This window comes from Streptomyces sp. NPDC046716, from assembly GCF_040645755.1.
Lineage (GTDB): Bacteria > Actinomycetota > Actinomycetes > Streptomycetales > Streptomycetaceae > Streptomyces.
The window spans coordinates 56649-111862 of sequence record NZ_JBEYYU010000028.1; the positions used below are offsets into that span (position 1 = coordinate 56649).

The following is a 55214-nucleotide window of genomic DNA, read 5'->3' on the forward strand; positions in this document are numbered from 1 at the left end:
CGCCTTGAACTCGGGCCAGTACGTGCCGACCGGCGCGTCCAGGTCCAGCTCGCCGCGCTGGTGGAGCAGGAGCAGCGCGGCCGCGGCGACGCCCTTGGTGGCGGAGCGCAGGATCTGCGCGGTGCCGGGCTCCCAGCGCGGGCCTCTGCCGTCGACGTCGCGGCTGCCCGCCCACAGGTCGACGACCCTGTGCCCGTTCTCGTAGACGACGACGGCGGCGCCGCGCTCACCGCGGGCCGTGAAATTCTCGGCGAAGGCGGTGCGTATGCCTTCGAATCGGGGGTCCGTCGTGCCGTTCACTGCTGTCTCCACGATGAATGCAACAGGGGGCGGCGCGGGATGATTCCGGTCAGTGCCGGCCCGCCACGGACGCCGGGTCGAAGCCGAAGGGCAGCTCCAGGCGGTGGGCCCGCATCAGTTCCTCGTCCCTGAGCAGGTCGCCGGTGGGGCCGTCGGCCGCGATGACGCCGTCGCTGAGGATCAGCGCGCGCGGGCAGAGTTCGAGCGCGTACGGCAGGTCGTGGGTGACCATCAGGACCGTCACGTCCAACGACCGGAGGATGTCGGCCAGTTCGCGGCGCGAGGCCGGGTCGAGGTTGGAGGACGGCTCGTCGAGGACGAGGATCTCGGGCTCCATCGCGAGGACCGTCGCCACGGCCACCCGGCGGCGCTGGCCGAAGGAGAGGTGGTGCGGCGGGCGGTCCGCGTACTCCTCCATGCCGACCAGGGACAGCGCCTTGCGGACGCGTGCCTCGAGCTCCGCGCCCTTCATCCCGGCGGCGGCCGGGCCGAAGGCGACGTCCTCGCGGACGGTGGGCATGAAGAGCTGGTCGTCGGGGTCCTGGAAGACGATGCCGACCTTGCGCCGGATCTCCGCCATGTTCCGCTTGTCGACGGGCATCCCGGCGACCTTCACGGTCCCGGCGCCGCCGGTCAGGATGCCGTTGAGGTGCAGGACCAGGGTGGTCTTGCCCGCGCCGTTCGGCCCGAGCAGGGCGACGCGTTCGCCGCGGGCGACGGAGAAGTCGACGCCGAAGAGGGCCTGGTGTCCGTCGGGGTAGGCGAAGGCGAGCCCGGACACGTCCAGAGAAGCAGTAGTCACAGCATCCATCCCAGCAGACACACCACGAGCGCCGCACTCGGCAGGGTGAGCGCGTACGACCACTGGGCGCGCGACGCCGTCACCTCGTCGATCACCGGCATCGAACCCGCGTACCCGCGGCTGACCATGGCGAGGTGCACGCGCTCGCCGCGCTCGTAGGAGCGGATGAAGAGCGCGCCCGCCGATTTGGCGAGCACGCCCCAGTGGCGCACTCCGGACGCCTCGAAGCCGCGCGACTCCCGCGCGATCCGCATCCGCCGCATCTCGTCCGTGATGACATCCCCGTACCGGATCATGAAGGACGCGATCTGGACCAGGAGCGGCGGCAGCTTCAGGCGCTGGAGTCCGAGCAGCAGCTCGCGCAGTTCGGTCGTGGAGGCGAGCAGCACGGAGGCGGCGACGCCGAGGGTGCCCTTGGCCAGCACGTTCCAGGCGCCCCACAGTCCGCTCTCGCTGAGGGAGAGGCCGAGGACCTGGATCCGCTCGCCCTCGGCGACGAACGGCATCAGCACGGCGAAGGCCACGAACGGGATCTCGATGAGCAGCCGCTTGAGCAGGAAACCGGCGGGGACCCTCGCGGCGTACGCCACCGTCGCGAGCAGCGCCGCGTACAGGGCGAACGCCCACATCGCCTCGCGGGGCGTGGAGACCACGACGATCACGAAGCCGAAGACGGCGGCGAGCTTGGTGTGCGGGGGCAGTCCGTGCACGGGCGAGTGCCCGTGCCGGTAGAGCCGGTGTGCGTGGCCCGCGCCCATGTCAGACGGTCTCCTGCGGGCGGACCTCGGTGGACGCGGCGCCGCTCGTGCGCCGCCTGCGCACCGCCCAGAAGATCCCGGAGCCCGCGACGACCGTCACGCCGACGCCGATGACTCCGGCGAGGCCGCCGGAGAGCCGGGCGTCGGTGACGTCCTTGACGCCGTAGTCGGCGAGCGGGGAGTCGGAGGAGGCGTGCTTCTCGGCCTTCTTGTCGATGCCGTGGTCGTGGGCGACCTTCTCCAGGCCGTCCGGGTTCGCCGAGGCGTAGAAGGAGACGAATCCGGCGAGGACGAGGGAGGCGAGCAGGCCGGTGATCCAGATCTTGCGGTGCGAGCGGGCGGCCACCGGGGCGGCGGCCGGGGCGGCCGGCGCATCGACCAGCTCCCCGCCGACCTTCAGCTTGAGCGGCGCGGTCAGGCCGCGGGCCCCGTACACCAGGTCGGGCCGGACGGCGACGACCGCGCCGACGGTGAGCGCGGTGATGACGGCCTCGCCGATGCCGATGAGGACGTGCACGCCGACCATGGCGGTGGCGACCTTGCCGAGCGAGACGTCGGCGGTCCCTCCGATGGCGTAGATGAGGGTGAAGACCACGGCGGCGGCCGGGACCGACAGGAGCGCGGCGGCGAAGGACGCCACCGTGATCGAGCGGCGGCCGCGCGGCAGCACCTTCACCAGGCCGCGGAAGACGAGGTAGGCGACGACGGTGGTCGTGATCGCCATGTCCGTGATGTTCACGCCGAGCGCGGTCAGGCCGCCGTCGGCGAAGAGCACGCCCTGCATGAGCAGCACGACGGAGACGCACAGGACCCCCGTGTAGGGGCCCACGAGTATCGCGGCCAGCGCTCCGCCCAGGAGATGGCCGCTGGTGCCCGCCGCCACCGGGAAGTTCAGCATCTGCACGGCGAAGATGAAGGCGGCGACGAGGCCCGCGAGCGGGGCGGTGCGTTCGTCCAGCTCACGGCGCGCGCCGCGCAGGCTGACGGCGACCGCGCCCGCGGCGACGACACCGGCGGCCGCCGAGACGGGCGCGTTGATGAATCCGTCGGGGACATGCATGCGGGGATCTCCGGCGCTCGGCAGCTGGTTAACCGTTCGATGATAGTGCCTTGTTGCGAACCCTTCGCAAGAGCGCCTGGCGATCAATTACTTCTGGCCCGAATATCCGAACATATGGGACATTTGACTCATGAGTGGCGACGAGCAGTACGTCGAGCAGTACGCCCGTGCCCGTCTCGTCACCGGCTCCGCCGACGAGCACCGGACCGTACCGGTGGTGCTGCGCTACGGCGGGGACGGCCGGGTGCGGGTCGCGCTGCCCGCGCCGGAGGGCGAGTGGACCTTCCCGCGCGAGCTGCTCGAACACGGTCTGCGGGCGCCCGCCACCGGGGGCGACGTCCGCATCTGGCCGTGCGGCCGGGTCCAGGCGGTCATGGAGTTCCACACGCGCGAAGGGGTGGCGGTCGTGCAGTTCGACGTGAAAGCCCTGATCCGCTTCCTGCGTCGTACGTACACGGCCGCCACCCCGGCGACGAGTACCGGCTGAGCCGGGCCTGTGGCTAGGCGCTGACCAGCTCCCGGTCGCCGTCGTCGTCCTTGTCCGTGGCGCCGGAGGCCGTCTTCAGGCCCTCACCCTCCACGTCGACGTTCGGCAGCGCCCGGTCCAGCCACTTCGGCAGCCACCAGGCGCGCTTGCCGAGCAGCGCCAGGACGGCGGGCACGATCGTCATGCGGACGATGAACGCGTCGAAGAAGACGGCGATCGCGAGGCCGAAGCCGATCATCTTCACCATCTGCTCGGAGCTGCCGATGAAGCCCGCGAACACCGCGATCATGATGACGGCCGCGGCGCTGACCACCCGGGCCCCGTGCCGGAACCCGGTGACGATCGCCTGCGCCGGGCGCTCCCCGTGGACGTACGCCTCCCGCATCCGGGTCACGAGGAACACCTCGTAGTCCATCGCGAGACCGAAGACCACGCCCACCATGAAGATCGGCATCATCGACATGACCGGACCGGTCTGCTCGACGCCGAAGAGCGAGCCGAGCCAGCCCCACTGGAAGACGGCGACGACGGCGCCGAGCGCGGCGAGCACCGAGAGCAGGAAGCCGAGCGCCGCCTTGAGCGGGACCAGGACCGAGCGGAAGACGACCATCAGGAGCAGGAACGCCAGGCCGACGACCAGGGCCAGGTACGGCACGAGCGCGTCGTTCAGCTTCTGCGAGACGTCGATGTTCATCGCGGTGGAGCCGGTGACGCTCAGCTCGGCGCCGGTGTCGGCCTTGATGTCCTCGCCCGCCGCGCGGATGTCGTGCACGACGTCCTCGGTCTGCACCGAGGAGGGCTTGTACTTCGAGACGACGCTGATGATGGCGGTGTCGCCCGCCTTGTTGAAGGTGGCGGGCGCGACGGCCGCGACCCCCTTCGTCTTCTTGATCGTCGAGACGACGTCGTCGACGGCCGCCTTCGGGTCGTCCGCGCCCTGGGCGTCGACGACGGTCATCAGCGGGCCGTTGAAGCCAGGACCGAAGCCCTCCGAGAGCAGGTCGTACGCCTTGCGCTGGGTGGTGCTGGTGGGCTGGCTGCCGTCGTCCGGCAGACCGAGTTCGAGCGAGGCGACCGGGACGGCCATGGCGCCGAGGCCGAGGATGCCGACGACGAGGACGGCGACCGGGCGGCGCAGCACGAAGCGGGCCCAGCGGGTGCCCATGTTGGCCTTGGCCTCGGTCTTCGTCCCCGACTCGGCGGCCTTGCGGGCCTTGCGGCCGTGGACGCGCTTGCCCGCGTAGCCGAGCAGCGCCGGGATGAGGGTGAGCGCGATGAGCACGGCGATGGCGACGGTGCCGGCCGCGGCGACGCCCATCTTGGTCAGCATCGGGATGTTGACGACGGCGAGGCCGACCAGCGCGATGACGACGGTGAGCCCGGCGAACACGACGGCCGAGCCCGCGGTGCCGACGGCCCGTCCGGCGGCCTCCTCGCGCTCGCGGCCCTCGGCCAGTTCGGCCCGGAAGCGGGAGACGATGAACAGCGCGTAGTCGATGCCGACGGCGAGGCCGATCATCATCGCGAGGGTGGAGGTGGTGGAGCCCAGGTCCAGGGCGTTGGCGAGCGCCGTGATGGTCGAGACGCCGATGCCGACGCCGATCAGCGCGGTGAGCAGCGGAAGACCGGCCGCGATCAGCGAGCCGAAGGTGATCACGAGCACGACGGCCGCCACCGCGATGCCGATGACCTCGGTCGCGCCGGTCTCCGGCATCGCCTGGAGCGCGTCACCGCCGACCTCGACGGTCAGTCCGGTGTCCTTGGCGTCGTCGATGACCTTCTGCAACGCGTCCCGGTCCTCGTCGGTCAGCTCCATCGAGGAGACCTTGTACGAGGCCGAGGCGTAGGCGATCTCGCCGTTCTTGCTGACCGTGTTGCCCGCGAACGGGTCGGCGACGGAGGCGACCTGCTTCGAGCTGGACTTGATCGCGGAGACGGTGTCCTGGATGTCCGCCTTGTTGGCGGCGTCGGTGAGCTTCTCGCCGGCGGGCGCCTTGAAGACGACCCGGGCGGTGGCGCCGTCGGCGGCCGAGCCCGGGAAGCGCTCGTCGAGGAGGTCGAAGGCCTTCTGGGCCTCCGTACCGGGAATCGAGAAGGAGCTGGAGGCGGCGGTCGGCGCGGAGGCCGCGCCCACGCCCGCGAGCGTGAGCAGGGCCACCCATATCAGGGCGACGAAGTGCCGTCGGCGGAAGGCGAGCTTGCCGAGTTTGTAGAGGAAGGTGGCCACGAAGGCGTACTCCGGTCAGAGTCGGGGGGCAGGCTGGGCAGGGGTCATCAGCCCGACGACGTGAGCGGTGCGCGTCAGGTGAACGGGGGTGGTGATCTCCGGGCGGAGCTCAGGCGACGAGGGCGGGGAGAACCACTGCGTCGATGTACGAGGTGAGGTAGGCCTGGGTGGGCGGCTGCTCGTCGATGAGGGTGCGGGTGGCGAACGCGCCGATCAGCATGTGGATGATGTAGGCGCGCGCCGGGTTGTCGGCCCGGATCTCGCCCCGGTCCACCGCTCTCTGCAGCATCCGGTCCACCCCGGACATCTCCGGTTCGACGATCCATTCCTTGAAGGCGGTCAGCAGGTCGGGGTTGGCGTGCACGGCCACCATCAGGCCGCGCATCAGCGCGCTGTTCTGCTCCATGTGACAGTCGTCGTCACGGAGCACCATCGCGTGCAGATCGCCGCGCAGCGACCCGGTGTCGATCTCGTCGAAGTGCGGCTTCTGGTGCCGCAGCGCCTTCACGACCAGCTCGGCCTTGCCGCCCCACTGGCGGTAGAGCGTCGCCTTGCTGGCCCGGGTCCTGGTGGCCACGGCGTCCATCGTCAGGGCGTCGTAACCGACCTCCCGGAGCAGGTCGAGCACGGCCGCGTACAGCTCCGCCTCGCGCTCGGGCGTGATCCGGCTCCGTCTGACTACAGCTTCGGCGACCATGACCTCACCTCTCCGGGTTCGTACGCTCTGAACATACCCTCCCCCTTAACGAAACGAAACAGTTTCGTACGTGGCCTGCACCACAGTGCCCGTAAGGGGCGCGGGGAACTGCGCGAGCAACCACGACACACCCGCAGACGAACACACCCCAGGTTGCCGGAGCCCACCGCGCGGAAAAGCATGAAGAGGTGACCCAGGACGACGCGGCCCAGGCCTACCTACGATTCCCGCACCTGCACGGCGAGCGGCTGTGCTTCGCAGCGGAGGACGATCTATGGATCGCGCCGCTCGACGGCTCGGCCCGGGCCTGGCGGCTCACCGTCGACCGCACCAAGGTCAGCCACCCGCGCTTCTCGCCCGACGGCACCCACATCGCGTACACGAACTGGCGCAGCCTCGACCCGGAGATCCACCTGACGCCGGTCGACGGCGGCTCGGCCCGCAGACTGACGTACTGGGGCAGCGTCGACACCCAGGTCAGAGGCTGGACGCCGGACAACGACATCCTCGCCGTCGCCTCGCACGGCGAACCCTTCTCCTACTTCACCTTCGCCTACAACGTGCCCACCGACGGCTCCCCCGGCGGCAAGCTGCCCTGGGGCCCGGTCTCCGACATCCAGATCGCCGACATCGCCGGCGAACGGCGGACCCTGCTGCTCACGGGCACACCCCCGCACGAACCGGCCGCCTGGAAGCGGTACCGGGGCGGCGCCCAGGGCCGGCTGTGGGTGCACGGACAGCGCATCCTCGCCGACCTCGACGGGCACCTCGACGCCCCCATGTTCGTGGGCGACCGGATCGCCTTCCTCTCCGACCACGAGGGCATCGGCAACGTCTACTCCTGCCTGCCCGACGGCTCCGGCCTCACCCGGCACACCGACCACGACGCCTTCTACGCCCGGCACGCCTCGACCGACGGCACCCGCGTCGTCTACCAGTGCGCGGGCGAACTGTGGATCCTGGACTCGCTCGCGCCCGACTCCGAGCCGCGCAGGCTGCGGGTGCGGCTCGGCGGACCGCGCGCGGGACGCCGCAGCTACCAGGTGCCGGCCGCCCACCACGTCGACTCGCTCTCCGTCGACGAGACCGGCCGGGCCAGCGCGGTCGTCGTCCGCGGCTCCCTGTACTGGCTCACCCACCGCGACGGCCCGGCCCGCACCATCGCCGACACCCCGGGCGTACGGGTGCGACTGCCCGAGATGCTGGGCTCCGGCGGGCAGGTCGCCTACGTCACCGACGCGGCCGGCGAGGACGCCGTCGAGATCGCCTATCTGCCCCGGGCCAGCGGCGACCGCCCGCCCCGGCGCCTCGCCTCGGGCGGACTCGGCCGGGTGCAGGAACTGGTCGCCGACCCCGACGGCGAGCGGCTCGCCGTCGCCTCCAACGACGGCCGCCTGCTGCTGCTCACCGTGCCCGGCGACGGGGCGACCGAGGCCACGGCCACCGAGGTCACCGAGACCGCCGAGGTCACCGAGCTGATCCGGTCCACGAACGGCCCGGTCCGCGACCTCGCCTTCTCCCCCGACGGCGCCTGGCTGACCTGGTCCCACCCGGGCATCGGCCGCTCCCTGCGCCAGATCAAGATGGCCCGCATCACCGGCCCCGGCGACCACGGCATCGTCGACGTCACCAACGGCCGCTTCGAGGACGAGAACCCGGTCTTCACCCGCGACGGCCGCTATCTCGCCTTCCTGTCCTGGCGCGGCTTCGACCCGGTCTACGACGTGCACACCGGCGACCTGTCCTTCCCGCTCGGCTGCCGCCCCTACCTCGTACCGCTGTCCTCCGCGACGCCGTCCCCGTTCGCACTGTCGCCCGACGGACGCACCGCCGCCGGGGGCCTCGACCCGGTCGAGGACAGCGGGAGCGACGGCACCCCGACCGTCGAGATCGAGGGCCTGGCCAACCGGGTCGTGCCGTTCCCGGTCGCGGCCTCCAAGTACTCGGCGCTGCACCCGGTCTCCGGCGGCGGCCTGGTCTGGCTGCGCTGGCCGATCTCCGGCGCGCTCGGCGAGACGTTCGCCAACCCGGCCGACACCTCCTCCCAGCCGACCCTCGAACACTTCAACCTCAGCAAGGGCAAGAAGACCCAACTCGTCGACCACATGGACTGGTTCGCGGTAAGCGGCGACGGCACCCGGCTCGTCGTCGCCGACGAGGGCGACCTCCAGGCCGTCCCCTCCACCGAGGCCGGCGACTCCGACTCCACGGTCTTCATCGACCTGCGCCGCATCCTCCACGAGGTCGACCCGGCCGCCGAATGGCGCCAGGCCTACGACGAGGCGGGCCGGATCATCCGCGCCTACTTCTGGGAACCGAAGATGTGCGGCATCGACTGGGACGCCGTCCTCGACCAGTACCGGCCGCTCGTGGAGCGGGTCGCGTCACCGGACGAGTTCGCCGACCTGCTGCGCGAGGTACTCGGCGAACTCGGCACCTCGCACGCCTACGTCTCCCCCGCCCGCCGCAACGAGGGCCCGCCGCACTACCAGCGCGCCCAGGGCCTGCTCGGCGCCAACTTCGTCTGCCGGGACGGCAGTTGGGTGATCAGCCGGATCCTGCCCGGCGACTCGTCCGACTCCCGGGCGCGCTCCCCGCTGTCCGGCACCGGCATCCGCGAGGGCGCCGCCCTCACCCATGTCGACGGGCGCCGGGTCGACCCGGTCGCGGGCCCGTTCCCCCTGCTCGCGGGCGCCGGCGGCACCACGGTGGAGCTGACCTTCGACCCGGCCGAGGGCGGCGGCCGGGCCCGCCGGGTCGCGGTGGTCCCGCTGATCGACGAACGGCCCCTGCGCTATCAGGACTGGGTCGCCAAACGCCGGGCCGTCGTCCGGGAGTTGAGCAACGGCAAGTGCGGCTATCTGCACATCCCCGACCTGGGCGGCTCCGGCTGGGCCCAGTTCAACCGCGACCTGCGCATGGAGGTCTCCCGCCCCGCCCTCATCATCGACGTACGCGGCAACGCGGGCGGCCACATCAGCGAACTCGTCGTCGAGAAGCTGTCCCGCCGGATCCTCGGCTGGGACCTCACCCGCAACGCCCAGGCGGTGTCGTACGCGTCCAACGCCCCGCGCGGCCCCGTGGTCGCCCTCGCCGACGAGGCGACCTCGTCCGACGGCGACATGATCACCGCCGCGTTCAAGCTGCTCGCGCTCGGACCCGTCGTCGGCCAGCGCACCTGGGGCGGCGTCGTCGGCATGACCGGACGGCACCGGCTCGGCGACGGCACGGCGATCACGGTGCCGATGAACGCGGCCTGGTTCCCCGAGTACGGCTGGTCGATCGAGAACCGCGGCGTCGACCCCGACATCGAGGCGCTGCGCACCCCGCTGGACTGGGCGGAGGGCCGGCACGCCCAGCTCGACGACGCCGTCGAACTGGCCCTGGACCTGCTGCGCGAACAGGGCGCCCTCACCCCGCCCGACTACTCGGACGTACCGGACCGGCGACGGCCCCAACTGCCGCCCAGGTGAACGGGGATCGGGCCCCACCCGTGAGTTCCGGGTGGGGCCCGATCATGTCCGTGGTGCGCTCAAGGAGCGCTCAGGACGGGCAGAGCCTGCTCATACGTCAGACACCGACGCGCGGGTCAGGAGTCCTGGTCGAACTTCTCCCGGGCCTGCTGCGAGCGCTCGCCCGCCTCGTCCTGCATCTGCTGAGCGCGCTCGCCGGCCTGGTCCTGGGCCTGCTGCGAGCGCTCGCCCGCCTCGTCCTTGGCGCCGCCGAGCTTCTCCTTGGCCTGGTCCTGGAGCTGGTCGGCCTTGTCCTTGAACTGGTCCATGATGCCCATGCTTGTTCACTCCCGTAGTGGGTGAGGGGTTGGGGCCTCGACCAGACTGACACGGGGTGACATAAGCCGCATTTCGATCAATGACCGACCGTACAGGCCGCACGAAAGCGCAGGTCAGCCGCCCCGCACCGATTCGTCGGCAGCCCCTCCGGCGCCCACCAGACCCTTCGGCACATGACCGAGCCGGCCCTCGAACCGGCGCATCTCGCGCTGCCCGACCGTCCCGATCAGCGCGGGCAGATAACCCCGGATGCCCTGCATGCCGCGCAGCCACCACTGCGCGTACACGTGCGCGGACCGCCGCTCGATGCCGTCCACGATCCGGTCGACCGCCGGGCCCAGCGGATACGTCTTGTTCGTCGGCCACGGCAGCCGCTGGCGCAGCTCGCGCATCACGTCGTCCTGGTCCGCGCCGCGCACCATGTCCGTGTCGGTCCACGACAGATAACCGACGCCGACCCGCACGCCCTTGTAGCCGACCTCGCCGCGCAGGCTGTGCGCGTACGCCTCGACACCCGACTTCGACGCGCAGTACGCGCTCATCATCGGCGCCGGGGTGAGCGCGGCGAGCGAGGCGATCTGCAGCAGATAGCCGCGCGACTCCATCAGCACGGGCAGGAAGGCGCGGCCGGTGACGGCCGACCCGATGAGGTTCACCTCGATGACCCGCCGCCAGGCGACGGGGTCGGAGTCCACGACCGGACCACCGGTGGCGACCCCCGCGTTGGCCACGACGATGTCGACCTTCCCGAACCGCTCCTTCACCTCCTGCGCGACCCGCGCCATCGCCACGTGATCGGTGACATCGGCGTGCCACCAGTCGGCGTCGGAGTGCAGCCGCCCCGCGACCTGCTTCAGCTCGTCCGGCTCCAGACCGACCAGCGCGATCTTGGCGCCGCGCGCCGACAGCTTGCGGGCGAGCAGCTCGCCGACCCCGCGCGCCGCGCCCGTGACGACCGCGACCTGACCCTCGAGACTGACCTTGCTCATGCGGCGTCCACTCCTTCGCGGTCCTGTTCCACCTGTGCCGGTGTCGGTATGTACGTACGGGACAGTTCCCGGATCTTCCCGGTGACCGCCTCCGGCGCCTCGATGGGCGTCATGTGGCCGAGTCCCGGCAGCTCGGTCAGACCCACGCAGTTCGGCAGCTCGGCGGCGATCCGCCGGGCCAGCACCACGGGCGTCATCCGGTCGGCGGTGCCCGCGAGCACGGCCACCGGCATGGTCAGCTCCCGCACCCCGGCGTCGACCTGGAGCTGTTCGAGCACCTGCGACCAGCCGTACCGCACCTCGCGCGGGCACGCGTGCACGATCCGCGCGCACGCCTCGACCTTGTCGGGCGAGGAACCCGGGCCCATCGTCGCGTACCTGAGGACCTTCTTGCCGACCGGCGTGACCGGCCCGAGCGGCGCCTTCGAACCGAGGACCGCCCGGGTCAGCCGGGTGCGCAGCCCGCCCGGACGCAGCAGCGGCACCACGGTCGACTCGGCCACCAGACCCGAGCTGCCGGTGCTGCACAGCAGCAGCGCGGCCGCGTGCTCCGCGACCTTCGCCCGCCCCGCCGCGGCCATCAGCGTCATACCGCCCATGGAGTGCCCGGCGAGCACGGCCCGCTGCCCCGGCGCGAGCGTCGCGCCCAGCACCGCCTCCAGGTCGTCGGCCAGCATGTCGGTGGTGTACGGGAGTTGGGCGGAGGCCGGGCTGCGGCCGTGCCCGCGCTGGTCGTACACGATCACCCGGTGGTCGGTGGCGAGGGCCCGGGTCTGCGCCGCCCAGAAGGCGGTCGAGCAGGTCCAGCCGTGCGACAGCACGACGGCGGGCCCGTCGGCCGGACCGTGCACCTCGACATGGAGCCGGGCACCGTCCGCCGAGGTGACGGTCAGTTCGTCGACGGCCACGGGCGGCGCGTACGGCCCGGTCCGGACATGGGTCAGACGGCTCACGCGGCACTCACCTTCGTCTTCTTCTTCGTACGGGACTTTCCGGACTCCGCTTCGACGGGCGGGCGCACCACCTCGTACTCCCCCACGTCCACGCGCCGCGTGGCCTGCCGGAACTCGGTCGTGGTGCCCGGCCACACCGTCGTGTTGCGGCCGTTCTCGTCCAGGTACCAGCTGTCGCAGCCGCCGGTGTTCCACACCGTGCGCTTCATCCGGTCCTGTACGCGGTTGTTCCAGCCGGAGACGGCGGTCTCGCGCGGCGTGAGGGCGACCCGCCCGCCGAGCACGGTCAACTGCCGCATGTAGTCGGCCAGATAGTTCAGCTGGGACTCGATCATCAGGATCATCGAGGAGTTCCCGAGCCCGGTGTTCGGGCCGATGATCGTCATGAAGTTCGGGAAACCGGCGGCCGTGGCACCGCGCAGCGCCGCCATCCCGCCCTTCCAGCTCTCGGCGAGGCTGACCCCGTCCGCGCCGACGACCCGCTCCGCGATCGGCATGTCCGTGACGTGGAACCCGGTGCCGAACACGATCGCGTCGACCTCGGCCTCGGTGCCGTCCGCGGCGACCAGCGTGTTCCCGCGGATCTCGCTCAGCCCGGACGCGACCACGTCGACGTTGGGCTGCGCGAGCGCCGGATAGTACGCGTTCGACAGCAGGATGCGCTTGCAGCCGATGCGGTAGTCGGGGGTGAGCTTGGCGCGCAGCGCCGGGTCCTTGACCGCCCGGTGCATGTTCCGCTTGGCGAGCTGCTCGACCATGCCCAGCTCGTTGGGCCGCTTGGTGAACGCCTGGACCTGCAACTCCCGGATGCCCCACAGCAGTCCGCGCCGCGCCTGCGTGGTGAACGGCAGCTGCCGGTGCAGCCAGCGCTCGGCCCTGGAGATGGCGCGGTCGGCGCGCGGCATGACCCACGGAGGCGTCCGCTGGAAGAGGGTCAGCCTCCCGACCTCCTTCTGGACGGCGGGCACGATCTGGATCGCGGACGCGCCGGTCCCGATCATCGCGACGCGCTTGCCGCGCAGGTCGTAGTCGTGGTCCCAGCGCGCCGAGTGGAAGACCTTGCCGGGGAAGGAGTCGAGCCCCTTGATCTCCGGGATCTTCGGGTCGGACAGCGGCCCGGTGGCGGAGACGACGACATCGGCGGTGATGACGCCCTGGGCGGTCTCGACCTCCCACCACAGCTTCTCGCTGTCCCAGCGCGCCTGCTTCACCTCGGAGTCGAAGCGGATGTGCGGGCGCAGCCGGAAGGTGTCGGCGACCCCCTCCAGGTACTCCTGGATGCGCTCCTGCCCGGAGAAGGTCCGCGGCCAGTCCGGGTTCGGGGCGAACGAGAACGAGTACAGGTGCGACGGCACGTCACAGGCGCAGCCCGGGTAGCTGTTGTCCCGCCAGGTCCCGCCCACCGTGGAGGCCCGCTCCAGGACCACGAAGTCGGTGATGCCCTCACGGCGCAGCCTGACCGCCGCGCCGAGCCCGCCGAACCCGGACCCGATCACCGCCACCCGTACGTGCTCGTGCTCGGTCATCCCGGGGCCTCCCTTGCCGCACGACTCCGCCAGTAAACACTGGCGTAGTCCGGAGGGTAGAGCAGCTGATTACCGAGCGGTAGGGGTAGGACCGAGGAAAGTTACCGGCGGTACAACATAGGGTCGTGCCGTGCCCACAGAAGCGACGGAACCCAGCGAGCAGCGCGAGTACCGCATGGAGGAGCTGGCCAGGGCGGCCGGCATCACGGTGCGCACCGTGCGCTTCTACCGCGAGCGCGGCCTCATCAAGCCCCCGCGCCGCGAGGGCCGCATCGCCTGGTACGACGACACGCACCTGGCCCGCCTGCACACGATCGCCCAGCTCCTGGAGCGCGGCCACACCCTCAACGGCATCGCCGAACTCTCCGAGGCCTTCGACCGCGGCCGCGACGTCGCCGAACTCCTCGGCATCGGCGAACCCACCGAGGAGATCCCGGTCCGCCTGACCGCCACCGAACTCGCCGACCACTTCGCCGGCGACGTCACCCCGGAGAACCTCCAGGCGGCCCTGGACCTCGGCTACCTCGGCACCGACGGCGAGGAGATCGTCCACATCAGCCGCCGCCTGCTCGACGTCTCGGCGGCCCTGGTCCGCGAGGGCATCCCGCTCGCGGAGGTCCTGGCCGCCGCCCGCACCGTCCGCGAACACGCGGACGCACTCGCCACCCTCTTCCACGAACTGGTCCTGGCCCACGGCGACGAAAAGGACGTCCAACGCCTGCGCCCGCTGGCCAAGTCGGTGGTGGAGGCGGAACTCTCGATGGCCCTGGACCGCAAACTCAGCCCGCCCCCGGGCGGGTCCTACTCGTAGACGACGGTGACCGGGGCGTGGTCCGACCAGCGCTCCGCGTGGGTGGCCGCCCGCTCCACGAACCCCTTGACCGCGCGCTGCGCGAGCCCCGGCGTCGAGAGCTGATAATCGATGCGCCATCCTGCGTCGTTATCGAACGCACGTCCGCGATACGACCACCACGAGTACGGCCCCTCGACGTCCGGGTGCAGCGCCCGCACCACGTCGACGTAGCCGCCGTCGTTCGCGTCGAGGACCTGGCCCAGCCACTCCCGCTCCTCGGGGAGGAAGCCGGAGTTCTTCTTGTTGGCCTTCCAGTTCTTGAGGTCGGCCTCCTGGTGGGCGATGTTCCAGTCGCCGCAGACGACGACCTCGCGGCCGTCGGCGGCGGCTCGCTCGCGCAGGTCCTTCAGGTAGGCGTGGAACTCGGTCATGAACCGGATCTTCTCGTCCTGCCGCTCCGTGCCGACCTCGCCGGAGGGCAGATAGAGGGAGGCGACGGTGACGCCGGGCAGGTCCGCCTCCACGTACCGGCCGCTGCCGTCGAACTCGGCCGACCCGAACCCGATCCGCACCCGCTCCGGCTCGCGCCGCGTGTAGAGGGAGACTCCGGCGCGACCCTTGGCGGCGGCCGGGGCGTGCACGACGTGCCACCCCTCGGGTTCGCGCACCTCGTCGGGCAGCTGGTGCGGCTCGGCCCGCACCTCCTGGAGGCACAGGACGTCGGCGGAGGTCTCGGCGAGCCACTCCACGAAGCCCTTCTTGGCGGCGGCCCGCAGCCCGTTCACGTTCACACTGGTCACAGTCAGCACCCGGCCACGGTACCGGCACACTGGACGGACCAGCCGCAAGCGCTTCAGCATAGAGTTACGATGGAACGTATGAGTATCCAGTCCGCGCCGTCCGCCACCACCGCCGGGATCACCGTGCGGCAGGTCTCCTTCGGCCACCCCGACGCGGTCGCCCTGAACGACCGCGTACAGCTCGAATATGCGGAGCGCTACGGCGACGAGGGCGATGTCACTCCCCTCGACCCGACGATGTTCGACGCCCCGCGCGGCCACTACCTGATCGCGTACGACGCGGCGGGCGTCCCGCTGGCCACCGGCGGCTGGCGCACGCAGGACGAGAACGACGAGGGGTACGCGGACGGGGACGCCGAGCTGAAGCGGATGTACGTCACCCCGGAGGCCCGCGGGCTCGGGCTGGCCCGCCGCATCCTGGCCGCCCTGGAGGACGACGCCCGCGCGGCGGGCCGCACCCGCATGGTCCTGGAGACCGGCACCAAGCAGCCCGAGGCCATAGCGCTGTACCTGTCGAGCGGGTACGAGCCGTGCGCCAAGTTCGGGCACTACCGGTTCGAGGAGCTCAGCCGCTGCTACGCCAAGCCCCTCCAGGGCTGACCGTCACAGCAGTCCGGGGCGCTGCCACTCGGTGCCGAGCACGTGGTGGTCGATGAAGTTCAGGAACGTCTCGTACCAGACCTTGATGTGACCCGGCGAAAGGATCCAGTGGTTCTCGTCCGGGAAGTAGAGGTACTTCGCGGGGACTTCGAACCGCTGGAGGTCCTGGAAGAGCGCCGCGCCCTGGCCGACGGGCACCCGGTAGTCCTTCGCGCCGTGGATGACCAGCATCGGGGTGCTGATCTTCGCGGCGTTCTCGTACGGGGAGTCGGCCTCGTACCGCTCGGGGCGGGTCAGCGGGTCGCCGAAGATCCGCTGGAAGTACCAGGGGACGTCGGTGTCGCCCTGGAACATCCGCAGGTCCCACAGGCCCGCGTGGCTGACGATCGCCTTGAAACGGTCGGTGCTGGTGGCGACCCGGTTGGCCATGTAGCCGCCGTAGGAGCCGCCCGCGAGCCCGGTGCGGGTGGCGTCGATGTCGTCGCGGGCCTCGGTGGCGTCGGTCAGCGCCATCACGTCGTCGTACGGGCGCCCGCCCCACTGCCCCCAGCCGCGCTCGTGGTTGCGCTGCCCGTAGCCGGTCGACAGGGCCGGGTCAGGGAGCAGCACCGCGTAGCCGCGCGCGGCGAACGGCCACGGGTTCCACCGCCAGGTCCAGGCGTTCCAGGAGCCCTGCGGTCCGCCGTGGACGGAGACGAGCAGCGGCGCGGGCCGCTCGGCACAGGCGCCCTCGGGCAGCACGAGCCAGCCGCGCAGGGGGAAGCCGTCGTCGGCCTCGACGTGCACCTCGGTGAGGGTGCCGGGCAGGGCGCCGACTCCGCCCGGGGCGGGCAGTTCGGCCGGCGTCTGGTCGGCCGTCGCGGCGTCGAGGCGGACGGGGCGCGGCGGTGAGTCGATGGCGTTGCGCAGGGCGTACAGGGTGCGGCCGTCGGGGGCCACGCACAGGGAGCCGTACGCGCCGGAGGCGGTGAGCCGGGTGACGGTGCCGTCGGGGTCGCGCCGGAAGACGGGGCTGTGGCCCTTCTCGTCGGCCGTGAAGAAGAGGGTGTCGTCGGCCGGTGAACAGACGGTGCCGCCGGGCCAGTTGTCGAACCCGGGCAGCAGGTCGGTGACCTCGCCGCTCGCCAGGTCGATGCGGACGAGCGTGCCGTCCCAGGGTTCGTCGTAGGTGGGGTAGAACATCCGGCTGCACACGACGGCGGTGCCGTCGCCGGTGAAGACCGGCGCCTCGTAGAGGTGGACCAGGTCGCCGAGGACGTGGAGCGGCTTGCCGGTCGTCGCGTCGGCGATCACCACGGCGGTGCGGTTCTCGTCGGGGACGCGGCCGGCCTCGAACCGGGTGTACGCCACCCGCGTGCCGTCCGGCGACAGCACGGCGTCGCCGGCGTCCTCCAGGCCGGCGCCCTGTCCGCCGGCGTCGACGAGGGAGGCGTCGGCGGTGGCGCGGACGAAGACGTGCGGGTCCTCGGGGCCGAGGTCACGGTCCCAGGCACGGGTCGGCCCGGCCTCGTAGAGGATCGCGGTGACCTTGGCGTCCTCGCGTTCCTTGCGGAGCCTGTCGTGTGCCTCGGCGTCGGCGGTGCCGGGCAGCAGTCCGGCGACATGGGCGAGGGCGCCGGAGTCGCGGGCGACGGTGTACGCCGCGATGCCGCCCGGGTGGCGGGCCACGACGGCGGCCTCGCCGCGCGGGGGCAGCGCCCACAGCGCGGGCCCCTCGTGCTTGCCGTCGTCTCCGTCGCTGTCACCGGGGCGGCCGGACAGGAAGTACAGCGCTCCGTCCGGGCCGAACGCGGGCCCGGACTCGCCCTTGTCGGACCGGGTCAGCCGGACCGCCTCGCGCGTGCCGGCGGGGTCGAGCTCCCACAGGCCGGACACGAAGCGGGTGCCGTCGCCGGACAGGTTCTGCACGGCGGCGACCAGCCGGCTGCCGTCGCCGGACAGGGCGAGGGAGTTGACGCGGGGCAGGGCGAGATAGGCGGAGAGGTCGTGGAAGGCGGAGGCACCACCGGCGGTGTCAGGACTGTCAGGGGTTTCAGGCATGGTCGCGATTCTCGCGCGCGAATGCCGTGCGGGACAGGGGATTTCACCGTCGGCCGACCCGTCGACGCAGCCGACCCGTCAACGCAAAAATCCCGTCAACGCAAAGATCCCGCCCGATCGTGATGATCGGACGGGATCTTGTCCACCGTCTGCGAGTCGCCTCACAAGCGGTGTTGCAGTGGACCTGAGGGGATTCGAACCCCTGGCCCCCTCGATGCGAACGAGGTGCGCTACCGGACTGCGCCACAGGCCCTTGCAACGAGTGAAACTCTAGCACCCCGGCCGGGGTGCTCGGAAATCCGTTACGGGCTGGTCAGCCCGGTCACTCGTTGGCGGCGCGGGGCCGGCCGTCCGCACCGTCGTCGTACTGGTCGAAGAGCGGGGTGCGGCCGCGCTCGCGCGAGCGGCGGGCGGAGGCGGCGCGGCGGGCGTCGCTGCGTCCGTCGTCGGCGGTGGGCGCCTCCTCGGCGTGCTCCTCCTCGACGGCCGACGAGCGGGCGGCGCTCCAGGTCTCGGGGGCGCCGTAGTCGATGCCGCCGCCGGCACGCGGGGCGACCGGCGCCGTCACGTAGGTGGGCAGCGGGACCGGCACCGGGTCCCAGCTGTCGCCGGGGCCGGGGTGGCGCTGGCGCTCGCGCTGCTGGTCGACCCACTCGGCGTGGTCGGTCTGCTCGACGAGGGCGCGCCGGTCGGCGGCGAGCGCTTCGAGTCCGGGGTCGGTGGCGCTCTCCTCGGTCTCTGGTCCTTCCTCCGCGGTGTCGGAGTATTCAGCGTACTGGCCGTGCTCGGCCGTGGCGCGGCCCGCGGCCGCCTGGCGCCTGCGGGGCTGCCGCTCGCGGAGGCGCTGCGCCGCGATCTCGGCGCGGCGGCGGTCCATGACGTAGGCGAAGCGGCGGCGCTCCTGGGCGCGCAGATAGACGATGTACGCGCTGAGCAGCAGGGCCGGTGCCGCGGGTGCCCACAGGAACGCGATGCCGCCGACTCCGGCGACGACCGCGCCGACGGTGAACGCGATGAAGAGCATCACGGTGGTACGGCGGCGGCGGGCGAGCACCTTGGTGCGGCGGGCGCGGGCCTGTGCCTCGGCGGAAGCCGCACGGGCGGCGCGGGACTTGGCGGCCGCCTGCGCCGGTTCGCGGACCGGTTCGGGGTGGTCGCGTCCGGGGGCCGGGGGGCGCTGGGCGGGTGCCGGGCGCGGGGCGGCCGGGGGGCGGTGGGTGGTCGGGGGGCGGTCGGCGGCCGGGGGCCGTTCGGTGACCGCGGGGGGCCGCTCGCCGGCCGAGGGCGCGACGAAGGCCCGGACGTCCACCGGATCGGTGGGCGCGTCCGGGTCGACCGGGTCGCCGCGCCGCTCGTCCTCGGGCGAGCGTGCCTGGAGGTCCTTGGCGTAACGGCGCTCCATGCCCGCCCGACCGGAGAGAAGTCGGATCGCGGTGCTGAAGCGTTCCGTCGGACGGGCTTCGTTCAGCTCGTCCTGCCTACGGAGCCACATCGGCACCAAGTAGGCGGCCCAGGCCCCGACGATGACTGCGTAGATGAGGCCGCTGCTGCTCACGGTCACACCGTAGAGGGGTTTCCGTGAGGGGATCCGCCAATTGAGTCGGTGTGTCGCACGATCTGGCTGATATTTCGAGCTTTTTTTGCGACTGGTGCGATCAACTGGCCGACCGGAGCGGGAATTTAATGGCTCTCACGGTCCACCGACGATCAAATTCGAACATTTATTTTATTTCGAAGGGGTTCCCGGGTCCACCGTGTTGGGTGCCCCCGGACCTGCGCTGTTGCCGGGACGCTCGCGCCGCCAGCGCCTGAGCATGCCCTCAGGGACCTCTTCGGCGGTGAGCGCGAAGACGAGATGATCGCGCCAGCCGCCGTCGATGTGAAGATACCGTGGACGCAGCCCCTCCTCGCGGAATCCGAGTTTCTCCACGACCCGGCGGCTCGGCCCGTTCTCCGGCCGAATGCAGACCTCGATGCGGTGCAGGCCCACGGTGCGGAAGCAGTGGTCGACGGCGAGCGCGACGGCCGTCGGCATCACTCCGCGCCCGGCGACGGACTGGTCGACCCAGTAGCCGACGTGCCCCGAGCACATCGACCCCCAGGTGATCCCGGCCACGGTCAACTGACCGACCAGGCGGCCCTGGTACTCGATGACGAAGGGCAGCATCCGGCCCGCGTTGGCCTCCGCGCGCAGATGGCGGACCATCTGACGGTAGGTCGGGCGGTGCGTGATCGGGCCGCTCGGGGTCGGCGGCGGGATCGTCGCCTCCCAGGGGCGCAGCCAGTCGCGGTTGCGCCGGTTCACCTCGCGCCAGGCACGCTGGTCGCGCAGCCTTATCGGGCGGAGGACGACATCGCCGTCCGCCAGGACGACGGGCCAGGACGGGCTGTTCAGAGCGCACCCCCGGCGTGGGCATCCGGTCCGGTGTCCGGTCCGGGATGGTCGCCGCCGCGGAGCTGGTCGACGGCGTGGGTGAGCAGGGGGGCCAGGACGGCGAGGCCGTCCTTCACTCCCCCGCTCGACCCCGGAAGGTTCACGATGAGTGTGCGCCCGGCGACCCCGGCGAGGCCACGGGAGAGCGCCGCCGTGGGCACTTTCTCCCGGCCGTACGCGCGGATCGCCTCGGGGATGCCCGGCACCTCGTGGTCGATGACGCGGGCGGTCGCCTCGGGGGTGCGGTCGGTGGGCGAGATGCCGGTGCCGCCGGTGGTGACGACGACGTCGTACGCCGCTTCCACCGCGGCCCGCAGGGCGGCCTCGACGGGGTCGCCGTCCGGGACCACCTGGGGCCCCTCGACCCGGAAGCCCATCGCCCGCAACCCCTCGGCGATCAGGGGACCGCCCTTGTCGGCGTAGACGCCCGCGGCGGCCCGGTTGGAGGCGGTGACGACGAGGGCGCGGTAGGTCTCAGACATGGCGGCCTCCCTGCCCGAGCCCCGTCAGGGGCGCGGGGAACTGCGCGCGGCGGAGCCACCGGCCCGCGGACGCCGACGAGAGCGGACACACCCGCCCCTCGGGCGAACGCGGCGTGAGCCGCCCGGAAACCCGCCGAACCGACGGAGTCACCGTCATGACCGGCTCCAGGTGCCCGACTTGCCGCCCGTCTTCTCCTCGACCCGCACGTCGGAGATGACGGCGCCCTTGTCGACGGCCTTGACCATGTCGACGACGGTGAGGGCGGCGACCGAGACCGCGGTGAGGGCCTCCATCTCCACGCCCGTACGGTCCGTCGTCTTCACCGTGGCCAGGATCTCGACGGCGTCGTCCGCCACGGACAGGTCCACCTTCACGCCGGACACGGCGAGCGGGTGGCACAGCGGGATCAGGTCGGGGGTGCGCTTGGCGCCCATGATCCCGGCGATCCGCGCGGTCGCGAGGGCGTCGCCCTTGGGGACGCCCTCGCCGCGCAGCAGCTCGACCACGCGCGACGACACGAGCACGCGCCCGCTGGCACGCGCGGTGCGTGCGGTGACGTCCTTGCCGGACACGTCGACCATGCGGGCCGCGCCCGCCTCGTCGAGATGGGTGAGGTGTCCTTGCGAAGTGCTCATGGCGTGGTGGCGCTCCCGATCCGAGCCGTGCGCGGTGCGGGCGCGCCGGACTGTTGTGCGCGACACGGTATCGCGAGCCCGCGGCGGCCGGGCGGGTCAGCCCAGGACGACCACGTCGACCTCGGTGCCGGGCTCGACCGACGTGACGTCCTCGGGGACCACGATCAGCGCGTCCGCCTGGGCGAGCGCCGCGATGAGGTGGGAGCCGGAGCCGCCGACGGGCGCGACCCGGCCGGCCTCGGCGTCGTACACCCCGCGCAGGAACTGGCGGCGGCCGGACGGCGAGGTCAGGGCCTTGTCGGTGGCCAGCTCCGCGCGGGCCCTGGGGCGCTGGACGGTCTCGGCGGGCAGGCCCATCAGCGTCCGGACGGCGGGGCGGACGAACAGTTCGAAGGAGACGTAGCTGGAGACCGGGTTGCCGGGAAGGGCGAGCAGCGGGGTGTGGTCGGGGCCGACCGAGCCGAAGCCCTGCGGCTTGCCGGGCTGCATGGCCAGCTTGCGGAACTCGACGCCGCTGCCGGCGCCGAGGCCGTCCTCCGCATCGGGGTCGCCGATGGAGGTCAGGGCCTCCTTCACGACGTCGTACGCGCCGACGCTGACGCCGCCGGTGGTGACGATGAGGTCGGCGCGGATCAGCTGGTCCTCGATGGTGGAGCGGAGCGTCTCGGCGTCGTCGGCGACCGCGCCGACCCGGTAGGCGATGGCTCCGGCGTCGCGGGCGGCGGCGGTCAGCGCGAAGCTGTTGGAGTCGTAGATCTGGCCGTCGGCCAACTGCTCGCCGGGCTGGACCAGTTCGCTGCCGGTGGAGACGACGACCACGCGCGGGCGCGGGCGTACGCGTACGGTGCCGCGGCCGATGGCGGCGAGGAGGGCGATCTGCGGCGGGCCGAGCACGGTGCCGGCGGCGAGCGCCTTGTCGCCGGCCCGGACGTCGCTGCCCTGGGCGCGGACGTGCGCGCGTGCCGGGGCGGGGCGGTGCACGCGGACTTCGCCGGAGGCGCCCTCGGGGGCCGCGCTGTGGGCGGTCATGGAGGCGACCGGTCCCGCGCCGAGGCCGCCGTCGGTCCACTCGACGGGGACGACGGCTTCCGCGCCGGGCGGCAGCGGGGCGCCGGTCATGATGCGGGCGGCCTGGCCGGGGCCGACGGTGGGCTGTCCGTCGGGTCCGGCCGCGCCCGCCGCGACGTCGCCGATCACCGTGAGCACGGCGGGGAACTCCTCGCTCGCGCCCGCGACATCGGCGACGCGCACCGCGTAGCCGTCCATCGAGCTGTTGTCGAACGGGGGCAGCGAGACCGGCACCGTCACGTCCTCGACCAGCACACAGCCCTGGGCGTCGAGGAGTTGCAGCTCGATGGGGTCGAGCGGGTGGACGGTGGTGAGGATGTCGTCCAGGTGCTCGTCCACCGACCACAGCTGGTGCTGACCGGTGGCGGACGGGGTGGTCGCGCTGCTCAAGGTGCTACATCTCCTCGGTGACGTAACTGCGAAGCCAGGTCCGGAAGTCCGGGCCCAGGTCCTCACGTTCGCACGCGAGTCTGACAATGGCACGCAGATAGTCGCCGCGATCGCCGGTGTCATAGCGGCGGCCCTTGAAGACGACGCCGTGCACGGGGCCGCCGATCGTCCCCGCGACGGTAGTCGCTGATTGATGCTGCGCGGCGAGCTTCTGCAGCGCGTCGGTGAGCTGGATCTCGCCGCCGCGGCCCGGCTCGGTCTTGCGCAGTATGTCGAAGATGTTCGGGTCGAGGACGTAGCGCCCGATGACCGCGTAGTTGGAGGGTGCGTCCGCCGGGTCCGGCTTCTCGACGAGGTCGGTGACCTGGACGACGTCGCCGTCGGCGGTCGTCTCGACGGCGGCGCAGCCGTAGAGGTGGATCTGCGAGGGCTCCACCTCCATGAGCGCGACGACGCTGCCGCCGTGCTGCTCCTGGACCTCGACCATGCGCGCGAGCAGCGGGTCGCGCGGGTCGATGAGGTCGTCGCCGAGGAGGACCGCGAAGGGCTCGTGGCCGACGTGCGGGGCGGCGCACAGCACGGCGTGGCCGAGGCCCCTGGGGTCGCCCTGGCGGACATAGTGCATGGTCGCGAGGTCGCTGGATTCCTGGACCTTGGCGAGGCGGCTGGCGTCGCCCTTGCGCTGGAGGGCCGACTCGAGCTCGTAGTTGCGGTCGAAGTGGTCCTCGAGGGGGCGCTTGTTGCGGCCTGTGATCATGAGTACGTCATCGAGACCCGCTGACACGGCCTCTTCGACCACGTACTGGATCGCAGGCTTGTCGACGACCGGGAGCATCTCCTTGGGAGTCGCCTTGGTGGCCGGCAGGAACCGGGTCCCGAGGCCCGCGGCGGGGATGACAGCCTTGGTGATCCTGGTGTGCGAGTCAGTCATGTCGGTCACCATATCCGGCGCCAATGGGCGGAATCTGTGGGTCCGCTTTGTTGGCACATATATGAGTGGATGAGGAGAGGTTTGTGAGTTCCCTATGAGCCCGCACCCACGTGACGCGCGTGCCGCCGAGCCTGACAAGCGCACATTGCGGCGGGAGTTCCTCCTGGTGAGGAAAGCGTTGCCAGAGGATGACGTGCGGGAAGCGCAGGCAATTCTCGCCCGGCGCGCCCTCGGCCTCGCCGAGCTGGCGACGGCGTCCACCGTCGCCGCCTACGTGTCCGTGGGCACCGAGCCGGGCACGGGCGCGCTGCTCGACGCGCTCCACGCGCGCGGGACACGGGTGCTCCTGCCGGTGCTGCTGCCCGACAACGACCTGGACTGGGGCGCGTACGACGGGCCCGGTTCCCTCGTGGACGTACGGCATCCGGGCCGGATGACGCTGGCCGAGCCGGGTGGCGAACGGCTCGGGCGGGACGCGGTGCTCGCGGCGGACGCCGTCCTGCTGCCGGGGCTCGCGGTGGACGCGCGCGGGATGCGGCTCGGCCGCGGCGGCGGCTCCTACGACCGCGTACTGGCCCGGCTGGAAGCCTCCGGCGCACACCCGGCACTCGTCGTGCTCCTGTACGACGGCGAGGTGGTCGCGCACCTCCCGCACGAGGCGCACGACAAGGCCGTGCACGCGGTGGTGACGCCGTCGGGCGTGCGCCGCTTCTAGGCGCCCCATGAAGAGGGGCCTCCACGCGCGCGTGGAGGCCCCTCTTCATGTCTTCATGCGTCCGGTGTCACGGCTTGAGCACCAGCGTGTCCGACGTCGTGTCGTCGACGGCGTCCTTGGAGAACGCCCACGGCAGCAGCTCGCCTTTGACCCACTTGTCGGTCTGGTCCGTGTAGTGGGAGCTGAAGGTGTGGCCCGAGGCGCCGGTCAGGTTGATCCACTGGGACTTGTCGAGGTCGTCCAGGTTGACCACCATGCGCATCGACGGCACCCAGTCGACGCCGTATCCGCCCGCCGCGTTCCAGCCGGTCGCGTCGACGGCCGCCTCGCCGCCGCCGAGCTTCCAGGGGCCGCGGTTGAGCACGTACTGCAGCCAGCCCGGGCCCTCGGTGCCGAGGGTCTGGTTCTTCAGCTCCAGCTTGTGCAGGCGGCCCCAGCTCCAGGTGTCGATGTCCTTGCCCAGCTTGGCCGTCAGGTCCCAGCGGGCGTCCTCCATGGCGCGGTCGAACAGCTGGTCACGGTTGTGGGTGGCCTTGTCGGTGCGCGACCTGGGCGCCTTCCACCAGTCGTTCTTCTCGTCCTTGAGGATGGTGCGGACGACCTGGAACCAGCGGTCGCCGCCGTCGGGCTGCGCTGAGTCCGTGTCGCGCTCGCCGCACTCGCGGACCTTGCGGTCCTCGTCGGCCGGGCCGGTGTTGTCGACCGGGTCGACGGTCAGGCACTGTCCCTCGACGCGCAGCTCCTTGGGCAGCTTGTTGCCGAAGGCCAGCTTCAGGATGTTGCGCCAGACCGAGTTGAAGTAGGCGGCGGCCGCCGAGTCCGGGTTCTGGGTGTAGTCCCAGTTCTCCAGGAGCTGCTGGGCCTGGCGGACGTCCTTGTCCTCGACGTCGATCTTCAGCAGGTAGGGCACCAGCAGCTTGGCGATCTCGCTGCTGTTGTCCATCTGCGTGGTGCGCATGTCGTCGGTGGAGACCTTGCCGCCGTCCTTGATCTTCGAGGCGATCAGGTCGGAGATGCGCTGGCTGCGGGTGCCGTAGCCCCAGTCCGTGGTGAGCGTGTACGGGTAGTCCTCGCCGACGACGGCCTGGTTGGCGGTCACGATGTAGCCGCGCTCGGGGTTGTACTCGTAGGGCAGCTCGGACTGCTTGATGTAGCCGGTCCAGCGGTACTTCGAGTCCCAGCCCGGCGACGGCAGGGAGCCGTCGTCGCCCTCGGCGCGGGTCGGGATGCGGCCGGGCAGCGTGTAGCCGATGTTGTTCTGGGTGTCGGCGTACGTGAGGTTCTGCGAGGGCACCTGGAAGTCCTCGGCGGCCTTGCGGAACTCGGTCCAGTTCGACGCCTTGTCGATCTCGAAGACGGCGTCCATGGTGTTGCCGGGCTCCAGCGCGGTCCAGCGCAGCGCGATGCCGTAGCCGTCGCCGCGGTCGGGCGCCGAGGAGCCGACGGACGCCTTCTTGCCGACCTTCACCAGCTCGTCGTTGCGGTCGGACAGCAGCGGGCCGTTGTTGGTCTCGCGGACCGTGATGGTCTTGGAGTCGCCGCCCGCGACCTTGATGACTTCCTTGCGGGTGGTGAACGGCTTGGTCCTGTCGTCGTACAGGTAGCCGTCGCCGCTGAACTTCTCCAGGTACAGGTCGGTGACGTCGACGCCCGAGTTGGTCAGGCCCCAGGAGATGTTCTGGTTGTGGCCGATGACCACGCCGGGCATCCCGGCGAAGGTGTAGCCGGTCGCGTCGTACTGGCACTTCGGGCCGACCTTCGTGCAGTGCAGGCCCATCTGGTACCAGACCGACGGCAGTTGCGGCGCGAGGTGCGGGTCGTTGGCGAGCAGTGGCTTGCCGCTGACGGTGTGCTTTCCGGAGACGACCCAGGAGTTCGATCCGATGCCGTTGCCGTTCGGTCCCAGGCCCGCGGAGTCGGGGATCTGGTCCAGGACGTCGGAGAGGCCGCCCAGCTGGCTCTGGAGGCTGCTGGGGGCCTGCGTGCCGCCCGTGAGGCCGGTGCCCGCCGTCCCGCCGGAGGTGCCGGACTGCGTGGAGGTGTCGGTGGCCTTCGGGTCGTACTCACCGGTGGCGCTGTTGTAGGCGCCCTCCTGGACGATCGGCTTGTTCCGGTCGTACGGGTAGTCGGGGTAGAGATCGGCGATCTGCTTCGGGCCGAGGCGGCTCGTCATCAGGGAGCGGTCGATCTCGTCCTGCATGTTGCCGCGCAGGTCCCAGGCCATCGCCTTCAGCCAGGCCACCGAGTCGACCGGCGTCCACTTCTGCGGCTTGTAGTCGTTCTCGAAGCCGAGCGCGACGTACTCCGCGGAGATCTCCTTGCCGCTCTTGCCCGACAAGTAGGCGTTGACTCCCTCGGAGTACGCCTGGAGGTACTTCTTGGTCTCCGGCGAGAGCTTGGAGTCGTACTCCTCCTGCGCGACCCGGTGCCAGCCGAGCGTGCGCAGGAACTCGTCGGTCTTGACCTGCCCCTTGCCGAACATCTCGGAGAGCCGGCCGGAGGTGGTGTGGCGGCGCACGTCCATCTCGTAGAACCGGTCCTGCGCCTGCACGAAGCCCTGGGCCTTGAACAGGTCCTCGTCCGAGGACGCGTAGACCTGCGGGATGCCGTAGCCGTCCCGTTTGACCTGAACGGGCCCGTCGAGACCGTCGATCTTGATGGAGCCCGTGGTCTGCGGCAAGGAGGCACGGACGCTGTCGACGCTCCAGTAGGCGCCGTACCCGATGCCCGCGATCACCGCCAACACCAGGACGATCACGATCAGTCGGGCTCGGCGCCCCTTCTTCTTGCGCGGCTTGCTGCCGGCAGAGGCGTTCGTAGTGGAGGGCATCGCGATCCTTGCTGTCCTTCGCTAGCGGCGGGCGAGAGCAACCATACGAGCAGTGCGCAGCGCGCTCGGACGCGGAGTCAGGAAGGAGGCACCCGCGAGCGGTCGGCGAAACGGCCCTCGCGTCAAGAAAGCGTCAAAGATTAGGTAAGGTAACGAAGTAACTCCCCCCACGCCGACCGTGCGAAGCCTCCTCGCGGAAGGAACGGCCCCTGACTGTCCACCACCTCAACCAGCTCCTGCTCGTCAGCGCCCTTGTGCTGCTCATCGCGGTCGCCGCGGTGCGCGTCTCGTCGCGCAGCGGGTTGCCCAGCCTGCTCCTGTACCTCGGCATCGGCATCGCCATGGGCCAGGACGGGATCGGCGACGTCTCCTTCAGCGATGCCGAGATGACCCAGGTCATCGGATACGCGGCTCTTGTCGTGATCCTGGCCGAGGGCGGCCTCGGCACGAAGTGGAAGGAGATCAAACCCGCGCTCCCGGCGGCCGTCGCACTGTCCCTCGTGGGCGTCGCGGTGAGCGTGGGCGTGACCGCGGCGGGCGCGCACTATCTGGTGGGCCTGGACTGGCGGCCGGCCCTGATCATCGGCGCGGTGGTGTCCTCGACGGACGCCGCGGCCGTCTTCTCCGTGCTGCGCAAGGTGCCGCTGCCGGCCCGCATCACCGGCGTCCTGGAGGCCGAGTCCGGCTTCAACGACGCCCCGGTCGTCATCCTCGTGGTCGCCTTCTCGGCCGCGGGCCCCGTGGAGCACTGGTACGTCCTCATCGGCGAGATCGCCCTGGAGCTGGCCATCGGTGCCGCGATCGGCCTCGCGGTCGGCTGGCTCGGCTCCTACGGGCTGCGGCACGTCGCGCTGCCCGCCTCCGGCCTCTACCCGATCGCCGTGATGGCCATCGCGACCGTCGCCTACGCCGCGGGCGCCATGGCCCACGGCAGCGGATTCCTCGCCGTCTATCTGGCCGCCATGGTGATGGGCAACGCCAAGCTGCCCCACTGGCCGGCCACCCGCGGCTTCGCCGAAGGGCTCGGCTGGATCGCGCAGATCGGCATGTTCGTGCTGCTCGGCCTGCTGGTCACCCCGCACGAGCTGGCCGACGACATCGTGCCCGCGCTCCTCATCGGACTGGTGCTCACGATGATCGCCAGACCGCTGGAAGTGCTGATCAGCCTGTTGCCGTTCCGGATGCGATGGCAGGAGCAGGCCCTCATGTCCTGGGCCGGCCTGCGCGGCGCGGTGCCCATCATCCTGGCGACCATCCCGATGGTGACCGGCGTCGCCGACAGCCAGCGGATCTTCAACATCGTCTTCGTACTGGTCGTCGTCTACACGCTCATCCAGGGGCCCACACTGCCCTGGCTGGCCAGGAAGCTGAACCTGGGCGACTCCGCGGAGGCCGCCGACCTGGGCATCGAATCGGCGCCCCTGGAGCGGCTGCGCGGGCATCTGCTGTCCGTGTCCGTGCCCAAGGGCTCGCGAATGCACGGTGTGGAGGTCGGCGAGCTGCGGCTGCCCAAGGGCGCCTCCGTGACGCTCGTCGTCCGCGACGGCGAATCGTTCGTCCCCGGCCCGACGACCGTGCTGCGGCGCGGCGACGAACTGCTCGTGGTCGCGACCGACCCCGTGCGGGACGCGGCCGAGGCCCGGCTGCGCGCCATCGGCCAGGGCGGCAAGCTGGCCGGCTGGCTGGGCAGCGGACCGGAAACCGGCCGTTAACATGGAGACCGGATCCGTGTACATGGGCGAATGACCAGACCCGCGCACCCGGCTCCCGGACCGACGTACGACGTACACGTACGCACCCCTACGTACCACCGACTCTGCCTGAAGTAGAGCCGGCGCGACCGCAAAGCGGCCGCGGTCCCCTTGCGGCGCCCGCCCTCACGCGCGCGAACCGCTTGGCCAGGGCCTCTCCTGGCGCGGACCGCAGGTATCACTCGGTTCCCGGCGCATGAGGACGGCTCTCGGTGCCCCCTCCCCGACCGGGAGGCGGGCACTACCAGGCGGCAGAAAGGCAAGGGCCGTGCCAGAGAAGGCCACGGTCACCGATCCCGCCGACCAGGGGCGGACCAAGCGCCCCGGCTACGGCCGGCTGCTGCGCACCCGCGGCGCCTGGACGTTCCTGCTGCCCGGCTTCGCCGCGCGCCAGCCGTTCGCGATGCTGACCATCTCGATCGTGCTGCTCGTCCAGCACACCACCGGCTCCTACGGCACCGCGGGCGCGGTCTCCGCGACGACCGGTGTCTCCATGGCGCTGTTCGCGCCCTACAGCGGCAAACTGGCCGACCGCTTCGGCCAGCGGGCCGTGCTGCTGCCCGGCGTCCTGGTGCACTCCGCCGCCGGACTCACGCTGACCGTGCTCGCACTGTCGGGGGCGCCCACCTGGACGCTGTTCCTGGCCGCCGTGCCGACCGGTGCCTCCACGCCGCAGATCGGGCCGATGGTGCGCGCCCGCTGGGGTGTGCGGCTCCAGGGCTCGCCCCTGATGCAGACCGCTGCGGCCTTCGAGTCGGTCACCGACGAGTTCACCTTCGTCCTCGGCCCGCTGTTCGCCACCGCGCTGTGCACCGGCGTCGACCCGGCGGCGGGCCTGATCGCCGAGGCCGCGCTCACCCTGGTCGGCGGTCTGCTGTTCGCCGCCCAGAAGAGCACCCAGCCTCCGGTGCGCCCGTTCGACCAGCACGCGCGCGTGGAGCACGTGTCCGCGCTGCGGGTGCCCGGCGTGCGCGTCCTGATCGTCACGTTCCTCGGCATCGGCGCCGTCTTCGGCGGCATGCAGGTCTCGCTCGCCGCCTACACCGAGGCGATGGGCCGGCCCGGTCTGAACGGTGTCCTGTACGGGATCTTCGCCGCCGGCAACATGCTCTCCGGCCTGGTCTGCGGCGCCGTCGCCTGGAAGATCGCCCCGCAGCGCCGCCTGCTCATCGGCTACACGGCGCTCGCGATCACCGCGTCCGGGCTGTGGGCCGCGCAGTCCGTCGTCGTGCTCGCCGGGCTGGGCCTGCTGGTCGGTGTCTGCATCGCGCCGTCCCTGATCACCGGCTACACGCTCGTCGAGAAGATCGTGCCCGCGACCTCCCGCACGGAGGCCTTCACCTGGCTCACCGGCGCCGTCGCGCTCGGCCAGGCGGCCGCCGTGACGGTGGCCGGACAGCTGGAGGACGGCTTCTGGGACGGGGCCGGTTTCCTCGTCCCGATGGGCGGCACCGTGCTGGCCCTGGTGGTCATGTTCCTGCTGCGCTCGCGGCTCGTTCCGCCGTCCGCGGGGCGCACCGTGGCACGTGGTGTCGGTCACCGAGTGCCGGTGGCAGTGGACTGATCCCGTGGAATAGGCCACTATGGACCGTCGTTAGCACTCATTGAGTGAGAGTGCCAGGAGGAAGACACAGTGCCGACTTACCAGTACCAGTGCACCGAGTGCGGCGAGGGCCTCGAGGCGGTGCAGAAGTTCACCGACGATGCCCTGACCGAGTGCCCCAACTGCGGTGGCCGCCTGAAGAAGGTGTTCTCGGCCGTCGGCATCGTGTTCAAGGGCTCCGGCTTCTACCGCAATGACAGCCGCGGCTCGTCGTCGAGCAGCAGCCCGGCGTCGTCGAAGTCCGACTCGAAGTCGGACACGAAGTCGGGTTCCTCGACCTCGTCGTCCTCCTCGGCGTCGTCTTCTTCTTCGTCGTCCTCTTCGTCCTCGGACTCGAAGTCGAAGTCGTCGTCCTCCAGCACGTCGAGCTCTTCCAGCTCGTCGTCCGCCGCGTAGGCGCGCGCCTCTCCGACGTCTTACGAGACCCTGTCGTCCCTGACGGCGGGGTCTTTGGCGTGGGCGGGCTTGGTTAGTGTGCTGACCATGGCGACGAACGCGAACACAAGTGCCAGCGCCGATATCGGCGTGATCGGCGGCTCCGGCTTCTACTCCTTCCTGGACGACGTGACCGAGGTCCAGGTGGACACTCCCTACGGCCCGCCGAGCGACTCGCTCTTCCTCGGTGAGGTGGCCGGGCGGCGCGTCGCCTTCCTGCCCCGGCACGGGCGCGGTCACCATCTGCCGCCGCACCGCATCAACTACCGCGCGAATCTGTGGGCGCTGCGCTCGGTGGGGGTGCGCCAGGTGCTCGGCCCGTGCGCGGTGGGCGGCCTGCGGCCGGAGTACGGGCCGGGGACGCTGCTGGTGCCGGACCAGTTCGTGGACCGGACGAAGTCCCGGGCGCAGACCTACTTCGACGGGCATCCGCTGCCGGACGGCACCGTGCCGAACGTCGTGCACGTCTCGCCCGCCGACCCGTACTGCCCCGTGGGGCGCAGGACCGCGGTGGCGGCGGCGCGCGGCAAGGACTGGGAGCCGGTGGACGGCGGCACCCTCGTGGTCGTGGAGGGGCCGCGCTTCTCGACGCGTGCCGAGTCGCAGTGGCATGCCGCCATGGGCTGGTCCGTGGTGGGGATGACCGGGCACCCCGAGGCGATGCTCGCCCGTGAACTGGAGCTCTGCTACACGTCGATGACGCTCGTCACCGACCTGGACGCGGGCGCCGAGAGCGGTGAGGGCGTCTCGCACGACGACGTGCTCAAGGTGTTCGCGCAGAACGTGGACCGGCTGCGCACCGTGCTGTTCGACGCGGTGGCGGCGCTGCCGGCGACCGGGGAGCGGGACTGTCTCTGCGCGAGCGCGCTCGGCGGGATGGACCCGGGATTCCGGCTGCCGTAACGCGGAACTCCCCTTTCGGATGAGGGAGTTGTCCACAACCGCTCGGTAGTGCACGGGGCCCGGCGGGACGGGGCGCGGGGGCGGATCGTGGTCGGCGAGACGGGCGCGGTGCCCGGCTCGGCCGGTCACGGCCCTCCTTCCGACCGTCTGGCGGTGACATCCGTGGTGTCCGAGTTCGCTGATCCCCCTGATTTCGCTGGTTCCTCCGGTGCGCCTGCTCCGGGCCGGTTCGGCGCTCCGCCGACGTCGGTGGTGCCCGCCTTCCCTCCGGTACGGGTGCGGGGCGGGCGGTGGCGGTCCGGTGCGGGGCGCCGGCGGCGGGCCGTGGTCGGCGCCGGACTCGCCCTGACGGCGGCGGCGTTGGTGGCCGCCGTGCCGTCGTCAGGGCCTGAGCACGGGCATGAGCGCGCGCAGGCGCCGCCGGGCGGGCGTGCGGGTGCGTCGCGCAAGCATGCGCCCGCGCCGGTGTCCGCGCCGGTGCGGATCGCCGACGCGGGAGCGGTGCGGCTGTTGCGGCCGGGCGACCGGGTCGACGTGGTGGCGGCGCGGGCGGACGGGGTGCCGGGGGTGCGGGTGCTGGCCTCGGGGGCCCGGGTGGTCTCGGTGCCGAGGGCGGCGCGGTCGGGGCCGGGGGACGTCGCGGCCGACGGCGGGGCGCTGGTGGTGCTCTCGGTGGAGCGGGCGACGGCCGCGCGGCTCGCGGGCGCGGGTGCCGCCTCCCGGCTGGCGGTGACGGTGTGGTGAGCGGATCCGTGCCGGTCGGGCCCGCAATTGCGACGGCCTTGCGCCGTGGTCACCCGCGAGGAGTACAGGATTGGACATGCTCGGAACAGCCCGACTTAGGTGACGCGGGGGTCTCGTACCCCTCCCCCACATGTCGAGAAGGGCTCCAGAGTGACCGAGGAAAAGACAAGCGTCCTGGAGGGCTTCAAGGCCTTCCTGCTCCGTGGCAACGTGATCGACCTCGCGGTCGCGGTGGTCATCGGCGCCGCGTTCACGAACGTCGTGAACTCCGTGGTCAAGGGCGTGATCAATCCGCTGGTCGGCGCGTTCGGCACCAAGGACCTCGACCACTACCAGTCGTGCCTGAAGGGCCCGTGCTCGGTGAACGACGCGGGGGAGGTCACGAGCGGCATCCCGATCCTGTGGGGCACCGTGCTCAGCGCCGTCCTCAGCTTCGTGATCACCGCCGCGGTGGTCTACTTCCTGTTGGTGCTGCCGATGGCCAAGTACCTGGCCAGGGCCGCGGCCCGGAAGGCGGAGAAGGAGGGCGTCCAGGAGACGATCGAGGTCTCGGAGCTGGAGGTCCTCAAGGAGATCCGCGACGCGCTCATCTCGCAGCGCGGTTCGGGGCACAGCACCCCGTAGCGGATCAGATGTGGTGGGGCGGCTTCTCGTCGAGGAAGCGGGCCAGGTCGGCGGCGCTGTTGTCGGACGCCGTCGGCCTCTCGCCCCACCCGCGGTCCGAATCGTCCGCGGACTGCGCGGTCAGCGGATCGTCGAAGATGAGCGCGGCCTTGGGGTCACGCTTCTTCGGGTCGCGCTTCTTGGGGTCGGGGGCGGTGCTGCTCATGGCTCCAGGGTACGTCTCCGGCGGCGGAGCGGGATCAGACCGCCCGGAGGCCGTGGGACTCGAAGATCGACTTGGCGGCGGCGACCTGCTCGGGGGTGGGCGCGGGGGTGTCGTGCAGGGTGAAGGTCTTGCCGAGCGCCTCCCACTTCGCCTCGCCGAGCTTGTGGAAGGGCAGCACGTCGACCCGGGAGACGTTGCCCAGGGAGCCGGCGAAGGCGGCGACGCCCTCGATGTTGGCGGGGTCGTCGGTCAGCCCGGGGACGAGCACGAAGCGCACCCAGACGTTCTTGCCGAGGTCGGCGAGACGGTGCGCGAAGTCGAGGGTGGGCTGCAGCGGGCGGCCGGTGACCTTCTTGTAGGTGGCGCGGTCCCAGGACTTGATGTCGAGCAGGACCAGGTCCACGTCGCGCAGCAGGGCGTCGGTGGCGCGCACGCCGAGGAAGCCCGAGGTGTCCAGGGCGGTGTGCAGGCCCAGTTCGTGCTTGAGGCGGTGCAGCAGCTCTCCGGCGAAGACGGGCTGGAGGAGGGGTTCGCCGCCGCTGATGGTGGCGCCGCCGCCCGCGGCCTCGATGAACCGGGTGTACTTGGCGGCTTCCGCGACGATCGCGTCGGCCGAGGTGCGCTTGCCGTCGCGCATCCGCCAGGTGTCGGGGTTGTGGCAGTACAGGCAGGTCAGCGGGCAGCCGGAGAGGAACGTCACGAACCGTGTGCCCGGTCCGTCGACCCCGGTCGACAGGTCCCAGGAGTGCACCGAGCCCTCGATGGGGCGGTGCGTCGCGGCGGCGGCCGGGGTGGCGGCGTCGTTCGCGGTCAGGTTCTGGGTGAGCAGTGTGGTCATGACGTTCCTCCTCGTACGGTTCCGGCGGTCTCGGTCAGGCGGACCGGATCACAGCGAGCCGTGGAAGGTGCGGTTGATGACGTCCAGCTGCTGCTCGCGCGTCAGGCGGACGAAGTTGACCGCGTAGCCGGAGACCCGGATGGTCAACTGGGGGTAGTTCTCCGGGTGTTCCATGGCGTCCTCCAGGGTCGCCTTGTCGAGGACGTTGACGTTCATGTGGAAGCCGTCGCTGGCCATGAAGCCGTCGAGCACGCCGGAGAGGTTGCCGATCCGCTCGGTGGGCGTGCGGCCCAGGGCGTCGGGGGTGATCGTGTTGGTCAGCGAGATGCCGTCCTCGGCGTCGTCGTAGGGCAGCTTCGCGACCGACAGCGCGGAGGCGATGTAGCCGTGCTCGTCGCGCCCGTTCATCGGGTTGGCGCCGGGGGCGAAGGGGGTGCCGGCGCGGCGGCCGTCCGGGGTGTTGCCGGTCTTCTTGCCGTAGACGACGTTCGAGGTGATCGTCAGTACGGACTGGGTGTGGACCGCGTCCCGGTAGGTCGGGTGCTTGCGGACCTTCTCCATGAAGCCGTGCACGATCGACTTGGCGATCTGGTCGGCGCGGTCGTCGTTGTTGCCGTAGGCCGGGTAGTCGCCCTCGATCTCGTAGTCGACGGCGAGGCCGGTCTCGTCGCGGATCACCTTGACCTTCGCGTGCTTGATCGCCGAGAGGGAGTCGGCGGCGACCGACAGACCCGCGATGCCGCACGCCATGGTGCGCAGGATCTCCTGGTCGTGCAGGGCCATCTCGATGCGCTCGTAGGCGTACTTGTCGTGCATGTAGTGGATGACGTTGAGCGCGTGGACGTACGTCTTCGCCAGCCAGTCCAGCATCGCGTCGTAGCGCTCGGCGACGGTCTCGTAGTCCAGGTAGTCGCCCTCGACGGGCTCGAAGCCCTCGACGACGCGCTTGCCGGACTTCTCGTCGCGGCCGCCGTTGATCGCGTAGAGCAGCGCCTTGGCGACGTTCACGCGGGCGCCGAAGAACTGCATCTGCTTGCCGACGGCCATCGCGGAGACGCAGCAGGCGATGGCGGTGTCGTCGCCGTACTTGGGGCGCATCAGGTCGTCGGACTCGAACTGGATGGCCGAGCTGTCGATGGCGACCTGGGAGGCGAAGTCCTTGAAGCCCTTGGGCAGGGCGCGCGACCAGAAGACCGTCAGGTTCGGCTCGGGGGCCGGGCCGAGGTTGTAGAGGGTCTGGAGGGCGCGGAAGGTGGTGCGCGAGACGAGCGGGCGGCCGTCCTCGCCGATGCCGGCCATCGACCAGGTGACCCAGGTCGGGTCGCCGGAGTAGAGGTCGTTGTACTCGGGGGTGCGCAGGAAGCGGACGATGCGGAGCTTGATGACGAAGTCGTCGATGAACTCCTGGGCCTCGGCCTCGGTGATGCGGCCGGCCTCGATGTCGCGCTGGAGGTAGATGTCGAGGAAGTTGTCGATGCGGCCGATCGACATGGCCGCGCCGTTCTGCTCCTTCACGGCGGCGAGGTAGCCGAAGTACAGCCACTGGACGGCCTCGCGGCCGGTGCGGGCCGGGCCGGAGATGTCGTAGCCGTACGACAGGGCCATGGCCTTGAGTTCGCCGAGCGCCTTGATCTGCTCGGAGATCTCCTCGCGGTCGCGGATGACGTGCTCGGTGGGCCACTCGGCGGCGGCCCTGTCCTTGTCGGCCTGCTTGGCGGCGATGAGCCGGTCGACGCCGTAGAGGGCGACGCGGCGGTAGTCGCCGATGATGCGGCCGCGGCCGTAGGCGTCGGGCAGGCCGGTGATGATGCCGGAGGAGCGGCAGGCGCGGATCTCGGGGGTGTAGGCGTCGAAGACGCCCTCGTTGTGGGTCTTGCGGAGGTGGGTGTAGATCTCGCGGACCTCGGGGTCGGCCTCGTAGCCATAGGCGTTGAGGGCGCCCTCGACCATGCGCCAGCCGCCGTTCGGCATGATCGCGCGCTTGAGCGCGCCGTCCGTCTGGAGGCCGACGATGAGGTCCTGGTGGTCCTTGGCGTCGCCGGCGATGTAGCCGGGTCGGAAGGCGTCGATGCGGGACGGGGTCTTCACGTCCACGTCGTAGACGCCGCGCTCGATCTCGGTGGGGAACATCGACAGGAGCTTGTTCCACACGGCGGTGGTGCGCTCGGTCGGGCCGGCGAGGAAGGAGCCGTCGCCCTCGTAGGGGGTGTAGTTCTGCTGGACGAAGTCGCGGACGTCGACGGTGTCGCGCCACAGGCCTCCCCTGAAGCCGTTCCAGGCCTCGCCGTGCGTCGTGGTTTCCGTCGTCTTCTCCGCGGGAGTGGCAGTCATCTGCGGCACCTTCCCCATCTCTTCGACCGGTTCGTTGCTACGTATTCATTGGACTCCCGTCGCGCCGCCGCCGGGGGCCGCAATGGTCCTGAATTCGGGACCATTGGACCCACTTTTGGGGAGGGCGCGATCGGGATCTACCGTCTGACCTGGGGTTTCCTTCGGGACTTTCGACCCAGGTTCGCTTGTGAACGCATTCACAAGAATTTGCCGAAAAAATCAGCTCGGGGACTCGGCGCCCTTGCGGGCGTAGAACCACCAGCAGACGACGACGCAGGTGGCGTAGAAGCCCACGAAGCACCACAGGGCGCTGGTGACCGCGAAGTTGGCGAACATCGCGGGGATGAAGAAGAAGCCGTAGGCGGCGATCGCCGAGGTGAATCCGGTGACGGCGCCGGACTCCATCTCCGCCTGCTTGAGCGCCTTCGTGTACGCGGGCGTGCCCTCGGTCAGGTTCTTCAGGTGCTGCCCCCGGAAGATCACGGGGATCTGGCGGAACGTGGAGCCGTTGCCGAAGCCGCTGAAGAGGAAGGCGGCGTAGAAGCAGAGCAGGAAGCCGACGAAGTTGCCGCCCGCGCCGTTCGACGGCATGAAGTTGATGACGCCGATGATCGAGCCGGCCATGCCGACGAACGAGAGGATCGTGACGCGCGCGCCGCCCAGCTTGTCGCCGAGCCAGCCGCCGCCCCAGCGGGCGAGGGCGCCGATGGCCGGGCCGATCCAGGCGTAGGTAGCGGCGGTGTAGGCCGCGTCGATCGGGGTCCAGGTGGTCTTGATCAGCATCGGCAGGGCGGCGGCGAAGCCGATGAAGGAGCCGAAGGTGCCGACGTAGAGCCAGGTCATCAGCCAGTTGTGCTTGCGCTTGAAGATGACCTTCTGCTGCTTGAAGGGGGTGGAGGCGACCTTGAGGTCGTTCTGGCCGAACCAGGCGATCACGGCCAGGACCACGAGCACGGGCACCCAGAGGAAGGCGGCGTTCTGCAGATAGACCGGCGTGCCGTCGGCCTTGTGCTGGGCGGAGCCGAGCGCGATGACCGAGCTGGTGATGACGATCGGGGTGAGCAGCTGGACGACGGAGACGCCGAGGTTGCCGAGGCCGCCGTTGATGCCGGTCGCGTTGCCCTTCTCCCGCTTGGGGAAGAAGAAGCCGATGTTCGCCAGCGAGGAGGCGAAGTTGGCGCCGCCGAAGCCGCAGAGGGCGGCGATGGCGACCATCACGGCGTACGGGGTGCCGGTGTCCTGGACGGCGAAGCCGAGCCAGATCAGCGGGATCACCAGGACCAGGGTGGACAGCGCGGTGAAGCGCCGCTGTCCGATGCGCGGGCCGAGGAACGTGTAGAAGATCCGGGCCGTGCCGCCGGTGAGACCGGGCACGGCCGTCAGCCAGAAGAGCTGGGAGGTGCTGAAGCTGAAGCCGACGTCGGCGAGGTTCGTCGCGGTGACGCTCCACACCTGCCACACCACGAAGGCCACGAGGAGTGCGGGGACGGCGATCCAGAGGTTGCGGGTGGCGACCCGCTTGCCGATGGACTTCCAGAAGAGGTCGTTCTCGGGTTCCCAGTCGGCGATGGTGCGGCCCGGGCGGTACTGACCCGGGTCGTAGGACGAAGTGACGTCGTCGACCGCGGCGTCCCTGACGGCAGGACTCATGACGTGTTCCTGGTGGTGAGGAGGGGATTCCTGACAGGTGTTGCTCCTCAAGCGTCCCGCCGGGGTAAATGGGGCGTAAGGGGACTTCGTCGGGTGGCGGGCGCCCCGAAAGTACGGGTTCGGGGGCGACCAAGGTCCTGCCGTCGGCACCGCGTTGACGGCCGCCGTTCGTCCGTGGTGTCCGCGCATACCCCCGCTGATCTGCTGTGCTTGTCCCATGACGTCGTCCACACCACACGATCCGCACGCGCACCACGGCCCGGATGCGCACCACGCGCCACCGGCACCTGGCACCTCCTCCCCGCATCGGGAGCGGACCCGGCCGTCCCCCGTCCGCCGCATGGTCGAGCGGGGGCGGGACGAGCAGCACCGGGTGGCCTCGTCGCTGGAGCTGTTCTTCGACCTCTGCTTCGTCGTGGCGGTCGCCCAGGGCGGGGTGGAGCTGGTGCACGCCATCGCCGAGGGGCACGCGGGCAGCGGCGTCATCAACTACGCGCGGATCTTCTTCGCCATCTGGTGGGCGTGGATGAACTTCACCTGGTTCGCCTCCGCGTACGACAACGACGACGTGATCTACCGGGTCGTGACGCTCGTCCAGATCGCGGGTGTGCTGGTGCTCGCGGCGGGTGTCTCCCGCGCCTTCGAGGACGACGACTTCACCGTCGTCTGGCTCGGCTACCTGATCATGCGCGTCGCGATGGCGGCGCACTGGCTGCGGGCCGCCCGGTCGAGCGGCGGAGCGGAGCGGAAGGTCGCCCTGCGGTACGCGGGCGGGGTGCTGGTGTGCCAGGTGGGCTGGTTGGCCCTGATGCTGACCCCCGACTGGGCCGTGCAGAGCTGGATCTTCCTGGCGATGGCCGTCCTCGAGATGTGCGTGCCCGTCTTCGCGGAGCGGGACCGGCAGACGTCCTGGCACGCGCACCACATCTCCGAGCGGTACGGCCTGTTCACGATCATCGTGATCGGCGAGTCGATCGCCGCGGCGACGGTCGCGGTGAAGTCGGGGATCGAGGAGCACGACGCGCTCGGCGAGCTGCTGCCGATCGCGGCCGGCGGGCTGCTCATCGTCTTCGCCGCCTGGTGGATCTACTTCGCGGTGCCGATCCACGACCGGCTGCACGACAACCGGCAGGCGTTCGTGTGGGGATACGGCCACTACCTGATCTTCGCATCGGCGGCGGCGATCGGCGCGGGCATCGAGGTCGCGGTCGAGCAGGCCGTCGGCGAGGCGCACCTGAGCCGCACGGCCGCGTCCGCCGCCGTGACGGTCCCGTGCGCGGTGTTCCTGGTCATGGTGTGGGCGCTGCACGCGCGGTTCTTCAAGACGGGCCTCGCGCAGCAACTGACGCTGCCGGTCAGCGCGCTGGCGGTACTCGCCTGCACGTTCGCCGGGCACTGGGCGGTCCTCGCGGCGGGGATCGTGACGACGCTGACGGTGGCGACGGGCATGGCGCTGTCGGCGCGGGGCGGCCGGGAGGAGGAGGCCGCGGCCGCGGCCTTTTAGACCAACTGCCGTGTTAGGCATGGTCCATGACGCTTATCCATGACGCTCTGACCGATGTGCGCGGGCTGCGCGTGGGGCATGCCACGTGTGCGGGGGACGGTTCGCTGACCGGGACCACGGTGGTGCTCGCCCCCGAGGGGGGTGCGGTCACCGCGGTCGATGTGCGCGGGGGCGGGCCCGGCACGCGGGAGACCGACGCGCTCGATCCGCGCAATCTGGTGCAGCGGATCGAGGCGATCACGTTGACGGGCGGCAGCGCGTTCGGGCTCGACTCGGCGTCGGGGGTCGTGGCGTGGCTGGAGGAGCAGGGACGCGGGGTGCCGGTGGGTGGTCCCGGGCAGGTGGTGCCGGTGGTTCCTGCGGCCTGTGTGTTCGATCTGGGCCGGGGCGGCGACTGGCGGGCGCGGCCCGGGGCGGGCACGGGGCGCGCCGCGGTGGAGGCCGCCGCGGGGAGCGAACTCGGCGCACCCGTTCAGGAGGGGAGCGTGGGCGCGGGCACCGGGGCGCTCGTCGGCCGGGTGCGGGGCGGCATCGGCACCGCGTCGACCGTGCTCGACTCGGGGATCACGGTCGGGGTGCTGGTCGTCGCCAATGCGGCGGGGTCGGCGATCGATCCGGCGACGGGGGCGCTGTACGGGGACTTCTTCGCGGGGCGCGGCCCGGTGACGTACCCCTCCCCCGCCGTGCACGAGGCGGCGGAGGGGCGGCTGGCGCGGGCCCTGGCGGAGGCCGAGGCGGCGCACGGCCCGGCGCCGCTGTCCGAGCGGCGGGCGGCGGACCCGGCGGCCGGTCCGGGCCCCGACGCGGCCCGGAAGGCGCCGCCGTCGCCCCCGCTGAACACGACGCTCGCCGTCGTCGCCACCGACGCCGATCTGAGCCGCGCCCAGGCGCAGAAGGTGGCGGGGACCGCGCACGACGGGATCGCGCGGGCCGTGCGCCCCGTGCACCTGCTCAACGACGGCGACACGGTCTTCGCGCTCGCCACCGGGGAGCGGCCGCTCGACGCAGCGAACCCGCTGGCCCTGAACGAGATCCTGGCGGCGGGCGCGGACCTGGTGACGCGGGCGATCGTGCGGGCGGTGCGGGCGGCGGAGTCGGTGGTCACGCCCGGCGGGACGCATCTGGCGTACAGCGACCTCTACGGGACGCGGGGGCAGCCGGGGCCGTCGTCGTAGGACGGTTGCGTAACAGACGTAACAGGACTGTCCCTGTGGCTGCCTTCACAACAAACGGAAGGAACTCTTCCGGTCTCATCGGACTCTCTCCTCGTACCGGAGAAACCGCCGGGACCACCTGATATGACGTAAAAGGAGCAGACCGTGAGCAGGCAGAAGACAGCCGTCATCGGCGCGGCCCTCGCCCTTGGCGCGCTGACCCTCACGGCCTGCGGGGGCAGCGCCACCGCGGACAACAAGAAGGGCGGGGAGGGCGGCGACGCCCCGCGCATCACGATCTCCGCGAAGGACGGCTCCACCAGCGCCTCGATCAACGCCACCGGCGTCAAGGTCGCCGACGGCAGGCTCACCGACGTGAAGATGACCGAGGTGGCCGGCGGCAAGACGGTCGCCGGGACCATCGCCGCGGACGGCGCGGCCTGGAAGCCGAAGGAGCAGCTGGAGCGCGGCACCAAGTACCGCATATCGGCGACCGCCAAGGACGGCGACGGGGACACGGCCGCCGCCAACTCGATCTTCACGACGGTGACCACGGCGAACAGCTTCATCGGCACGTACACGCCCGACAACGGCACGACGGTCGGGGTGGGCATGCCGGTGTCGTTCACGTTCGACAAGGCGATCACCCGGCAGAAGGACGTGCAGGCGCACATCAAGGTGACGTCCAGCAGCGGCCAGCAGGTCGTGGGGCACTGGTTCGGCGCGCAGCGCCTCGACTTCCGGCCCGAGGAGTACTGGAAGGCCGGCTCCAAGGTCACGATGAAGATCGACCTCGACGGGGTCGAGGGCGCGAAGGGCGTCCACGGCGTGCAGGACAAGACGGTCACCTTCACCGTCGGCCGCGCCCAGGTCTCCACCGTCGACGTGAAGACGCAGAAGATGACCGTGGTGCGCGACGGGCAGACGCTCAAGACGGTTCCGGTCTCGACCGGCAGCGCGGCCCACCCCACCTACAACGGCCAGATGGTGATCTCCGAGAAGTTCGTGCAGACGCGCATGAACGGCGACACGGTCGGCTTCGGCGGCGAGTACGACATCGCGGACGTGCCGCACGCGATGCGGCTGTCGCAGTCGGGCACGTTCATCCACGGCAACTACTGGAGCTCCCCCGGCATCTTCGGCGCGCAGGGCACCAGCCACGGCTGCGTCGGCATGCGGGACGTGCGGGGCGCGGGCGGCGACACGACGGCGAAGTGGTTCTTCGACAACTCGCTCGTCGGGGACGTCGTCACCGTGAAGAACTCCCCCGACAAGACGATCTCCCCGGACAACGGGCTCAACGGCTGGAACATGCCGTGGAGCCAGTGGACGGCCGCCAGCGCCGGCTGACCGGTTCCCGCCCCTCCTCGACACCGTGCGGGCCGTGCCGGAACAACCGGCACGGCCCGCACGTTGACCGAGTGCGGGAGCACAGCCAAATCCCCTTGCTTGTTTGCGATTTCACGGACACGATGTCCGACCGAGGCGCTACGGTATGCACCCACTAGGTGACATGCAGCGATGCCGGGAGGTGTCTTGAGCGTTCCGTACGACGACGAGTCCCGCCACCCGTACGACGCCCCGTCTCACAGGTCACCCGAGGAGCATCTGGCGCGCCTTCTGGGCCGTTCGATCAACTCCTTCGAGCTGCCGGACGAGACGCTGGAGGGCATCGACTGCGCGCTGGCGTACGACAGTTCCCTGCACTCGGCCCACCACAGCGCGGGCCTGCACCGCGAGACGTACCGGCACACCTGGCTGCTCGTCGACGGCAGCCCGCTGACCCTGTGGGAGCTGGTGCACAACACCGGCCGGGACGGCGTCACCCAGCACGAGGTCTACGTCACCGCGGACGAGGTACATCTGGCGACCGGCCGGCTCCCGATGCCGCCGGAGGCCGCGCCGGGCTTCGACCTCGACGTGTCCCTCAGCGCCGAGACCCTCACGGCCTTCACCGGCTCGCAGATCCCGGACCCCCACGAGCTTCCCGAGTTCGCGGAGCTGTCACAGATCACCGAGTTCACCGAGTTCACCGGGCTGAACGGGTCCACTGAGTTCGCCGAGTTCAGCGAGTTCGGTGAGTTCGGTGAGTTTTCGGACTCCGTCGACTCCCCCGGCGTTCATGTGCAGCTGCCCCCGGTCCCGCCGCAGCGCCCCGCCTTCGGGCCCGCCGATCCGGACAGCTCCGTCGACCACGCCCGCCGTCTGCTGCGCCGCGCGGAGAACCCGGAGGCGGAGACGCGCCCCGGCCCCGGCACCGCGAGACTGCTGCGGGAGGCGTGCGCGCACCAGATCACCCAGGCGTTCGGCTGCCGGCTCAGCCCGGGATTCTCGCTGTACGAGCACGCGTTCCTGCTGCACGACGGCTGTGAGGTCAGCCTGTGGGAGGTGGAGCACACGGCGACGCCGGACGGCTCCCACCTGTGCGAGGTGTACCTGACGCAGGAGGCCGCCCGGGCCGCGATCGACCGTCGGGTCGCCTCTCGGGTCCGTAGATGACCCGCTCCGGCCGATGACCCGGCCTAGCGGCGACTGAACTGCCGCACCAGTCCGGCGAACGCGTCCTGCTCGTCGGCGGTCAGCGGCACCGACTCCACGGCCGGCGCCTGGGCCTGACCGGGCAGGGCGCCCAGCGGCAGCCGCCGGGGCGGCTCGGGCGGGGCGACGGCGACGACACGTACCAGGCGGACCAGACCGACCACCCAGGCCACGGTGACGAGCGCGAGCGCCGCCAGGCCTATCTGCTGAAGGATCGACACGTGCTCAGGCATGCGGTCCAGTGAACACCACAGTCCGGGACTTTGGTCCCGGACCGTGACGTATCTCGCAGTGTTCACAGTATTCACAGTGTTCGCAGTACGCGCGGTACCGGACACTTCGCCCCCGCCTCGGAGCGGGCCGTGAAGTCGCCCTCGGCGGCGGTCGGTTCAGACCGCGGCCGGTACCTGGGGCTTCTCGGCCGGGGCCGCGGCCGCCGTGCCGTTCTCCCGCGGCGCGTTCTTGCGCATGCCCTTCAGGACGACCACCAGCGCGGCGGCGACGCAGACCCCGGCCGCGATGGCGACCAGGTAGAGCCAGGGGTTGCCGATCAGCGGCACCACGAAGATGCCGCCGTGCGGGGCGCGCAGGGTGCAGCCGAAGGCCATCGACAGCGCACCGGTGACGGCGCCGCCCGCCATGGAGGCCGGGATGACGCGCAGCGGGTCGGCCGCGGCGAACGGGATGGCGCCCTCGGTGATGAAGGAAGCGCCGAGCACCCAGGCCGCCTTGCCGTTCTCCCGCTCGGAGCGGGTGAAGAGCCTGCCGCGCACGGACGTGGCCAGGGCCATCGCCAGCGGCGGCACCATGCCCGCGGCCATCACGGCGGCCATGATCTTCAGCGAGGCGTCGGTGGGGTCGGTGAGACCGCCGACCGCGAAGGCGTAGGCGACCTTGTTGAGCGGGCCGCCCAGGTCGAAGCACATCATCAGGCCGAGGAGGGCGCCGAGCAGCAGCGCGTTGGCGCCGGACAGCGAGTTCAGCCAGTCGGTCAGACCGCTCTGGAGCGAGGCGATCGGCTTGCCGATCACGACGAACATCAGGAAGCCGACGGCGATCGACGACAGCAGCGGGATCACGACGACCGGCATGATGCCGCGCAGCACCGCGGGGACGTTCACCTTCTGGATCGCCATGACGACGCCGCCCGCGATGAGGCCCGCCGCGAGGCCGCCGAGGAAGCCCGCGTTCACGGTCAGCGCGATGGAGCCGCCGACGAAGCCGGGCACGAGCCCGGGCCGGTCCGCCATGCCGTACGCGATGTAGCCGGCCAGGACCGGCACGAGGAAGGCGAAGGCGGCCTGGCCGGTGTAGAAGAGCAGGGCCGCCCAGCTCGTCGACGAGGTCCAGTCGAAGCTGTTGAGCAGGGTCTCGACCTTCACGTCGGCGACCTTGTAGCCGCCGATCGCGAACCCGAGCGCGATGAGCAGGCCTCCGGCGGCCACGAAGGGCACCATGTAACTGACGCCGGACATCAGCCATTTGCGGAGCTTCGTCCCGTATCCGTCCCCGGATTCACCGGAGTTTTCCACAGCTGTGGATGACGGATCGGCGCCGGAACCGGCGGTGGTCTCGCCGCGGGCAGCCTTGTCGCGCACCTCGGTGATGAGTTCGGCGGGGCGGTTGATTCCGGCCTTCACGCCGACGTCGACCGTCGGCTTTCCGGCGAAGCGTTCCTTCTCCCGTACGGGCACGTCGTGGGCGAAGATCACGCCGTCCGCCGCCGCGATGACCGCCGGGTCGAGGCGGGTGAATCCGGCCGAGCCCTGGGTCTCGACGACGAGTTCGACTCCGTCGGTGTCGCGGGCCGTGTTCTCCAGGGACTCGGCGGCCATGTAGGTGTGCGCGATGCCGGTGGGGCAGGAGGTGACGGCGACGATCTTGAACGTGTCGGCCGACGCGGGCTGCCGGGGCTCGGGGGCCGCTTCCGGCTCCGGGGCCGGCTCCGGCTCGGCGTCGCCGCGGATCAGGGCCGCGGTGCGGTCGGCGTCGGACGCCTCGCGCAGGGCCGCCTTGAATTCCTCGTCCATCAGCTGGCGGGCCAGCGCGGACAGGATCGTCAGATGGGCGTCGTCGGCTCCGGCCGGTGCCGCGATCAGGAAGATCAGGTCGGCCGGGCCGTCCGGGGCGCCGAAGTCGATGCCGTGGGGTGCGCGGCCGAAGGCGAGGGTGGGTTCGGTGACGTGGGTGCTGCGGCAGTGCGGGATGCCGATGCCGCCGTCCAGGCCCGTCGGCATCTGGGCCTCTCTCGCCGCGACGTCGGCCAGGAAGCCGTCCAGGTCGGTGACGCGGCCGAGGGTCACCATGCGGGTGGCCAGGGAGCGGGCCGCCTCTTCCTTCGTCTCGGCGGACAGGTCGAGGTCGACCAGGTCCGCGGTGATCATCTGGGGGGTGGTCATCGCGGGCTCCTTTGCCTACGGGGGCACTGCGTGGCTTCTTCGGGGGCGGGGGCCGGGGCCGATGCCGGTGTGAGGGTGGGTTCCGGTGCGTGTTCGGGTGCGGGTGCGTCGTGGCTGGTCGCGCAGTTCCCCGCGCCCCTGGCCGCGATCGGATTCTGGGAGCCGGACAGCGGGCGCCCGCTGTCCGTACTCGCGCAGTTTCCCGCGCCCCTGACGGGGCTCGGAGCCGCTGATCGATACAGCGCCGCGCCCCTGGCGGGGCTCACCGTGCCGCCTCCTTCAGGGGTCGGGCCCACGGGATCTGTGCCGTCAGGGTCACCGCGTCCGGGGCCAGGTCCGCCGGGGTCGGCATCGCGCTGCCCGGGAGCTGGACCGCCGCCGCGCCGTGGGCCACCGCCGAGGCCAGGGACTTGGGGCCCTCGCCGCCCGCGATCAGGAAACCGGCGAGCGAGGAGTCGCCCGCGCCGACATTGCTGCGGACGACGGCGGCCGGGGCGCTCGCGAACCAGGTGCCGGACGCCTCGACCAGGAGCTGGCCGTCGGCGCCGAGGGAGGCGAGGACGGCGCCCGCGCCCGCCGCGCGCAGCTCTTCGGCCGCCGTGACGGCGTCGCCGATCGTGGTGAGGGGGCGGCCGACGGCCTCGGCCAGTTCCTCGGCGTTGGGCTTGACCACGTCGGGGCGCTCCTTGAGGGCCGCGAGCAGGGCCGGGCCCGAGGTGTCGAGCGCGATCCGGGCGCCCGCGTCGTGCGCGCGGGCCACCAGCTCCGCGTACCAGGAGGGGGCGAGGCCGCGCGGCAGGCTGCCGCAGCAGGCGATCCAGTCGGCGCCCGCCGAGCGCTCCGTCACCGCGGTGAGCAGCGACTCGGCTTCTTCCGGGCCGAGTTCGGGGCCCGGAGCGTTGATCTTCGTCAGGGTGCCGTCGGGTTCGGCGAGGGCGATGTTGGAACGGGTCTGGCCCGTGACGGGCACCGGCGCGACCGCGATGCCCTGTGCGTCGAGGAGGTCGGCGACCAGGGCGCCGGGGGCGCCGCCCAGGGGCAGGACCGCGAGGGTGGGGGCGCCGGCGGCGGCGACCGCACGGGAGACGTTCACCCCCTTGCCGCCCGGGTCCATGCGCTCGCCCGCGGCGCGGACGACCTCGCCGCGGTCGAGGCCGGGGATCTCGTAGGTGCGGTCGAGGGAGGGGTTGGGGGTGACGGTGAGGATCATGCCGCTGTCCAGTGCTGGGGTAGGGGGGTTCATGCGCGGATCACCTCCGTGCCGCCCGCCTCGATCTCGGCCGTGTCCGCGTCGCCGAGGCCGGTGTCCGTGATCAGCAGGTCGACGTCGCCGAGGTCGCCGAAGCGGGCGAAGTGCTCCTGGCCGTGCTTGCCGGAGTCGGCGAGCAGCACGACCCGGCGGGCCGCGGCGACGGCGGCGCGCTTGACGGCGGCCTCGGCCAGGTCGGGGGTGGTCAGTCCGGAGGCGGCGGAGAAGCCGTTGGCCGCGAGCAGGACGACGTCCGCGCGAATCTCGGCGTAGGCCCGCAGCGCCCAGGCGTCGACGGCGGCGCGGGTGCGGGTGCGGACGCGGCCGCCGACGAGGTGGAGCTGGATGCCGGGGTGGTCGGCGAGCCGGGCCGCGATGGGCAGCGAGTGGGTGACGACCGTCAGCCCGGACTCCGGCGGCAGCGCGGCGGCGAGCCGGGCGACGGTGGAACCGGCGTCGAGGACGACGCTGCCCTCGGCCGGCAGCTCGGCGAGCGCGGCGCGGGCGATGCGGTCCTTCTCGTCGGCGGCGGTGGACTCGCGCTCGGCGAGGTCGGGTTCGAAGTCGAGGCGGCCGGCCGGGATGGCGCCGCCGTGCACCCGGCGGACGAGTCCGGCACGGTCCAGGGCCTTCAGGTCGCGCCGGATCGTCTCGGCGGTGACCTGGAACTCCTCGGCGAGGGACAGCACGTCGACCCGGCCGCCGTCCCGCGCGAGTCGGAGGATCTCCTGCTGACGCTCCGGTGCGTACATGCCCGTATACCTGTGCTTCCGCCTGCGAGTGTGCCCGAATCTGTTGCTTCTCTGGCAGGCTACGGCCGAATTTCCAGAAAGTAAACAGACTCGGGCATCAGGCAGACACAAACGGGCACCCCCCGATGCCCTCCTCTACTGCCCCATGACGTACTTCACCGTCGGGCCCGTGGTCCAGCCGCCGTCCACGGCCAGCTCGGCGCCGGTCACGTACGCCGCGTCGTCCGACAGCAGGAACACCACGGCGGCCGCTATCTCCTCGGCCTCGCCGACCCGGCCCATCGGGGTGTTCGGATAGCCGCCCTCGCCGCGCGGGATGCCGAGCTGGGCGGTCATCGGGGTGTAGGTCATGCCGGGGTGCACGGAGTTCACCCGGATCCGCGCCGTGCCCTGCTCCACCGCCGCGATCTTGGTGAGGCCGCGCACGGCCCACTTCGAGGCCCCGTACGAGGAGGTGAGCGCGAGTCCCATCAGTCCGGCGGCCGAGGAGATGTTGACGATGGAGCCGCCACCCGCCTCCTTCATCGCCGGGATCGCGGTCCGCATGCCCGCGAAGACGCCGACCAGGTTGATGTCGACGACCTTGCGGAAGTGCTCCACGCTCTCCTGCTCCAGGGGCGTCCCGGTGGAGACCCCGGCGTTGTTGACGAGGCCGTGCACGCCGCCGAACTCCTGGACCGCGTACGCCACGGCGGCCTGCCATGCCTCCTCCGAGGTCACGTCGAGGGACACGAAGCGCGCCCGCTCGCCCAGCTCGGCGGCGAGCGCCCGGCCCTCGTCGTCGAGTACGTCGCCGATCACGACGGCGCCGCCCGCGGCCACCGCGCGCCGGGCGATCTCGGCGCCGATGCCGCGGGCTCCGCCGGAGACGAGGACGGTCTTGCCGGTCAGGTCGTTCATCAGGGACTCCACTTCGCTGGGGATGTACCGGGGCCGGGCGCCGCTTCAGCGGCCACACCTGCCATGTAGTCAGAATATGCCCGTGTGGCACAATGTGCCATCAAGCGAACGGTGGGGGATGGCACATGCGGCGACGGCGGTTCCTGCTGCGGACGGCGGGCCTGAGCGGGGCCGGCGCCCTGGCGCTGAGTGGCTGCGGCTCGGGCGGCGGCGAGGACGCCGTCACGCTGGAGGTGCTGCTCGCCGGTTACGACGGCACGGTCGGCACGTCCATCGAGAAGCGGTGGAACGCCGCGGTGCGGGCCTTCGAGAAGAAGCACCCGGCGATCACGGTGCGAGTGGAGCGCGTCCCCTTCCTCAAGCTGGACGCCACGCTGGCCCGCCGGGTCAAGGACGGCCGCGCCCCCGACATCTCCGAGGGCAACTTCTTCGCGCCGTACGCCGAGGAGGGCAGGCTCTACTCGGCCGACGAGCTCTTCGACGTGCCGGTGCAGGCGAACTTCATCGACTCGTTCGCCGACGCGGGCAAGGTCGACTCCGTCCAGTACGGACTGCCGACGCAGGCCAGCGCTCCGCGCCTGTTCTACAACAAGGCCCTGTTCCAGCAGGCCGGGCTCACCCGGGCGCCCGCCTCCTGGGCCGAACTCCGCTCGTGCGCGGACGCGTTGCGGCGGATCGGGGTCGCCACCCCGTACGCGCTCACTTTCGGCCCCGAGGCCGCCGAGGACGAGCTCCTCGCCTGGCTGCTCGCGGGCGACGGCGGCTACGCGTCGCCGACCGGGTACGACTTCGCGGCCGCGGAGAACGTGGCGACGCTGACCTGGCTGCGCGACAAGCTGGTCGTGCCGGGGCTCGCGGGCGCCGACCCGGCCAAGCTCACCCGCACCCAGGCGTACGCGGAGTTCCTCCGGGGCCGGGCGGGGATGCTGCTGGCCCACCCGGTGCTGCTCGCGGCGGCCGGGCAGGCGGGCCTGAAGTTCGCCACCGCGCCCTTCCCCAAGCGGGACGGCAGCGGGGCCGCGCCGCCGGTCGGCCTCAACGACTGGCTCATGGCGTTCAAGGACAACGGGCGGCTGGACGCGGCCAAGACCTTCCTGACCTTCCTGTTCACGTCACCGGCCGCCCGCACCTACGGCTCGGACACCGGCACCCTGCCGGCGACGGTGAGCGACTCGGAGGAGTTGCAGGAGGACCGCTCGCAGCGGGCGCTGTGGCCGTTCGTCCACCAGCTGCCGGACGCCGAGTTCCATCCGGTGGGGCTGCGGTCGTGGGGCACGGTCCGGGGTGCCGTCCGGCAGCGGATCGGGGAGGCCGTGGCGCCCGGGGGCAGCCCGTCGGACGTGCTGGAGGCGCTGGACCTGGTGGGGTCCAGCGCCTGAGTTCAAGCCTCTCCGGCGCCTGAATTCAAGCCTCTCCGGCGCTTGAGGAGCGGGGTCCGGGGCGGAGCCCCGTGTCGTTCGCCGTCCTCGCGCCGGCGGGGGCTGGTCGCGCAGTTCCCCGCGCCCCTAGGGGGCCGAGACGAGCTCCCGCTCGGGCTCCGGCTCGGCCGTCTCGGCGGAACCGCCGGAGGCCGCCGCCCGCTTGGGCAGGGCGAACATCAGCAGGAAGATGCCGACGAGGATGCCGGCCGCCCACAGCAGCGCGCTGCGGAACCCGTCGACGAAGGCCGCACTGCCCTGCGCCGCGTGGTCCTCGACGACGTTGAAGAAGACGACCGAGACCAGGCTCAGGCCCAGCGCGTTGCCCATCTGCATCACGGTGTTGATCAGCCCGGACGCCGACCCCGCGTGCTCGCGCGGCACGTCCGACAGGACCGCGTCGGTCAGCGGCGCGACGATCAGCCCCATGCCGAGCCCCATCACCACCAGCGGCAGCGCCATCTGCCAGGAGGCGATCCCGAGCCCGTAGTGCCCGGCCTGCCATACGTAGATCAGCACACCGGCGGCCATCAGCAGGGCGCCCGCCTGGAGCACCTTGCGGCCGAAGCGCGGCACCAGCTTCTGCACGGACATCCCGGCGGCGGCCGACACCGCGATCGAGAACGGCACCCCGGTCAGACCGGCCCGCAGCGGGCTCCAGCCGAGGCCGAGCTGCATGTAGAGCGTCCAGCACAGGAAGAAGATGCCGGTGGTGACGCCGAAGACGGTCTGCACGGCGATGCCCGCCGCGAAGCTCTTCACCCTGAACAGGGACAGCTCGATGAGCGGGGAGCCGTCGCGCCGGGTCTTGGCCCTCTCGTACGCGACGAGGGCGCCGACGATCAGCACCGAGGCCGCCATCATCACGTACCCCCAGACCGGCCAGCCGTTCTCGTGGCCCTCGGTCAGCGGGTAGACGAGCGCGAGCATCGCGAGGGTGACCAGGACGACGCCGACCAGGTCCAGCTTCAGCGCCCGGGGCGCCTTCGACTCGGTGATGACGCGGGAGCCGAGGACGAGGGCGGCGACGCCGACCGGCAGGTTGATCAGGAAGATCGGGCGCCATTCCAGGCCGCCGATGTTCCACTCGGTGAGCAGCGCGCCGAGCAGCGGCCCGGTCACCGCGCCGAGGCCGACGATCGCGCCGAACAGTCCGAAGACCTTGCCGCGCTCGTGCGCGGGGAAGGTGGCGTGCACGATCGACAAAACCTGCGGCACCATCATCGCCGCCATGCCGCCCTGGAGGATCCGCGAGGCGACCAGCATCTCCGGGTTCACCGCGAACCCGCACAGCGCCGAGGCGACGGTGAAGCCGCCGATGCCGAGCAGGAAGAGCCGCTTGCGGCCGAAGACGTCGCCGAGCCGCCCGCCCGTGATGAGCAGGGCCGCGAAGGCGAGCGCGTACCCGGCGGTGATCCACTGGATCTGGCCGGCGGTGGCGCCCTCGTCGTGCTGGATGGTGGGCAGGGCGACGTTCACGATCGTGACGTCCACGAGGTCCATGAACGCCGCCGTCATGACGATGGCGAGGGCGAACCAGCGACGGCGGTCGCCGGTGCCCGTACCGGACGGTTCGATCGTTCCGGGTGCTGCGGTTGAAGTCATGCTCCGACGTTAGAAGTCATCTAGGCCAGATCGTGTCCTAGTTCGCGGGCATGCTGGGAGACATGACGACGCCCAGCACGGACACCCCGGCCCGGCTCCTCCATCTCCTCTCCCTCCTCCAGACCCCGCGCGAATGGCCCGGCGGCGAACTCGCCGACCGGCTCGGGGTCTCGCGCCGCACCGTCCGCCGCGACATCGACCGGCTGCGCGACCTCGGCTATCCGGTGCAGGCCACGCTGGGCACCGACGGCGGCTACCGGCTGGTCGCGGGCAAGGCGCTGCCGCCGCTCGTGCTCGACGACGAGGAGGCGGTGGCCATCGCGGTCGGGCTGCGCGCCGGGGCCGGGCACGCCGTCGAGGGGGTGGAGGAGGCGTCGGTGCGCGCCCTCGCCAAGCTGGAGCAGGTGCTGCCGGGCCGGCTGCGGCACCGGGTGGCCACGCTCCAGGCGGCGACGATCCCGCTGACCTCGGGGGACGGCGCCACGATCGCGCCCGGGACACTGACGGTGATCGCCTCGGCGACGGCCGGCACGGAGCGGCTCCGCTTCCACTACCGGGCGGCCGACGGCTCCGAGACGCGCCGCCTGGTCGAGCCGTGCCGGCTCGTCTCCACCGGGCGCCGCTGGTATCTCGTGGCCTACGACATCGATCGCGCCGCCTGGCGGACGTTCCGGGTCGACCGGCTCACCGAGCCGTTCGCGACCGGTGCGCGGTTCGCTCCGCGGGAGGTGCCGGACGGGGACGCGGCCGCGTTCGTCCGGCGGTCGGTGTCGTCACGGGGCGCCGGGGCGTATGAGCTGGACGTGGAGTTCGCGGCGCCGGTGGAGGCCGTCGCCGAACGGATTCCCGCCGCGGTGGGACCGCTCGAAGCGCTGCCGGACGGTTCCGGATGCCGGTTGCGGGCCACCACGTCGGACGCGGTGGAGTGGATGGCCGTGCGGCTGGCGATGACCGGGCTCGACTTCCGGGTCCGGGGCCCGGAGGAACTGATCTCGGCCGTACGGGAGTTGGGGCAGCGCATGGTGCGGGGAGCGCCCCTTTAGGGGCGCGGGGCTGTGTCGATATGCGGCTCCGCCGCGTGGGCGCGACCAGCCACGACGAAAGCCGCGGACGCATCTGCTCATGAACCAAGCAGACGCGTCCGCGGCTTTCGTCGTGGCTGAGCGCGCAGTTACCCGCCCCCCTGGCGGGGCCGAAGCTGCCCCCCGCTCCCCCGGAGGGGCTAGGCGGCCGCGTCGAAGCCGGTGTCGCGGGCCAGCTTCTTCAGCTCCAGAAGCGCGTGCTTCTCGATCTGCCGGATGCGCTCACGGGTGAGCCCGTGCTCCTTGCCCACCTCGGTGAGGGTGCGCTCGCGCCCGTCCTCGATCCCGTACCGCATCTTGATGATCGACGCGGTGCGCTGGTCGAGCCGGCCGATCAGATCGTCCAGCTCCTCACTGCGCAGCAGGGTCAGGACCGACTGCTCCGGGGAGACCGCCGAGGTGTCCTCCAGCAGGTCCCCGAACTGGGTGTCGCCGTCGTCGTCCACCGACATGTTCAGCGAGACCGGGTCGCGGGCCCAGTCCAGGACGTCGGTGACGCGCTCCGCCGTCGTCTTGTCGAGCTGCGCGGCGATCTCCGCGGGCTCCGGCTCGCGGCCGTGCTCGCGGTTGAACTCGCGCTGGACGCGGCGGATCCGGCCCAGCTCCTCGACCAGGTGGACGGGGAGGCGGATGGTGCGGGACTGGTCGGCTATGGAACGGGTGATGGCCTGACGGATCCACCACGTCGCGTACGTCGAGAACTTGAAGCCCTTGCGGTAGTCGAACTTCTCGACGGCGCGCACCAGGCCGGCGTTCCCCTCCTGGATCAGGTCGAGCAGGGGCAGGCCGGCACGCGGGTAGCGACGGGCCACCGCGACCACCAGCCGGAGATTCGACCGGATGAAGATGTCCTTGGCCTTCTCGGACTCGGCGACCAACGCCTCCAGCTCTTCGCGGGACGCCTTCCCCGCGGCTTCACTGGCACCGAAGTCGCCCAGCTCGCCGTCGAGGATCTGCTGGGCGTAGACGCCCGCCTCGATGGTCTGCGAGAGGTCCACTTCCTTGGCGGCGTCGAGCAGCGGTGTCCGCGCGATCTCGTCGAGGTACATGCCGACCAGGTCGCGGTCGGCGATCTCCCCGCCTACGGCGCGAACACTGCGTGCCGCATCAGTCTCGCCGGAGGCGGCGGACTTACGACGGGCTACGGCACGGGTTGCCATGCGTGCTCCCTTGCGGTGGTAGGTCGGCTTGTCGCCCTTCACGGGTGCCCTGCATCCGAATGAATCAACGCCTGGAATCCGGACAGAATTCCCAAGCCGCCCATCTTTTTTGTGATCATGCAGTACCCTGTCGCGCCACACTGCGCGAGAAGGCCGACGAGATGCCGCCGGGGTCCACAGAGACGCAGGTCAGGCCGTGATGCGCGAGTGACGTCACCCTCGGTCGGCGGCGGGCCTCTGCCACCTGAGACGACCCTGGCGCTCTGATGGTTGCCTGTTCCGGGCCACCGTGGCACCCGCAAAGGTCACGAGTTCCCGGGCCTTTCGTCACCCAGCTCCTTCTCGAACCAGGCGACGTCGTGGTACCGGCCGAACTTCCGGCCCACCTCCCGGTACGTGCCGACCGGGCGGAACCCGAAGCGGGTGTGCAGTCGCACGGACGCCTCGTTGGGCTGGGTCACGCCCGCGTACGCGCGGTGCACGTCCTCGTCGCTCAGCGCCTCGAACAGTGCCTCGTACAGCAGCGTCCCGACGCCGCGCCCTCCGGCACCCTCGGCGCAGTACACGGTGACCTCCACCGAGGTGGAGTACGCCGCCTTGGGCCGGAACGCGCTCGAGGTCGCGTACCCGAGAACGCGGCCGCCATCCTTCGTCTCCTCGGCGACGAAGAGGCGGTGCGGGCCGTGGGGCGGGTGGGCGTGCAGCCAGGGGCGCCGGGCTTCCACGGTGAACGGTTCGGTGTCGAAGGTGATCGGGGTGTCGCGGACGTACCCGTTGTAGATCTCGGTGAGCGCCCCCAGATCGCTCGCACGCCCCGCCCTGATCGTCACCTCGGTCGCATCAGTCATGCCCGGAGACTAGGACGCCCCCGTCGCCACCTGCGGGCCGGTGGGGGCTGGTCGCGCAGTTCCCCGCGCCCCTGGGTCGTACTTCATCCGCGGCCCGGCGGCCGCTTCTCGCGCAGTTCCCCGCGCCCCTGAGGCATGCGCTCCGCGCAGCCTCCCCTGGACGAGCGGAGCTCGTTTCAGGGGCGCGGGGTGGCGACGCCGGCGGCGCTCAA

48 protein-coding genes and 1 tRNA gene (1 of these 49 only partly in view) are annotated in these 55214 nt (G+C 71.3%); 17 read left to right on the forward strand and 32 right to left on the reverse strand.

Features of this window, described 5'->3' with window-relative positions; genetic code table 11:
• The 4 genes in view from ABZ930_RS21655 to ABZ930_RS21670 are tightly spaced (at most 49 nt apart) and all read right to left on the reverse strand, a layout consistent with a single transcriptional unit that may run on beyond the window.
• A protein-coding gene (locus ABZ930_RS21655) for a serine hydrolase domain-containing protein (RefSeq protein ID WP_361550077.1) crosses the window boundary here: on the reverse strand, positions 1-300 show its beginning. The gene continues 873 nt to the left of window position 1, outside the view; 300 of the gene's 1173 nt are visible here — the first part of the coding sequence; its start codon is at positions 298-300; the stop codon falls past the left edge of the window.
• A 49-nt stretch (positions 301-349) separates the two neighbouring features.
• The gene (locus ABZ930_RS21660) at positions 350-1111 is read right to left on the reverse strand and encodes an ABC transporter ATP-binding protein (protein WP_361550079.1); all 762 of its coding nucleotides are present in this window, start codon (positions 1109-1111) and stop codon (positions 350-352) included.
• Positions 1099-1860 (reverse strand): cobalt ECF transporter T component CbiQ, encoded by a 762-nt coding sequence (cbiQ, locus tag ABZ930_RS21665; protein WP_361550081.1) that lies wholly within the window; start codon positions 1858-1860, stop codon positions 1099-1101. The genes ABZ930_RS21660 and cbiQ overlap by 13 nt, the downstream gene beginning before the upstream one ends.
• A gap of 1 nt (position 1861) precedes the next feature.
• Positions 1862-2920 (reverse strand): energy-coupling factor ABC transporter permease, encoded by a 1059-nt coding sequence (locus tag ABZ930_RS21670; protein WP_361550083.1) that lies wholly within the window; start codon positions 2918-2920, stop codon positions 1862-1864.
• A 130-nt stretch (positions 2921-3050) separates the two neighbouring features.
• On the opposite strand from ABZ930_RS21670, the gene ABZ930_RS21675 reads away from it, so the two are divergent.
• The gene (locus tag ABZ930_RS21675; protein ID WP_361550085.1) at positions 3051-3407 is read left to right on the forward strand and encodes an SsgA family sporulation/cell division regulator; all 357 of its coding nucleotides are present in this window, start codon (positions 3051-3053) and stop codon (positions 3405-3407) included.
• 13 nt (positions 3408-3420) lie between these two features.
• On the opposite strand, the gene ABZ930_RS21680 is transcribed toward ABZ930_RS21675, so the two are convergent.
• Positions 3421-5634, reverse strand: a complete 2214-nt coding sequence (locus ABZ930_RS21680) for an MMPL family transporter (protein WP_361550087.1) — start codon at positions 5632-5634, stop codon at positions 3421-3423.
• A 109-nt stretch (positions 5635-5743) separates the two neighbouring features.
• On the reverse strand, positions 5744-6331 hold the full coding sequence (locus tag ABZ930_RS21685; protein WP_361550089.1) for a TetR/AcrR family transcriptional regulator: 588 nt from the start codon (positions 6329-6331) through the stop codon (positions 5744-5746).
• 188 nt (positions 6332-6519) lie between these two features.
• Here ABZ930_RS21685 and ABZ930_RS21690 point away from each other — a divergent pair, with 188 nt between their 5' ends.
• A complete protein-coding gene (locus ABZ930_RS21690) occupies positions 6520-9804 on the forward strand; it encodes a S41 family peptidase (protein WP_361550091.1) in 3285 nt (1094 codons plus the stop codon).
• A gap of 116 nt (positions 9805-9920) precedes the next feature.
• On the opposite strand, the gene ABZ930_RS21695 is transcribed toward ABZ930_RS21690, so the two are convergent.
• From ABZ930_RS21695 to ABZ930_RS21710, 4 genes are all read right to left on the reverse strand, one after another.
• Positions 9921-10121, reverse strand: a complete 201-nt coding sequence (locus ABZ930_RS21695) for a hypothetical protein (RefSeq protein WP_361550093.1) — start codon at positions 10119-10121, stop codon at positions 9921-9923.
• A 114-nt stretch (positions 10122-10235) separates the two neighbouring features.
• Positions 10236-11111 carry an SDR family oxidoreductase gene (locus tag ABZ930_RS21700; RefSeq protein WP_361550095.1) on the reverse strand — a complete coding sequence of 292 codons (876 nt, stop codon included), beginning with the start codon at positions 11109-11111 and terminating at the stop codon, positions 10236-10238.
• Positions 11108-12064 carry an alpha/beta hydrolase gene (locus tag ABZ930_RS21705; RefSeq protein WP_361550097.1) on the reverse strand — a complete coding sequence of 319 codons (957 nt, stop codon included), beginning with the start codon at positions 12062-12064 and terminating at the stop codon, positions 11108-11110. Before ABZ930_RS21705 ends, ABZ930_RS21700 begins: the two co-directional genes overlap by 4 nt.
• Entirely contained in the window at positions 12061-13590 is a 1530-nt protein-coding gene (locus ABZ930_RS21710; RefSeq protein WP_361550098.1) for an NAD(P)/FAD-dependent oxidoreductase, read from the reverse strand. The genes ABZ930_RS21705 and ABZ930_RS21710 overlap by 4 nt, the downstream gene beginning before the upstream one ends.
• Before the next feature lie 175 nt (positions 13591-13765).
• On the opposite strand from ABZ930_RS21710, the gene ABZ930_RS21715 reads away from it, so the two are divergent.
• Complete coding sequence (locus ABZ930_RS21715) at positions 13766-14401, forward strand: MerR family transcriptional regulator (RefSeq protein WP_361550171.1); 636 nt, start codon at positions 13766-13768, stop codon at positions 14399-14401.
• Here the strand turns inward: ABZ930_RS21715 and ABZ930_RS21720 are convergent.
• Entirely contained in the window at positions 14392-15192 is an 801-nt protein-coding gene (locus ABZ930_RS21720) for an exodeoxyribonuclease III (RefSeq protein ID WP_361550100.1), read from the reverse strand. The two genes, ABZ930_RS21715 and ABZ930_RS21720, sit on opposite strands and share 10 nt — an antisense overlap.
• A gap of 69 nt (positions 15193-15261) precedes the next feature.
• On the opposite strand from ABZ930_RS21720, the gene ABZ930_RS21725 reads away from it, so the two are divergent.
• The gene (locus tag ABZ930_RS21725; RefSeq protein WP_361550102.1) at positions 15262-15783 is read left to right on the forward strand and encodes a GNAT family N-acetyltransferase; all 522 of its coding nucleotides are present in this window, start codon (positions 15262-15264) and stop codon (positions 15781-15783) included.
• 3 nt (positions 15784-15786) lie between these two features.
• On the opposite strand, the gene ABZ930_RS21730 is transcribed toward ABZ930_RS21725, so the two are convergent.
• From ABZ930_RS21730 to galU, 8 genes are all read right to left on the reverse strand, one after another.
• Complete coding sequence (locus ABZ930_RS21730) at positions 15787-17823, reverse strand: S9 family peptidase (RefSeq protein ID WP_361550104.1); 2037 nt, start codon at positions 17821-17823, stop codon at positions 15787-15789.
• A gap of 179 nt (positions 17824-18002) precedes the next feature.
• A tRNA-Ala gene (locus ABZ930_RS21735) sits at positions 18003-18076 on the reverse strand.
• A 69-nt stretch (positions 18077-18145) separates the two neighbouring features.
• Positions 18146-19378: a gephyrin-like molybdotransferase receptor GlpR gene (glpR, locus tag ABZ930_RS21740; protein ID WP_361550106.1), complete on the reverse strand. Its 1233-nt coding sequence runs from the start codon at positions 19376-19378 to the stop codon at positions 18146-18148.
• 171 nt (positions 19379-19549) lie between these two features.
• A complete protein-coding gene (locus ABZ930_RS21745; protein WP_361550173.1) occupies positions 19550-20218 on the reverse strand; it encodes a GNAT family protein in 669 nt (222 codons plus the stop codon).
• Complete coding sequence (locus tag ABZ930_RS21750) at positions 20215-20739, reverse strand: MogA/MoaB family molybdenum cofactor biosynthesis protein (RefSeq protein ID WP_361550108.1); 525 nt, start codon at positions 20737-20739, stop codon at positions 20215-20217. The genes ABZ930_RS21745 and ABZ930_RS21750 overlap by 4 nt, the downstream gene beginning before the upstream one ends.
• A 153-nt stretch (positions 20740-20892) precedes the next feature.
• Positions 20893-21375 carry a cyclic pyranopterin monophosphate synthase MoaC gene (gene moaC / locus ABZ930_RS21755; protein ID WP_361550110.1) on the reverse strand — a complete coding sequence of 161 codons (483 nt, stop codon included), beginning with the start codon at positions 21373-21375 and terminating at the stop codon, positions 20893-20895.
• 96 nt (positions 21376-21471) lie between these two features.
• The gene (glp, locus tag ABZ930_RS21760; protein WP_361550112.1) at positions 21472-22833 is read right to left on the reverse strand and encodes a gephyrin-like molybdotransferase Glp; all 1362 of its coding nucleotides are present in this window, start codon (positions 22831-22833) and stop codon (positions 21472-21474) included.
• A gap of 4 nt (positions 22834-22837) precedes the next feature.
• A complete protein-coding gene (gene galU, locus ABZ930_RS21765) occupies positions 22838-23764 on the reverse strand; it encodes a UTP--glucose-1-phosphate uridylyltransferase GalU (protein WP_361550114.1) in 927 nt (308 codons plus the stop codon).
• 94 nt (positions 23765-23858) lie between these two features.
• Between galU and ABZ930_RS21770 the strand changes: the two genes are divergently transcribed.
• Positions 23859-24479, forward strand: coding sequence for a 5-formyltetrahydrofolate cyclo-ligase (locus tag ABZ930_RS21770; protein ID WP_361550116.1), 621 nt, complete (start codon positions 23859-23861; stop codon positions 24477-24479).
• Positions 24480-24546: 67 nt separating this feature from the next.
• Here the strand turns inward: ABZ930_RS21770 and ABZ930_RS21775 are convergent, their stop codons facing one another.
• Positions 24547-27309, reverse strand: coding sequence for a penicillin acylase family protein (locus tag ABZ930_RS21775; protein ID WP_361550118.1), 2763 nt, complete (start codon positions 27307-27309; stop codon positions 24547-24549).
• Between the two features lie 254 nt (positions 27310-27563).
• On the opposite strand from ABZ930_RS21775, the gene ABZ930_RS21780 reads away from it, so the two are divergent.
• The 6 genes from ABZ930_RS21780 to mscL all read left to right on the forward strand — a co-directional run bounded on the left by ABZ930_RS21780 (position 27564) and on the right by mscL (position 33369).
• Positions 27564-29021, forward strand: coding sequence for a potassium/proton antiporter (locus ABZ930_RS21780; protein ID WP_361550120.1), 1458 nt, complete (start codon positions 27564-27566; stop codon positions 29019-29021).
• A gap of 307 nt (positions 29022-29328) precedes the next feature.
• Positions 29329-30624 carry an MFS transporter gene (locus tag ABZ930_RS21785; RefSeq protein WP_361550122.1) on the forward strand — a complete coding sequence of 432 codons (1296 nt, stop codon included), beginning with the start codon at positions 29329-29331 and terminating at the stop codon, positions 30622-30624.
• 69 nt (positions 30625-30693) lie between these two features.
• Positions 30694-31059 carry an FmdB family zinc ribbon protein gene (locus tag ABZ930_RS21790; RefSeq protein ID WP_361550124.1) on the forward strand — a complete coding sequence of 122 codons (366 nt, stop codon included), beginning with the start codon at positions 30694-30696 and terminating at the stop codon, positions 31057-31059.
• Between the two features lie 87 nt (positions 31060-31146).
• Positions 31147-32001, forward strand: coding sequence for an S-methyl-5'-thioadenosine phosphorylase (locus ABZ930_RS21795; RefSeq protein ID WP_361550125.1), 855 nt, complete (start codon positions 31147-31149; stop codon positions 31999-32001).
• Between the two features lie 153 nt (positions 32002-32154).
• Positions 32155-32745: a hypothetical protein gene (locus ABZ930_RS21800; protein ID WP_361550127.1), complete on the forward strand. Its 591-nt coding sequence runs from the start codon at positions 32155-32157 to the stop codon at positions 32743-32745.
• A gap of 150 nt (positions 32746-32895) precedes the next feature.
• Entirely contained in the window at positions 32896-33369 is a 474-nt protein-coding gene (gene mscL / locus ABZ930_RS21805) for a large conductance mechanosensitive channel protein MscL (RefSeq protein WP_361550129.1), read from the forward strand.
• 4 nt (positions 33370-33373) lie between these two features.
• Here the strand turns inward: mscL and ABZ930_RS21810 are convergent, their stop codons facing one another.
• The 4 genes from ABZ930_RS21810 to ABZ930_RS21825 form a co-directional block, all read right to left on the reverse strand.
• Positions 33374-33574: a hypothetical protein gene (locus ABZ930_RS21810; protein WP_361550131.1), complete on the reverse strand. Its 201-nt coding sequence runs from the start codon at positions 33572-33574 to the stop codon at positions 33374-33376.
• A gap of 34 nt (positions 33575-33608) precedes the next feature.
• Positions 33609-34412 (reverse strand): pyruvate formate-lyase-activating protein, encoded by an 804-nt coding sequence (pflA, locus tag ABZ930_RS21815; protein WP_361550133.1) that lies wholly within the window; start codon positions 34410-34412, stop codon positions 33609-33611.
• Between the two features lie 48 nt (positions 34413-34460).
• Positions 34461-36743 carry a formate C-acetyltransferase gene (gene pflB, locus ABZ930_RS21820; protein WP_361550135.1) on the reverse strand — a complete coding sequence of 761 codons (2283 nt, stop codon included), beginning with the start codon at positions 36741-36743 and terminating at the stop codon, positions 34461-34463.
• A 219-nt stretch (positions 36744-36962) separates the two neighbouring features.
• The gene (locus ABZ930_RS21825; protein ID WP_361550137.1) at positions 36963-38393 is read right to left on the reverse strand and encodes a NarK family nitrate/nitrite MFS transporter; all 1431 of its coding nucleotides are present in this window, start codon (positions 38391-38393) and stop codon (positions 36963-36965) included.
• 340 nt (positions 38394-38733) lie between these two features.
• Between ABZ930_RS21825 and ABZ930_RS21830 the strand changes: the two genes are divergently transcribed.
• The 4 genes from ABZ930_RS21830 (at position 38734) to ABZ930_RS21845 (ending at position 43550) form a co-directional block, all read left to right on the forward strand.
• Entirely contained in the window at positions 38734-39897 is a 1164-nt protein-coding gene (locus ABZ930_RS21830; RefSeq protein WP_361550139.1) for a low temperature requirement protein A, read from the forward strand.
• A gap of 26 nt (positions 39898-39923) precedes the next feature.
• Positions 39924-41072 (forward strand): P1 family peptidase, encoded by a 1149-nt coding sequence (locus ABZ930_RS21835; protein ID WP_361550141.1) that lies wholly within the window; start codon positions 39924-39926, stop codon positions 41070-41072.
• Between the two features lie 144 nt (positions 41073-41216).
• Positions 41217-42401 (forward strand): Ig-like domain-containing protein, encoded by a 1185-nt coding sequence (locus ABZ930_RS21840; RefSeq protein WP_361550143.1) that lies wholly within the window; start codon positions 41217-41219, stop codon positions 42399-42401.
• Positions 42402-42587: 186 nt separating this feature from the next.
• Entirely contained in the window at positions 42588-43550 is a 963-nt protein-coding gene (locus tag ABZ930_RS21845; RefSeq protein ID WP_361550145.1) for a DUF6227 family protein, read from the forward strand.
• A gap of 23 nt (positions 43551-43573) precedes the next feature.
• On the opposite strand, the gene ABZ930_RS21850 is transcribed toward ABZ930_RS21845, so the two are convergent.
• From ABZ930_RS21850 to ABZ930_RS21870, 5 genes are all read right to left on the reverse strand, one after another.
• On the reverse strand, positions 43574-43822 hold the full coding sequence (locus ABZ930_RS21850; RefSeq protein ID WP_111666015.1) for a hypothetical protein: 249 nt from the start codon (positions 43820-43822) through the stop codon (positions 43574-43576).
• A 156-nt stretch (positions 43823-43978) separates the two neighbouring features.
• Positions 43979-45988: a fructose-specific PTS transporter subunit EIIC gene (locus ABZ930_RS21855; RefSeq protein ID WP_361550147.1), complete on the reverse strand. Its 2010-nt coding sequence runs from the start codon at positions 45986-45988 to the stop codon at positions 43979-43981.
• A 262-nt stretch (positions 45989-46250) separates the two neighbouring features.
• Positions 46251-47198, reverse strand: coding sequence for a 1-phosphofructokinase (gene pfkB, locus ABZ930_RS21860; protein ID WP_361550175.1), 948 nt, complete (start codon positions 47196-47198; stop codon positions 46251-46253).
• A gap of 29 nt (positions 47199-47227) precedes the next feature.
• Positions 47228-47989, reverse strand: coding sequence for a DeoR/GlpR family DNA-binding transcription regulator (locus ABZ930_RS21865; protein WP_361550149.1), 762 nt, complete (start codon positions 47987-47989; stop codon positions 47228-47230).
• A 135-nt stretch (positions 47990-48124) separates the two neighbouring features.
• On the reverse strand, positions 48125-48889 hold the full coding sequence (locus ABZ930_RS21870; RefSeq protein WP_361550151.1) for a glucose 1-dehydrogenase: 765 nt from the start codon (positions 48887-48889) through the stop codon (positions 48125-48127).
• A gap of 125 nt (positions 48890-49014) precedes the next feature.
• Here ABZ930_RS21870 and ABZ930_RS21875 point away from each other — a divergent pair, with 125 nt between their 5' ends.
• Positions 49015-50268 carry an extracellular solute-binding protein gene (locus ABZ930_RS21875; RefSeq protein WP_361550153.1) on the forward strand — a complete coding sequence of 418 codons (1254 nt, stop codon included), beginning with the start codon at positions 49015-49017 and terminating at the stop codon, positions 50266-50268.
• 126 nt (positions 50269-50394) lie between these two features.
• Here ABZ930_RS21875 and ABZ930_RS21880 read toward each other — a convergent pair whose 3' ends face one another.
• Positions 50395-51912: an MFS transporter gene (locus ABZ930_RS21880; protein WP_361550155.1), complete on the reverse strand. Its 1518-nt coding sequence runs from the start codon at positions 51910-51912 to the stop codon at positions 50395-50397.
• Between the two features lie 62 nt (positions 51913-51974).
• Between ABZ930_RS21880 and ABZ930_RS21885 the strand changes: the two genes are divergently transcribed.
• Entirely contained in the window at positions 51975-52955 is a 981-nt protein-coding gene (locus ABZ930_RS21885; protein WP_361550157.1) for a YafY family protein, read from the forward strand.
• Positions 52956-53134: 179 nt separating this feature from the next.
• On the opposite strand, the gene ABZ930_RS21890 is transcribed toward ABZ930_RS21885, so the two are convergent.
• Together ABZ930_RS21890 and ABZ930_RS21895 are read right to left on the reverse strand one after the other, a co-directional pair.
• Complete coding sequence (locus ABZ930_RS21890; RefSeq protein ID WP_361550159.1) at positions 53135-54154, reverse strand: sigma-70 family RNA polymerase sigma factor; 1020 nt, start codon at positions 54152-54154, stop codon at positions 53135-53137.
• A 305-nt stretch (positions 54155-54459) separates the two neighbouring features.
• The gene (locus ABZ930_RS21895; protein WP_361550161.1) at positions 54460-55002 is read right to left on the reverse strand and encodes an N-acetyltransferase family protein; all 543 of its coding nucleotides are present in this window, start codon (positions 55000-55002) and stop codon (positions 54460-54462) included.
• Positions 55003-55214 lie beyond the last annotated feature (212 nt).

Coding starts and splice junctions, on each gene's coding strand:
- ABZ930_RS21895 (WP_361550161.1), bottom strand. CDS start 55,002: ATGACTGATGCGACCGAGGTGACGATCAGGGCGGGGCGTGCGAGCGAT.
- ABZ930_RS21715 (WP_361550171.1), top strand. CDS start 13,766: ATGGAGGAGCTGGCCAGGGCGGCCGGCATCACGGTGCGCACCGTGCGC.
- ABZ930_RS21855 (WP_361550147.1), bottom strand. CDS start 45,988: ATGACCACCCCCCAGATGATCACCGCGGACCTGGTCGACCTCGACCTG.
- ABZ930_RS21870 (WP_361550151.1), bottom strand. CDS start 48,889: ATGAACGACCTGACCGGCAAGACCGTCCTCGTCTCCGGCGGAGCCCGC.
- ABZ930_RS21670 (WP_361550083.1), bottom strand. CDS start 2,920: ATGCATGTCCCCGACGGATTCATCAACGCGCCCGTCTCGGCGGCCGCC.
- ABZ930_RS21685 (WP_361550089.1), bottom strand. CDS start 6,331: ATGGTCGCCGAAGCTGTAGTCAGACGGAGCCGGATCACGCCCGAGCGC.
- ABZ930_RS21875 (WP_361550153.1), top strand. CDS start 49,015: ATGCGGCGACGGCGGTTCCTGCTGCGGACGGCGGGCCTGAGCGGGGCC.
- ABZ930_RS21775 (WP_361550118.1), bottom strand. CDS start 27,309: ATGCCCTCCACTACGAACGCCTCTGCCGGCAGCAAGCCGCGCAAGAAG.
- pflA (WP_361550133.1), bottom strand. CDS start 34,412: ATGACCACACTGCTCACCCAGAACCTGACCGCGAACGACGCCGCCACC.
- cbiQ (WP_361550081.1), bottom strand. CDS start 1,860: ATGGGCGCGGGCCACGCACACCGGCTCTACCGGCACGGGCACTCGCCC.
- ABZ930_RS21770 (WP_361550116.1), top strand. CDS start 23,859: ATGAGCCCGCACCCACGTGACGCGCGTGCCGCCGAGCCTGACAAGCGC.
- ABZ930_RS21810 (WP_361550131.1), bottom strand. CDS start 33,574: ATGAGCAGCACCGCCCCCGACCCCAAGAAGCGCGACCCGAAGAAGCGT.
- ABZ930_RS21885 (WP_361550157.1), top strand. CDS start 51,975: ATGACGACGCCCAGCACGGACACCCCGGCCCGGCTCCTCCATCTCCTC.
- ABZ930_RS21750 (WP_361550108.1), bottom strand. CDS start 20,739: ATGTCTGAGACCTACCGCGCCCTCGTCGTCACCGCCTCCAACCGGGCC.
- ABZ930_RS21830 (WP_361550139.1), top strand. CDS start 38,734: ATGGTCGAGCGGGGGCGGGACGAGCAGCACCGGGTGGCCTCGTCGCTG.
- moaC (WP_361550110.1), bottom strand. CDS start 21,375: ATGAGCACTTCGCAAGGACACCTCACCCATCTCGACGAGGCGGGCGCG.
- pflB (WP_361550135.1), bottom strand. CDS start 36,743: ATGACTGCCACTCCCGCGGAGAAGACGACGGAAACCACGACGCACGGC.
- ABZ930_RS21850 (WP_111666015.1), bottom strand. CDS start 43,822: ATGCCTGAGCACGTGTCGATCCTTCAGCAGATAGGCCTGGCGGCGCTC.
- ABZ930_RS21890 (WP_361550159.1), bottom strand. CDS start 54,154: ATGGCAACCCGTGCCGTAGCCCGTCGTAAGTCCGCCGCCTCCGGCGAG.
- ABZ930_RS21675 (WP_361550085.1), top strand. CDS start 3,051: ATGAGTGGCGACGAGCAGTACGTCGAGCAGTACGCCCGTGCCCGTCTC.
- ABZ930_RS21880 (WP_361550155.1), bottom strand. CDS start 51,912: ATGACTTCAACCGCAGCACCCGGAACGATCGAACCGTCCGGTACGGGC.
- ABZ930_RS21835 (WP_361550141.1), top strand. CDS start 39,924: ATGACGCTTATCCATGACGCTCTGACCGATGTGCGCGGGCTGCGCGTG.
- pfkB (WP_361550175.1), bottom strand. CDS start 47,198: ATGATCCTCACCGTCACCCCCAACCCCTCCCTCGACCGCACCTACGAG.
- ABZ930_RS21795 (WP_361550125.1), top strand. CDS start 31,147: ATGGCGACGAACGCGAACACAAGTGCCAGCGCCGATATCGGCGTGATC.
- ABZ930_RS21865 (WP_361550149.1), bottom strand. CDS start 47,989: ATGTACGCACCGGAGCGTCAGCAGGAGATCCTCCGACTCGCGCGGGAC.
- ABZ930_RS21725 (WP_361550102.1), top strand. CDS start 15,262: ATGAGTATCCAGTCCGCGCCGTCCGCCACCACCGCCGGGATCACCGTG.
- ABZ930_RS21710 (WP_361550098.1), bottom strand. CDS start 13,590: ATGACCGAGCACGAGCACGTACGGGTGGCGGTGATCGGGTCCGGGTTC.
- ABZ930_RS21825 (WP_361550137.1), bottom strand. CDS start 38,393: ATGAGTCCTGCCGTCAGGGACGCCGCGGTCGACGACGTCACTTCGTCC.
- ABZ930_RS21660 (WP_361550079.1), bottom strand. CDS start 1,111: ATGGATGCTGTGACTACTGCTTCTCTGGACGTGTCCGGGCTCGCCTTC.
- galU (WP_361550114.1), bottom strand. CDS start 23,764: ATGACTGACTCGCACACCAGGATCACCAAGGCTGTCATCCCCGCCGCG.
- ABZ930_RS21695 (WP_361550093.1), bottom strand. CDS start 10,121: ATGGGCATCATGGACCAGTTCAAGGACAAGGCCGACCAGCTCCAGGAC.
- ABZ930_RS21700 (WP_361550095.1), bottom strand. CDS start 11,111: ATGAGCAAGGTCAGTCTCGAGGGTCAGGTCGCGGTCGTCACGGGCGCG.
- ABZ930_RS21730 (WP_361550104.1), bottom strand. CDS start 17,823: ATGCCTGAAACCCCTGACAGTCCTGACACCGCCGGTGGTGCCTCCGCC.